Genomic DNA, 55040 nt, shown 5'->3' on the forward strand with positions numbered 1-55040 from the left:
AGCCCCGACTCCTTCCGGCTGAGCGCCGAGGAGGTCGAGAAGATCGTCGCCTCGGTGCCCCAGCAGGTCATCGACGACATCAGGTTCGTCCAGGAGCAGGTCCGTAACTTCGCCCGCCACCAGCTCGCCTCCATGGGCGAGTTCGAGGTGGAGACCCTGCCCGGGGTGAAGCTCGGCCAGAAGCACGTTCCGGTGCAGGCGACCGGCGCCTACATCCCCGGCGGCCGCTACCCGCTCACCGCCTCCGCCCACATGACCATCGTCACCGCCAAGGTGGCCGGCGTGCCCCGGGTCGTCGCCTGCACCCCGCCGATCCACGGCGAGATCCCCGCCGCCACCGTCGCCGCCATGCACCTCGCGGGCGCCGACGAGATCTGGCTGCTCGGCGGCGTCCAGGCGGTCGCCGCGATGGCCGTGGGCACCGACACCATGGAACCGGTCAACCTGATCGCCGGACCCGGCAACGCCTATGTCGCCGAGGCCAAGCGCCAGCTCTTCGGCGAGATCGGCATCGACCTGTTCGCCGGCCCCACCGAGATCCTGGTCCTCGCCGACGACCGGGCCGACCCGTTCGTCTGCGCGGTCGACCTGCTCTCCCAGGCCGAGCACGGCCCGGACTCCCCGGCCGTCCTCATCACCACCTCCCGCGAGGTCGCCGAGAAGACCGTCGCCGAGGTCGAGCGCATCCTGCCCACCATGCCCACCCGCGACTACGCGGAACCCGCCTGGCGCGACCACGGCCAGGTGCACGTCGTCGACTCCATCGACGAACTGTACGAACTCGCCGACGCGTTCGCCTTCGAGCACGTCGAGGTGCTCACCGCCGAACCGCGCCTCGCCCTGGAGCGGATGACCCAGTACGGCGCCCTGTTCCTCGGCGAGGGCACCTGCGTGTCCTTCGGGGACAAGGTCATCGGCACCAACCACGTGCTGCCCACCCGCGGTGCCGCCCGCTACACCGGCGGCCTGTGGGTCGGGAAGTACCTCAAGACGGTCACCTACCAGGAGGTCACCGACACCGGGTCGCAGGCCCTGCTCGGGCGGCTGTGCGGGCGGGCGTCCCGCGTCGAGCTGTTCGAGGGCCACGCCCGCTCCGGTGACGTACGCGCCGCCAGGGCCGCCGGCGACGAGCTGCCGTGGAACGAGGCGTGAGCCTGGACGGCCGGACCGCGCTCGTCACCGGCGGGGGCGGCCCGCTGGGCCGTGCCTTCGCGCTGGCGCTCGCCGGCGCCGGCGCCCGGGTGATCCTCGTCGGACGGAACGAGCAGGCCCTCGCCCAGGCGGCGGCCAAGGTCGGCGAGGCGGCCCGCACGGCCGTGTGCGACGTCTCCGACGCCGCCTCCGTGCGTGCCCTGGCCGACGGGCTCGCCGACGAGGACGTGTCGCTGCTCGTCAACAACGCGGGCGTCGCGGGCCCGGTGCGGCCGCTCGTCGACATCGAACCCGACGAGTGGGACGACGTGTTCGCCGCCAACGTGCGCGGCGTCTACCTGATGTGCCGCGCCTTCCTGCCGCCCATGCTCGCCGCCGGACGGGGTGACATCGTCAACGTCGCCTCGGTCAGCGGCAAGCGCCCGCTGCTCAACCGCACCCCCTACACCGCCTCCAAGATGGCGTTGATCGGCCTCACCCGGACCCTGGCGGGCGAGGCCGGCCCGAGCGGGGTCGCGGTCAACTCCCTCTCCCCGGGTCCGGTGCGCGGTCCCCGGATGGACCGCAACTTCCGGCTGACCGCCGAACTCACCGGCTGCACGGTCGAGGAGGCGGAAGGGGACTTCGCCTCCCGGGCCGCCCTCGGCCGGCTGGTGGAGGAGGACGAGGTCGCCCAGGCACTGGTGGCGATGCTCGCGATGCCCGGACTGTGCGGGGCCGACATCGACCTGTCCGCGGGGATGATCGCACCGGCATAACCACACACGGGAACACGGCGAGGTGGACGGCATTCGGGCCGTCCGCCTCGCCGTCGTGCGTGCCCACGGCCCGAGGCTGTGGACACTCTGTGTCATCGCCAGGAAGCGGGCCGCACGATCGAAACCATCGGGTTCAGGGATGCGTGTGTGTGAAGTCTGTCCCTGATTTACCTGGACTGCTTCACTCCCACCTGCGCACCTCAGGTGCCTTCGCCGCTCCGGTCCCGACCAGCGGCCAGTAACGCTGCGCGACGGCGCACTCCACCCGTGGAAAGGCCTGCAATGACGCTGACATCCCGACGCTCGTTCCTGATCGCCGGATCGGCCACGGCAGCGGCCGTGCTCGTACCGGTCGCCTCCGGCACCGCAACCGCCGCGCCGAAGGCGTCGGGCAAGACGATCTCCGTCGCCGCGGGGGAGACGTACGAACTCGCCGCGACCACCCAGGTCAGCCGGCTGACCATCGGCACCGGCGGCAAGATCGTCGCCCCGGACGGGTACGACATCAGCCTGACCGTCGACGGCGTGGAGACCGGCCAGCTCCTCACCGCGACCGGCGGCACCGCCACCCTCGTCCAGGCCGGCACCTACCAGGGCGAAGTCGTCCTCACGGTCGCCGAGTCCAACGACGTCACCTACGAGACGCTCACCTTCCCCTTCCGCCAGGCGCTCTACGTCGGCTCCGACGGCGTCGACTCCGCGAAGTCCGTGGTCTCCGCCGTCCGCGGCGGCAAGGTCACCGACGACACCGCCCGCAACATCTCGATCAGCTCCACCGGCGAGTGCTTCAACGGCGTCTACGTCGAGAGCGGCAGCTACACCCTCCAGAACCCGACCATCCGGCTCACGGGCAACGGCCGTTCGGACTTCGCCGGCTACGGCGCCGCGGTCGTCGGCGACGGCTCCGGCACCAAGCTCGTCGTAGACGGCGCCCGGATCAGCAACAAGGGCGTGGTCCGCACCACCGTCATCGCCAACGGCGGCGCCAACGTCCTCGTCAAGGACTCCTTCCTGCGCGCCCGCGACGGCGTCCTGCCCTCCGACTACCAGGCCACCGTCGAGACCCCGTACATGGAGTCCGTGCCCTGGATGCTGGGCCTGGACGGCAACGTCCGCGCCACCAACCTCATCGGCAAGGGCAGCATCGCCACCTACCTCAACTCCACGGTCTTCTCCCAGACCTGGGGCGCCCTGTCGGTCGAGGGCGGCAGCGGGCTGAAGCTGACCTCGATCAACAGCCACATCGGCAACACCGGCGCCTACGGCTACGGCACCTACGCGATCGGCGACGCCACCGTCCGCGTGCTCGGCTCCCGGTTCGACGTCGGCTCCTACGCGACGATCATCGCCGGACCGGCCGCCGTCGTGCACTACGGCGACAGCACCCGCGCCGCCGTCGCCGCGCTCAACACCGAGCTGGAACTGGGTCTTTCCAACGCCGAGCTGAAGCGCATCCCGGAGCGCAACACCGTGGTGAATTCCGGCCACTTCGGCTACATGTTCTTCGGCGCCGGCCAACTCACCCTGGACGGCGGCACCGTCGTCAACTCCGAGCGGGCCACCTTCCTCAACAAGGGCCAGCAGACCACCATCAAGGTCGACGGCTCGCAGGGCGCCAGGCTCAACCCGCGCGACGGCGTCATCCTCCAGATGATCGAACTGGACGACCCGGGCCCGGTCAACGTCAACGGCAAGATGATGAACGTCGGTGTCTACACCGAGCCCACCACCGACCCCACCAAGAACTCCTCCTTTGACGTCACCGCCGTCCACTCCACCGACGGCGCCGCCACCTTCAGCTCCATCAAGCTGAAGGGCGACTTCTACAACGGCATGCGCAACGGCAAGAACATGGTCCTCACCTTCGAGGGCTCCAGCGTCGAGGGCGTCATCTCGGCGACGAGGACCAAGCACCGGGTCTCCTCGATCGACTCGTCCACCTTCTACGAGCTCGGCATCGTCACCAACACCGCACAGGCCGCCGTCAACAACGGCGTGGTCGTCAGCCTGAACAGCGGCTCGACCTGGACGGTCACCGGCACGTCCTACCTGACCAGCCTCACCCTCGCGGCCGACGCGGCGGTCAAGGCACCGCGCGGCAAGACCGTGAAGCTCACGGTCGACGGCACCACCAAGGCCATCACCGCGGGCTCCACCTACACGGGCGCCCTCGTGCTCACCGTGGCCTGACCGGCCGCACCGTGAGGTGACACCCGAATCCGTCCGGTCCTGACCCGGCCGAGGCGCGGCTCCTTCCACGGGCCGCGCCTCGGCCGCTTCCGCGCCGGCCGCTCCCGTAAGCTGGCCGGATGTTCAGCCCCGAAGGCCCGAGCCTCAGCGAACTCACCGTCCAGGCACTGTCCTCGGTCGAACGCGGTTACGACCTGCTGGCCCCGAAGTTCGACCACACCCCCTTCCGGACGCCGGAACCCGTCCTGGACGCGGTCGCGAAGGCGCTCACCCCGCTCGGCCCGTTCCAGGACGGCCTCGACCTGTGCTGCGGCACCGGCGCCGGCGTGGACGTGCTCGCCCAGGTGTGCCGTGGCAGCGTCACCGGCGTGGACTTCAGCGCCGGCATGCTCGACGTCGCCCGGCGCCTGCCCCCGCCCGATGGACCGGAGACCCACTGGGTGCGGGCCGACGCCCGGGACCTGCCCTTCGGACCGGCCTTCGACCTCGTCGTCAGCTTCGGGGCGTTCGGGCACTTCCTGCCCCGGGAACTGCCCGGCCTGTTCGGCCAGGTCCACTCGGTCCTGCGCCCGGGCGGCGCCTTCGCCTTCCCGGTGCTCGCCCCGCCGCGCCCCACCGGCCTCGGATTCTGGATGCTGCTCGGCTTCGACGCCGTGATGCGGGTGCGCAACGCCCTGTGGCGCCCCCCGTTCGTCATGTACTACCGAGCCTTCCGACTCGGCGGCGTGCTCGGGGAGTTGGAACGGGCGGGGTTCACGACCGACCTGTACCCGCTGCCCGAGTTCGGCCGGCGCGACAACGGCAGCCCCCGCGCCCGGCTCGTCGTCGCGAACAAGGCGGGCGAGCCGCAGACATCGTGAACCCACGGTCATGGTGAACCCACGGTCATCGTGAACCCGCGCGCATCGTGAACCCGCAGGCGTCCGCCGGCCCGCAGGAGCCGCCGAAGCCGTCGTGCCCGATGGCCGCGGGCGCCGACCGGGCGAACGGCGGGGAAGGTCCGCGGAAGCGGACCTTCCCCGCGGTCTCGGGTGTACGGGTCTCAGGCGTACGAGCCGAGCCAGCGCACCTTCGCCGCTTCGTGGTACGGGCCGCCGCCCTCGTGGTCGTTGAAGTCGTACACCTCGATCGCCTTGTCCTCGTGGGCCCAGGAGTTGAAGGCCGCGAAGACCGTGGACGGCGGGCAGGTCTGGTCCTCCAGGGCCGCCGAGAACAGCGCCGGGGCCCGGCCCCGCGCCGCGAAGTGCACCCCGTCGAAGTAGGCGAGGGTGCGCTGCAGGTCCGCCGAGCGGCCGCGGTGCGTCTTGAGGAACAGGCCGATCTCCCGGTACGGATGACGGTCCGTCAGGATCGTGGCGCGCGGGAAGTCGCACAGGAACGGCACGTCCGGGGCGACCGCCACCAGGTCCGGGACCAGACCGCCGACGGCGATGGTGATCCCGCCGCCCTGGCTGGCGCCGAGCGCGACGGTCCGCGCGGCGTCGGCCAGCGGATGCGAGCGCGCCGCCTCGACCGCGCGGACCGCGTCCGTGTACACCCGCCGGTAGTAGTAGTTCTCGGGCGCGTCGATGCCCCGCGTCATGAACCCCGGGTAGGCCGGCGCACCGCCCACCGGGTCGGCGGTGCCGCCCCCGCCGCCCCAGGCGCTGCCCTGGCCGCGGGTGTCCATCACGAAGTGCGCCCGGCCGGTCGACGCCCACAGCAGGTTCTCGTGCGGCAGCCCCCGCCCGCCGCCGTAGCCGACGAACTCCACGACCAGCGGCAGCGGCTCGCGGGCGCCGGCCGGCAGCCGCAGCCAGCCCTTGACCGGGTGGCCGCCGAACCCGGCGAACGTCACGTCGTACACCTCGACCGTGGACAGCCCGGTCTCGACCGGCTCGAAACGGGCGTCGAGATCGTGCTCCCGGGCCTCCTGGAGCGTCTTCGACCAGAACGCGTCGAAGTCCTCGGGCGCCACCGACTCGCTGCGGTGATCACGGAGTTCGTCGAGAGGAAGGTCGAACAGGGCCATCGACAACCGCCTTCTGAAGGGTAGGTGCGGATGATCACACCGTACGTGGGTGGTCCGACGACTCGCCAGGCCCGCGCACGGCCCACCGCCCGCCGTCTCCCCACGTCACCGTCACCGATCCGCTGGTCAAGGCCCCGGACCGCCCGCCGCGGAGGACTGAGGGGAGACCGTGGGTGTCCGGCCATCCGGGAGCGATGATCGGGTCACCTCGGGTGCGGGTGCGGGTGCGGGTGCGGGTGCGGGTGCGGGTGCGGGTGCGGGTGCGGGCGCGGCGACGGCCGGACGTCGGGAGGCGCGGCCGGACACCGGGAGGTGCGGCCGGACAGGGGGAGGGGCGGTCGGGGCACTCCGGGTGCGGCCGGGGCGGGGGAGCGGCCCACGACCGCCCACGACCGCCCGCACACCCGCACCCGCACCCGCGGGGCGGCGGGTACCCCCGTCAGCCGCCCCGGGCGGCGGTCACGCCCGTCCGCGACCCCGGGTCCAGTCCGGTCCGGTGCGGGCCCACTCCCGCTCCCACTCGGCGAGCCGGTGACGCAGGGCCACCCGGCGCACCACGCCGTGGCCCAGCAGCACCACGCCCGCCGCGCCGCCCGCCCCGCACAGCCCCACGGTGACCGTGTGCTGCCAGACGGCGACCTCGCTCGGCGGCGGCGCGACCCCGTGGCCGTACCGGTCGAACCACACGTCCACCACGTCACCGGTCCGGGACCCCGCCGGCACCCGCGCCGGGGCGGTCCTCGTCCCCTGGCCCGGCACCGTCCAGCGGACGTCCGCCTGGAAGGCCCGCTCCGGGTCGGAGCCCTGCACCGACGGCAGCTGTTCCGGTATGTCGCTCACGACCACGGCCCGGACCCGGTGCCGATCGGCCCGCTCCACGGCCGCCACCGCGCGCGCCTGGTCATGGGCCCACAGCCCCACCACCGCCCCCGCCAGGGGCGCACCCACGCAGAGCAGGACCGCGACGGCCAGCGCGGTCCATGCCTCCACCACGTCCGAACTGCGCCGCAGCGGATTCTGCTGCCAGCGCCAGCCACGCACCCGGATACGCATGTCGACCTCCTCGCCGCGGGAGCCGAAGGGCCGGACGGTCGGTCCGCAACTCCCAGCGTGCCCCCGTCGGCACGCGAGCGTCCACACGGGTCAGGTACCCCGTCCGGAGCACGGGGCCCACCTGCGGGGTCCCGGAGGCTGCACCGGCGGGAGCACGCACCGCGGCGCGCGCCCCACGGCCGCGCCGCCGCTCAGCCGAAGCGTTCGATGCGGATCCGGTCGACCGGCTGCCCGGCCGCCGCCAGCAGCCGCGAGGCGTGCTCGGCGAACCCGTTGGAGCCGCACACGTACGCCTCCCACCCGCCCTCGGGCTGCTCGGCCAGGAGCGGGGCCAGATGCGCGGCCGCCAGACGGCCCACCGGCACCCCCTGCGGCGCGGACCGGGTGAACGCGACCGTGGTCTCCGCGCCCAGCTCCCGCGCGTAGATCAGCTCCTCGGGGGAGCGCGCCGACACCACCAGGTGCAGCGGCACGTCCAGGGCCAGCGCCCGGTGGTGGCGGACCATCGACATCAGCGGCACGACCCCGGAACCGGCGCCCACCAGCAGCGCGGGCCGGTCGCCCGGCCAGGCGAAGAAGCCGCTCAGCGGGCCGCGGACCTCGACGGTGTCGCCGGGCCGTGCCACCGTGTGGAACCAGCCGGAGACCTCGCCGCCCTCCACGTGGTCCAGCGTCAGCTCGACGTGCCCGGAGCCGTCCGGCGCCGAGGCGATCGAGTAGTGCCGCTGGGCCGCGTAGCCGTCGTCGGCGGTCAGCCGCAGCATCAGGTGCTGCCCCGGCAGATGCCCCGCCCACGCGGGCACCGCGAACCGGAAGGTCGCCGCGTGCGGGGTCTCGTGCCGGATCTCCGTGATCGTCGCCGTCTGCCACACCGCGGCGGCACGGTTGCTCACCGCGATGCGGCCGGGCACGGCGAAGCGCGTCGGGGGCGCGAAGGCCCCGGCGGTCGTCGTCTCAGTCACCGGAGTACCTCTGCTCCTCCCACGGGTTGCCCCGCGCGTGATAGCCGTTCTGCTCCCAGAAGCCGGGCTCGTCGTGGTCGAGCAGCGTGATCCCCGCGATCCACTTCGCGCTCTTCCAGAAGTACAGGTGCGGCACCAGCAGCCGCGCCGGTCCGCCGTGTTCGGCGGGCAGCGGCTTGCCTCCGAACTCGAACGCGATCCAGGCCCGCCCGCCGGTCAGGTCCGCCAGCGGCAGGTTGGTGGAGTAACCCGTGTGCGAGTAGGCGATGGCATGGGTGGCGGACGCGTGCGGGCGGACCACGTCGAAGAACGCGTCCAGCGAGACGCCCCCGAACCGCACGCCGAACTTCGACCAGCTGGTCACGCAGTGGATGTCGCCCTCGTACACCGAGGCGGGCAGCGAGTGCGCCGCGTCCCAGTCCCAGGTGTGCGGCTCCGCCACCAGACCGTCGATCCGCAGCGACCAGTCGGCCGGCGTCAGCTCCGGCGTCACCTCGGCGGACAGCACCGGCCAGTCGTCACCCGCGTCGTACTGGCCGGGGGGCAGTCCGGCGTTGTGGGTGCGGGGGCGGCCGGCGAAGCCTCGGGTGACGTTCATGCTTCAACCGTACGTTGTCCGACAGGGTGCTCCGACCCAGGTCAGAACACCGATCATTGCGGCCGTATGAACACTGCGGGGGCGCGGGAATAGCGGTCGCGCGCCGCTCTTTGACCCTGAGAGCCGGTGCCGGGGCACCGGTGACAGCACCAGAGAGCGAGGAATCACGATGCCCAAGGCGTACGTCTTCACGCGGTACGGCGGACCCGAGACCGAGACCTTCACCGAGGTGGACCGGCCGGTTCCCGGACCCGGTGAGGTGCTGATCGCGGTACGCGCCGCGGGGGTGAATCCCGTCGACTGGAAACGGCGCAACGGTCTGCGGCCACCGGGCGAGGCCGAGCCGCGCTTCCCCGTCGTCCTCGGCAGCGAGGCGGCCGGCGTGGTCGAGGAGCTCGGCGAGGGCGTGAGCGGCTTCGCGGTCGGCGACGAGGTCTTCGGCAACACGGTCGGCGGCGGATACGCCGAGTACGCCCTGCTCCCGGCGTCCGTGGCCGCGCGCAAGCCCGCCGCGCTGTCGTTCCCGGAGGCCGCCACCCTGCCGGTGGCCGCGGCCACCGCCTACGACGGCATCCGCCAGCTCGACCTGCCCGAGGGCGCGACCCTGCTGGTCACCGGCGCGGGCGGCGGGGTCGGCGCCGCGGCCGTGCAGATCGCCCGGGCCTGGGGGGTGCGGGTCGTGGGCGTGGCGAGCGAGGCCAAGAAGGACTTCGTCGAGTCGCTCGGCGCCGTGCACGTCGCCTCCGGACCCGGCCTGGCCGAGCGGGTGCGGACCGCCGTACCCGAGGGCGTGGACGCCGTCTACGACCTGGTCGGCGGCGAGGTGCTCACCGAGGCCGCCGCGCTGACGGCCGACCGCACCAAGCTGATCACCGCCGGGGCCTCGCCCGAGACCGTCGCCGCGCTCGGCGGCTCCCGGGTCCAGCGCGCCCGCACCGCCGCGGTCCTGGAGGAGGTGGCCGAACTCGTCGTCGGCGGCGAACTCGACCCGTACGTCCTGCGCACCTTCCCGCTCGACCGGGCCGACCAGGCGCTGCGCGCCGTCGAGGAAGGCCACACCCGCGGCAAGATCGTGATCGAGGTCGGCATATGAGCCTCCCGAGCCCCGGCCAGGGCGGCGCCGCCGCCCCGCACATCCTGGACAACCCCGCCCGCGCCTCGCTCACCGGCCCGCACGCCCGGTTCGCCGAACGGCGGGGCCGCATCCTGCGCTACCCGGTCGACGTCTCCCCGTGGCTGGCCCTGCCCGACGAGCCGGACGCCGACGACTGGGCCGACCTCGCCGCCCTGGCCGGACCCGGCGCGGAGGTCCCGCTGCCCTGCTTCCGGGGACCGCTCCCGGACGGCTGGGAACTCACCCTGGACATCGCGGGCGTGCAGCTGGTGGACGACGGCATGGAGGCCGCCCCCGAGCCGGAGGCGGTCCGCCTCGGCCCCGCCGACGTGCCGGAGATGACCGACCTGGTCGAGCGCACCCGGCCCGGCCCGTTCCTGCCCCGCACCGTCGAGCTCGGCACCTATCTGGGCATCCGCCGCGATGGCAGGCTCGTCGCGATGGCGGGGGAGCGGCTGCACCCGCCGGGCTGGACCGAGATCAGCGCGGTCTGCACCGACCCGGAGTACCGCGGCGAGGGCCTCGCGACCCGGCTGATCCGCGCGGTCGCCCACGGCATCCGGGAACGCGGCGAGACCCCGTTCCTGCACACCGGCGCGGAGAACACCAACGCGATCCGGCTGTACGAGTCGCTCGGGTTCCGGCTGCGCCGCCGTACCGCGTTCCTCACGGCGCGGGTGCCTCAGACGCTCGGCGACGCCGCGCTGGTGTCCGCCGACGCCCCGGCGTTGTAGCGCTCCAGATAGCGGGCGAACCTGACCAGGTCCTCCGCCGGCCAGTCCGCCAGCCGCTCCCGGAAGGCGGCCCGGCGGCTGCGCGTGACCTGGGCCAGGATCTCCTGCCCGGCCTCCGTCAGATGCAGCACCTGGACCCGGTGGTCCTCCGGGTCCAGGCGCCGCTCGATCAGCCCCGTCCGCTCCAGCGCCGCCACCTGCCGGCTGACCGTCGACTTGTCCAGCGCGTAGTGCGCGGCCAGGTCGGTCGCCCGGCAGCCGCCGCTCTCCTCCAGGTGCCCGAGCAGCGTGTACGACACCAGCGACAGCTCGGGGTGCATCCGGCCCGCCGACGCCCGGGCCCGGCGCGCGAAGACCGTCATCTCGCGCTGGATGGTCTCGACGGCCGTCTCCGCCGCGGTCACGGGAACACCTTCAACGGCAGCACCTTCACGGCAGCACCTCCTCCGACGTCTGGTTGCAGAGTACAACTTGATCACGGACCGCGGTGGCCGGTGGCTGCGGTCTCCGGCGTCCGGCGTCCGGCGTCCGGGGTCCGGGGTCCGGGGTCCGGCGTCCCGGGTCCCGGGTCCGGCGTCCGGATAGGCTCTCGGCGATGCCCACTCCACTCTCCGACACCACCGCCGTCGTCTCCGCGCTGCGCGCCGCGGGCTGCGTCTTCGCCGAGGACGAGGCCGAGTTGATCCTCGCCACCGCCCGCACCCCGGACGAACTCGCCACGATGGTCGACCGCCGCGCCGCCGGACAGCCCCTCGAACACGTCCTCGGCTGGGCCGGGTTCCACGGACTGCGCGTCCTCGTGGACCCGGCCGTGTTCGTGCCCCGCCGCCGGACCGAGTTCCTCGTCGACCAGGCCCTGGCCCAGGCCCCGGACGCGTCCGTCGTCGTGGACCTGTGCTGCGGTTCCGGCGCGGTCGGCGCGGCCCTCGCCGCCGCCCTCGGCGACGTGGAGCTCCACGCGGCCGACATCGACCCGGCCGCCGTGCGCTGCGCCCGCCGCAACATCGCCCCGTACGGCGGCCACGCCCACACCGGCGACCTGTTCGCGGCCCTGCCCGGCGCACTGCGCGGCCGGATCGGCATCCTCGCGGCCAACGTCCCGTACGTCCCGAGCGCCGAGGTGGGGCTGCTGCCGGGCGAGGCCCGCGACCACGAGCCGCTGGTCGCCCTCGACGGCGGCGGCGACGGCCTCGACGTGCTGCGCCGGGTCGCCGCCCAGGCCCCGCGATGGCTGGCCCCCGGCGGCTGCGTCCTCGTCGAGACCAGCGAACGCCAGGCGGACACCGCCGTGGACGCCTTCACCCGCGCCGGCCTCGCCACCCGGCTCGCCACCTCGCCGGAGCTGTACGCCAACGTCGTGATCGGCGTGCGCGCCTAGGACGCGTTCTCCCGGGGTCAGCCGCGCGGGGACCCCGCGTCGTCGTAGTCGCGGCGGGCCCGCTCGACCTGGTCCAGGTTGGCGGTGGCCCAGTCGGCGAGGTGGGCGAAGAGCGGGCCGAGGCTGCGGCCTAGTTCGCTGATCTCGTACTCGACGCGCGGGGGCACCTCGGGGTGGTACGTGCGGATCACCAGGCCGTCGCGCTCCAGCTGGCGCAGGCGCTGGGTGAGCACCTTCGGGGTGATGTGCGTGACGCGCCGCTCCAGCTCGACGAACCGCTGACGGCCGAAGGTGTGCAGCGACCAGAGGATCGGCGTGGTCCACCGGCTGAACACGATGTCCACGACCGGGGAGACCGGGCAGGCCAGTTCGGGATCGGGCAGGGTCTCCTCGGCCTTCGGCCGGGCGGTGCCGCGCGCCATGTGTTCCACCCCTCCGGGGTAGTCACTTTCCTGTAGGTACCTACTATACCGAGGCTGTTAGCGTCGCCGTCATCGCGCAGAACCCGAGCGGGAACAGGGGGAGTTGGACATGATCGTGGTGACGGGTGCGACCGGCAACGTCGGGCGGCCGCTGGTACGGGCACTGGCCGACGCGGGAGAGCGGGTGACCGCCGTCTCACGGGGGACCGCCCCTGCGGACGCGCCGGACGGGGTCGTCCACGCACGGGCCGATCTGACCGCGCCGCACACCCTGCGGCCCGTGTTCGACGGCGCCGAGGCGGTGTTCCTGCACGACGGCGGCGCGGGCGGCCACGGGCCGGACGTCCCGGCCGTCCTGGCCGCGGCCGAGGACGCCGGCGTCCGGCGGGTGGTGCTGCTCTCCTCGCAGGGCGTGGCGACCCGACCGGAGTCGCCCTCGCACGGCGGCGTCATGCGGGCGGCCGAGGACGCGGTGCGCGCCTCGGACCTGGGCTGGACGATCCTGCGGCCCGGCGGCTTCGCGTCCAACGCCTACGCCTGGGCGGAGTCGGTGCGCACCGAGCGGACCGCCGCCGCGCCCTTCGGCGACGTCGGCCTTCCGGTGATCGACCCGGCCGACATCGCGGAGGTCGCCGCCCTGGCCCTGCGCAAGGACGAACACACCGGACAGGTCTACGAGTTGACCGGGCCCGCAGTCATCACGCCCCGGCAGCAGGCCGAGGCGATCGGCACGGCGCTCGGCGAGCCGGTGCGGTTCGTGGAACTGACCCGCGCCGAGGCCCACGCCCGGATGACGGCCTTCCTGCCGGAGCCGGTCGTGGCCACCACCCTCGCCGTGCTCGGCGAGCCCATCGCCGCCGAACTCCGGCTCGGCCCGGACGTCGAACGGCTGCTGGGCCGCGCGCCCCGCCCGTTCGCCGCGTGGGCGCGCCGGCACGTCGAGGCGTTCCGCTGAGTTCGGGGCCGGGCCGTCCGGAGCAGGGCTCAGGTCGTGGCGCCGCCGCCCGACGGGCTCGGTGACGGGGAGCCGCCGTCGTGGTGCCGCCACGGGCCGCCGTGGTCCCGGAAGCCGCCGCCCCGGCCCCTGCCCGAGAAGTCGCCCGAGAGCGCGGCGGAGGCGGTCAGCCCGCCGTCGCTGCGCGTGCCGACCAGGAACGCGGTCGTGCCCTTCTTCAGCGAGTCGGCGTCGCCCCGCACCCGGACACCGGAACCCACGGTCCAGGTCCACGACGTGCCGTCGTCGCTCTTCACCGTGACCTGGTCGCCGTCGGCCTTCTCGACCGTGCCGCGCTGCCAGACCCGCACGACGTACTTGCCGGTGTCCGGGTCCTTCACGGTCGCCTCACCGTGCACACCCGCGCCGCCCATGCCGCCCATGCCGCCCATGCCGAACCAGCCCTGCCCGGGCCCGCGCCCGTCCGGCGAGGACGGCGACGACGCCGACGACGGCGAGGCGGCGGAGGACGGCGCCGAGGCGGTGGCGGAGCCGCCGGAGCCGGAGCCGGCGGCGAACGCCGCCGTGCCGCCCAGGGCCAGCGCCCCCGCGGCGAAGGCCACGGTCACCGCACGGGTACGGGCGGACTGCCGGCGCCAGCGCTCGCGCAGCGGCGCACCCGGCTCCCGCTCGCTCCCCGGCCCCGACAGCACCTCCCACTCCGGGGCGCCCTGCGGGGGACGGCCGGGCCCCGGCGGGACCGGACGCACGCTCCCGTCGCCTTCACGTCGGTGTTCCTGCTCCGGTTCGTGCGTCACGGCACGCTCCCCTCGGCGAACGGCACGCGGCATCGCCGTGCATGCCTCTCCTCGAAGTGTGGGAGCCCGCGGATAAGGACCCGGTAATCAGTTCCTGTGAACCCGGCGGCCCCCGTCCCCTCCGCCGCTACGGCCGCGCCGGCTCCTGCGCCCGGGCGATCAGCAGCGCCACGTCGTCGTGGTTGTCCGGGTGGTGCAGCTCCCGCAGCAGCAGCTCGCAGGTCTCCTCCAGGGGGCGGGCCGGATCGTCGAGGAGGGCCAGCAGCGCGTCCAGCCGCTCGTCCAGCGAATGGCTGCGGGTCTCGACCAGGCCGTCCGTGTAGAAGACCAGTTCGTCGCCGGGCTCGAAGTCCACGGTCGTCGTCGCGAACGGGACCCCGCCGACGCCCAGCGGCACCCCGGTGGGCAGGTCCAGCAGCTCCGGCGGGCGGCCGGGGCGGACCCGGACCGGCGGCAGATGGCCCGCGTTGGCGATCCGGCACCGGCCCAGCCACGGGTCGTGCACCGCGTACACGCAGGTCGCGATCGAGTGGTCCAGGCCCGAGGTGGTCTTGTCCAGGTGCTCCAGGAGCACCGCCGGATCGAGGCCGAGCGGGGCCAGGGTGGTCGTCGCGGTCCGCAGCCGGCCCATCGTCGCGGCCGCGTTGATGCCGCTGCCCATCACATCGCCCACCACCAGCGCCGTCCTGCCGCCCTCCAGCGGGATCACGTCGAACCAGTCACCGCCCACCTCGACGGTCTCGCCCGCCGGCTGGTAGCGGGAGGCGACCTCCAGACCGGTGGTGACCCGGGGGAGGGCGGGCAGCAGACTGCGCTGGAGGGTGAGCGCGGTGGTACGGGCGTTCTGGTACCAGCGCGCGTTGTCGATCTGCACGGCGGCCCGCGCCGCCAGCTCCCGGGCCAGCAGCAGATCGTCGTCGTCGAACGCGGCCGGAGTGCGGGTGCGCCTCAGCTCCAGGGCGCCCAGCACCTCACCGCGCGCGATCAGCGGCACGGCCAGGTACGAGTGCACCCCGGCCCGGCCGAGCAGCACCGCCTCCTCCGGGGACGCGGCGATCCTCGGCAGGTCCGCGTCACCGACCCGCGGGACCACGACGGCCTCCCCGGTCCGCACGCACTCGGTGATCAGCCGGTCCGGCCCGTACCGGGCGACCGTGCCCGGCGCGTCGGCCGCCCGCACCGCGTCCGCCTCCCGCTCCGCCCGCACGGCCAGCGCCCGGATCACGGCCGGCTCGGCCGGGCCGAGCGTGCTGCGCCGGCCCTCCACCACCGCGTCCAGCAGATCCACCGCCGCCACGTCGGCCAGCTCCGGAACGGCCACGTCGGCCAGCTCACGGGCGGTGCGGTCCAGATCCAGGGTGGTGCCGATACGGGCGGAGGCGTCGGCGATCAGCGCCAGCCGCCGCCGCGCGTTCTCCGCCTCGACCCCGGCCCGGTACTGCTCGGTGATGTCCACCACCGACACCGCCACCCCCAGCACGTTGCCGAGCGCGTCGTCCAGCCGGTACTGCGACACCGTCCAGATGTGGTCCTCGTCCGGGTCCGCCGCCGTACGCCCCACCGTGGACTCGTCGATCAGCGGCTCGCCGGTCCGCAGCACCCGCAGCGCCGCCGACTCCAGGGCGTCCACGTCCAGATGCGGCAGCGCCTCGCGGATCGTCCGCCCCACGTGCTCCTCGGCCGGGAACCCGTTGATCCGCGCCAGCGCCGGGTTGACCGACACGAACCGCAGCTCCGTGTCGAGGACGGCCAGCCCGATCGGCGACTGCTTCACGATCCGCTCGGACAGCGCCACGTCCTGCTCCAGCCGGCGCACCGTCGTCTGGTCGGCGGCGAGCCCCAGCGCGAAGACGTCGCCGTTGTCGTCCATCAGCCGCATGTTGCGGAACTCCACCACATGCGTGCTGCCGTCCTTGTGCCGGATCGGGAAGCCGCCCGCCCAGCTCCGCCCGGTCCGCATCACGTCCGCGAACAGCTTGCCGACCAGCTCGATATGGCGCTCGTCCACCATCAGCCGGGCCGCGTACTGCCCGAGAGCCTCCAGCGCCGTGTAGCCGAACAGCTCCTCGGCCTGCGGACTCCACAGCACGATGCGCCCCTCGGAGTCCAGCACCACGGAGGCCACGCCCAGGACGTCGAGCAGCCCGCCCGCACGCACGGGCCCGCGCACGGGCTCACCGCCCGTGGCCGCCGGAGCCTCGGCTGGACTCATCGCACGCACCGCCTTCGACCGTCCGTACGGCACGTCGTCCCCCGTGCCGACTCCCCTTGTTCTACCGCGCCCACACCCGACTCTCCGAGCCGGGCACCGACTTTTCCCCCTTCTCTCGACACGGCGGCGTCCGTACGGCGACATGACCTGCGGGACCTACGGGGCGTGCGTTCACCCTCCCGTCGCGTCACCGGTCTGTCCCTGTCTGTCAGGGGCACACGCCGGCCTGACGCCCGCACGCGCCTCCCGCCCACGACGGCTACCGCGTCGAGAGCCCCCGCGTCCTCGCGGACAGCGAGATGCGCAGATCCACCCGCTCCTGAGCCCGGTCCGCCGCCCCGACGGGTGGTGCCCATGGGGAGAACGGTGCTTTTCTGTTGGCATGGCGCGGTTCGCGGGGGTACCCGCCGTATCGCGCCGTCGCCATGAGAGGAGCGATCACGATGGACCGTGTGCGGACGCACGAGGAACCCGTCTCCCTCGAGATCAGCGGATGCAGCAAGGAAGACGCCCGGATCGTGTTCGACGCGCTGTGCCAGTGCTTCGAGTCCGACCGGGCCGCCGAGGACGTGCCGCAGCAGCTGCACGAGACACGCCCGATGGTGTGGCTCGGCACGTTCGAGGTCACCGACACCCACGAGTGCACCGCGCCGCCCCGGCTCTCGGCCACGGTCGAGGCCGACGCGCAGGGCGGCTACTGGGCGATCGACCGGCTCCGTACGACCCTCGACTCCCTGTTCGCGGTGCGGAACCTGTCCTCCGCCTCGGGGGACCAGGAGAGGGAGCTGCATGTGCTGCTTGAGAGCCGGTGATATGTCACGCGTCACTCGTCCGGTGATACGTCACACGTCACCGGCCCGGTGATATGTCACACATCACCACCCCAGCCCTTATGCAACTAGTTGCATAACCCGTGCGCGGTCCTCTACAACTACGGGGACGACACCGCGCACGGAGGGCCCGATGAGCCGTTACCCGCACCTGCTGCAACCCCTCGACCTGGGCTTCACCACACTCCCGAACCGCGTGCTCATGGGCTCCATGCACGTGGGCCTGGAGGAGGCCGAGAACGGCTTCGAGCGGATGGCGGAGTTCTACGCCGCCCGGGCCCGCGGAGGAGTCGGCCTCATCGTCACCGGCGGTATCGCGCCCAACGACGAGGGCCGGCCCTACGCGGGCGGTGCCAAGCTCACCACCGGGGCGGAGGCCGACCGGCACCGGCTGATCACGGACGCCGTGCACCGCGAGGGCGGCCGCATCGCGATGCAGATCCTGCACTTCGGGCGGTACGCCTACCACCAGGACCTGGTCGCCCCCAGCCCGCTCCAGGCGCCCATCAGCCCCTTCCCGCCCCGCGAGCTGACCGACGCGGACGTCGAACGCACCATCGACGACTACGCCCGTACCGCCGTGCTCGCCCGGCGGGCCGGATACGACGGCGTCGAGATCATGGGCTCCGAGGGATACCTCGTCAACGAGTTCATCGCGGCCCGGACCAACCACCGTACCGACCGCTGGGGCGGCTCCTACGAGAACCGGATGCGGTTCCCCGTCGAGATCGTCCGGCGGGTGCGCGAGGCCGTGGGCGCGGACTTCGTCATCGTCTACCGCCTGTCCATGCTGGACCTGGTGCCCGGCGGCTCCACGCACGCCGAGGTGGTCACCCTCGCCAAGGCCGTCGAGGCGGCCGGGGCGACCATCATCAACACCGGCATCGGCTGGCACGAGGCCCGCATCCCCACCATCGCCACCTCGGTGCCGCGCGGCGCCTACACCTGGGTCACCAAGAAGCTGATGGGCGAGGTGTCCGTCCCGCTGGTGACCACCAACCGCATCAACACCCCCGAACTCGCCGAGGAGTTGCTCGCCTCGGGCTGCGCCGACATGGTGTCGATGGCGCGCCCGATGCTCGCCGACCCGGACTTCGTCAACAAGGCCGCCGAGGGCCGCTCCGAGGCCATCAACACCTGCATCGGCTGCAACCAGGCCTGCCTGGACCACACGTTCAGCGGGAAGATCACCTCCTGCCTGGTCAACCCGCGCGCCTGCCACGAGACCGAGCTGGTCCTCTCCCCGACCCGGCTGCGCAAGCGCGTCGCGGTGGTCGGCGCCGGACCCGCCGGACTCGCCTGCGCGGTGTCCGCCGCCGAACGCGGCCACGACGTCACCCTGTTCGACGCCGCGAACGAGATCGGCGGCCAGCTGAACGTGGCCCGCAAGGTCCCCGGCAAGCAGGAGTTCGACGAGACGCTGCGCTACTTCGGCCACCAGCTCGACGCCCACCGCGTGGACGTACGCCTCGGCACCACCGTCACGGCCGGGGACCTGACCGGCTACGACGAGGTCGTCGTCGCCACGGGCGTCACCCCGCGCACCCCCGACATCCCCGGCATCGACCACCCCCGGGTCCTCGGCTACCTCGACGTGCTGCGCGACGGCGCCCCCGTCGGCGACCGGGTCGCCGTCCTCGGAGCCGGCGGCATCGGCTTCGACGTCGCCGAGTACCTCACCGACGGAGGCGACAAGGCGAGCGAGAACCCCGAGACGTACTTCCGGCACTGGGGCGTCGACATGGAGTACCGGGCCCCCGGCGGCCTCGCCGCCCCCGAGCGCCCGGCGCCGCCGCGCACCGTCCACCTGCTCCAGCGCAAGACCGACAAGGTCGGCGCGGGCCTCGGCAGGACCACCGGCTGGATCCACCGCGCCGAACTCAGGCACCGGGGCGTCACCATGGTCGCGGGCGTGCGCTACGACCTGATCGACGACGCCGGACTGCACCTCACCGTCGACGGCGAGAGCACCGTCCTGGAGGTCGACACCGTCGTGCTGTGCACCGGGCAGGAACCGCGCCGCGACCTGTACGACGAGCTGGTCGCCGGCGGCCGCAGCGCACACCTGGTGGGCGGCGCGGACGTCGCCGCCGAGCTGGACGCCAAGCGGGCGATCAAGCAGGGCACCGAGGTGGCGGCCGCCCTGTAGGGGCCGTCCCTAGGATGAGCCCATGTCACTCCCGCACGCGATCCTCACCGCCCTGCTAGAGAAGCCTTCGTCGGGGCTGGAGCTGACCCGCAGGTTCGACAGGTCGATCGCGTACTTCTGGTCTGCGACGCACCAGCAGATCTATCGCGAGCTGGGCCGGCTGGAGGCCGCGGGCCACATCCGCACCCTGCCCTCCGAGCAGCCGGCCCGCGGGCAGAAGAAGAGCTACGAGGTCCTGCCCGCGGGCCGCGCCGAACTGGCCCGCTGGACCGCCGCCTCCCAGGACCCCAGGCCGCAGCGGGACGTGCTCCTGCTGCGGCTGCGCGCGGCGGCCGTCGTCGGAACGGCCGGGCTCGAAGCCGATCTGCGCCGCCATCTGGAGCTGCACCGGCGGCAGCTGGCCGAGTACGAGGAGATCCAGCGGCGCGACTTCCCGCCCGGCCGGGACACCCCCGAGGACCGGCTCCGGCACCTGGTGCTGCGGGCCGGCATCGACCTGGAGACCTTCTGGACACAGTGGCTCACCGAGGCCGTCAAGGAGGTCGGGAAACTCCCCGGCCGGCCCTGAAGGCGGCCCTGCGGGTCAATACACCTAGGGCCTGTGTGATGTCGTGATCAGCTGTTGGGTACTCCGTAGCCCGATCGGCGCGCACCAGGCTCCCCACAGTCGCATCGCCCATCTCCCATCTTTCGACAACGGCGCTGAGGACCAGGAGACGACGGCACCGTGTCCTCCTCGATCGCATCCCCGAAGTCCGGCCGTCCGCTATGGCGCACCGCGTATCGCCGTGGCCGCGCGGTGCTGGACACTTCCGTGCGACGACAGGGACGGCCACGCTCGCTGCCCGCTCCGGGCGGGTCAGTGTGACGTGAGGTTCGCCCTTCGAGCGAGGTTCCTGAACGGTCGACGGTGGACAACTCGCATGGCGGATACTCGGTAGACGGCCGGGGTGCTGACGTCTGACTGCGTTTGAGCACAGGGGACTCGGGGGGATCATGAGCGAGCTGGACCGGATCTTCGATCCGGAGTACACGGCGACCGACCTGTTCACAGACCGCGTGCCCGAGCACGCGGCGTTCGCTGCCGCGCTGCGCCACCAGCACGGCGACGTCGTCTGTGGTGAGGCACGGCTCGGCCGGCGACGGTGGAACAACGTGCTCACCTATTTCGGAATGGGCGGCATCGGGAAGACCTCCTTGTCCAGGCGGCTGGAACGCTGGGCCCTCGGCGAGCTGGAGGACCCTGGCGACTGGGGAGCGGTCCCCGTCTTCGACCGGCCTGTGCGTACGCTGCGCGCCGACTTCCACGGCAGTCGTACGGTCGATGCCGTCTCCGTGGTCCTCGCGCTGCGCGCCGCGTGCGCGGCCCGCGGACGTAAATTCCCGGCCTTCGACCTTGGGCTGGCCGCCTGGTGGTCGCAGGCACGGCCGGGAATCGCGCTGCCGAGCGTCCGAGCGGCGTCGGGGTTCGATGTGCGGCAGCAGATGGTGGATACCCTGGGCGACGTCATCGAAGACGCGGGCGGCCAGTTCGGTGTCGGGCCGTTCACCGTGAGGGGCGCGCTGCGCATCACGGAGGCGGTGAGGGCCCGGCGACTGCGGGGGCGGGCGCTGCGCGACTGCCAGCCCTTGGCCCTGCTGGTGCGGGAGGCGACGCGCGACCCCTCGTCGGGCGTCGCGGCGGCGCTGGCAGGACTGCTCTCCTGGGACCTTGAGAACCTGGCCGGCGACAGACGACCGCTGGTCGTGGGCTTTGCCGATGCCTTCGAGTACGTGCAGGGCGGTGACCGCGTACAGGAGGGGCTGTTCCAACGGATCGTGCACCTGACGCCGGCGGTGCTGTGGGTCGTTACCTCGCGCAACCGCCTGAACTGGGACTCCGCCGACGAGGAGGGACTGCTGCCGGCCGCGGGACCGCGTACCTGGCCCGGCCTGTGCGCGGACGCCGAGCACGATCCCCGCCAGCACCTCGTTGGCAATCTGTCAGGCCAGGATGTGGAGCGGTTCCTGAGCAGCGCTTCGGGCGCGGCCGGCAACCCTGAACTGCCGGCAGACGTGATCACCCGCATCCGGGACGGCGCGCACGGGCTGCCGCTGTATCTGGACCTGTCCTTGACGATGGCTCGGTCTCGTGCGGACGGACCGCTCCAGGCCGCATCGTTCGGTGGCCCGCTGCCTCAGCTGGTGACGAGTGTATTCACGCGTATCCCTGTTGAGCTGCGCGAACTGGCGCGCACCGCGAGCCTTGTTCCCCGGTTCGACCCGCAACTGCTCGCGGAGGCGTCCGGGAGTTCCATGGGCGCGGCCGAACGGCTGTGCCGACAGACCCTGGTGACTCGGGACGACCATCGGATGTTCCCGTACCGCCTGCACGACGCGGTGCGTGCGGCGGTCGGCAGTGAGTCGGCCGCCGATCGCGGGGCGTGGGCCCCGGCGGACCGGGAGGAGCAGGCCGCACGGCTCCTGGAGGCACTGCGCCACCGCAGCAACGCGCTGCTGGGGCAGGGGGCGGAGGCTGACCAGCTCGACGTGCTGGAACTGGCGGCCACCTTGTGCCACGTCCACGGGCTGACCGCAGCATGGCTTTCCACCGCTTTCGGCCGCCTGCCCGGCTTCGCGCTGTCGGCCCAGCGGCTGCCGCCACCGGACCCCGACTCGTGGATCGGCCAGCTCTCAGGGCTCTATGAGGCCTGGCGCAACGACCGCAAGGCGAGTGAGCGCATCTTGTATCTTGAAGATTACCTGCGCCGTCCGCTGCGGGCGGGTAACAGGGACGAACCCCGTCTCCGGCTGGCGTATCAGTATCGCACCAGGGGGGACCAGGCACGCTGCTTGGTTTTGCTCCACCAGGCGCTGGCCGAGAATCCTTCCTCGGACACGCTGCGCTATCAGGTGGCGAGGAGCCTGCACGGCGTAAGCGACTTTCCGGCCTTGGCCGCCCATCTCGCCGCGTATCCCCCGGGGGAGACCACCGGATTACGGATACGCAGTGATCTCGCGTTCGACCGGGGCCTGATCGACGAGGCCGTAGTCGGCGCGGCTGCCCGAGCCCGCTATCTGCGTGAAGTGGGCCAGCATCGCATCGCGCAAGAGAACGAGTCGACGTGGTTGTGGCGCCGGGCTCTCCAGGGCACCGCGCGACCGGAGGAATGCGATGACCTGCTGACGCAGGCGGACCGTTACGCCTCGCGGCTGCTAATGCGAACAGCCCTGGCGGCGAAGGCGATCTGCCTGGCCGGTGATACGGCCGCTGTGCAAGGTCTGGCCGAGGAGACGCAGTGGCTCATCACAGCCGGCGCCGGCTTCACTGGTTGGCGAGAGTGGACGGCGGGAATGGTGCACGCGCTCCGGTTGGGCGATCGCGGGGAGATGGACAGGCTCTACGAGCAGTGGCTCCAGTTCGACCGGGGAACGACCTTCAACTATCGCCTCGTCGATCGGCTCTTCGTCTTCGCCGGCTATCCCGGACGCTTGCCCGCAGTCCGGATCGACCCCGCCGAACCGGCGTCGGTGGTGAACGAGCGGTGGCACGGAAACATTGAGAATCTCGCTGTCGGCCGTCCGGCCAGGTGACCGGGAGACGGTCATTCGCCTCGAGCGACGCACAGCGGGATGCCTGGAGCTAGGACCTGTGTGATGTCGTGATCAATCGGCTGCTTGTAGGCCCTGGCGGGCGGCTTCGGCGATCAGACCCTCCAGCAGGGCGGTGAAGACACCGGCGTTCCGCCAGACCCTGAGGCGCCCGTAGACGGTCGGCCAGGGCCCGAACTCGCCCGGCATCTCACGCCACTGCGCACCTGTCCTGAACCGCCAGATCACCCCCTCGAACTGATCCCGCAGCCGCCCGGGGTACGGGCCGTACTCGCCTATCGGCAGGAACGGCTCGATCAACTTCCACTGCTCGTTGGCGAGTTGCCTGCACGTCACGACCGTCTTCCTACCGGATCCGCCATCCAGGCGGACCCGGATCGACAAGCTGATCACGACATCACGCAGGCCCTAGAGGCGGCCCTAGAGGCGGTACGGCTTGGAGCGCTTGCGCAGGTACCAGCCGGTGGCGATGACGCCCGTGCCGACCAGCGCCGCTCCGATCCCCAGCGTCAGCGGGCCGTAGTCGCGGGCGGCACCGCCGAGGCCGCCCATCACTCCCCGGGAGGGCGCGGTCGGGCGGGTGGTGGAGGAGGTCGTGGGGACGGCGGGCGCGGAGACGATCACCGACTGGGTGCCGGCCGTGCCGCCGTTGGAGCAGACGACGACCACGGTGTAGGTGCCCGGCGACACCCCCGACCAGACGGCGGACTGGCTGACGGAGGTGCCCGCCAGGGCCGCCTGCCGTCCCTGGGCGAAGCTGGCCTGGGCGCTGTTGAGCAGTGAGGCGTTGCCCCAGCTGCCGCCGCTCTGCGTGCACGCGCTGGTGACCACCGAGACCGTGGTGCCGCTGGTGCTCACCGAGATGCCCGTGACCGCGGCGGACGCACCGGCGAGCCAGGCCGGGAGCGCGGCGGCGACCGCCAGCACCGGACCGGAGCGGAGGAGGAGTCGTGTAGTGCGCATGGGCTGCCCTCCGGCGGCACGGTTGGCGGAACGTCCGTTGCGCCGCCGGGGTCGGGAAACTTCCGTGCTGCCTCGGGTTCAGCGAAAGCGGCCCCCGTACGCCCCGCACGCGGAGGGCGACCGCCCAGGTGACGCGTTCCTCCGTCCGGCCCACGCCGCCGTCCTCCCCGCTGCGCCGCCCTGACCGGGTGTCACGCCCCGGTGGTGACCGTGCGCTCCGCCGAGTACCCGCCCCAGGTCCCGTCCGGCAGCCGTGCCCGCAGCCGCACACGGTGGACGGCACCGGGGTCCCGCCCCACGTAGAAGCTGTAGGCCGAGCGGCCCTTCGGCGGGGTGCCGCCCCAGACCAGCGAGGTGGTCGTACCGCCGTCGAGCCGGATCTGGTACTCCGTGATCACCCCGTCCGCGCGCGGCGGATCCCAGGCGAGGTCCAGGTAGTACGCCCCGCCGTCCGCACGGCTCGTCGCGGTGAACCCGGTCGGCGCGGTGTCCCGGCCGTCGTCCCTGCCCGGTGTGGTGAGGCGGACCGCCGTACTCGCCGGCGAGAGGTTGTCGGCCGCGTCCCGGGCCCGGACCGTGAACACGTAGGCCGTGCCCGGCCGCAGCCCGGTCACCACGGCCGCGGTCTGGTTCCCGCCCACACTGTGGATCTTCGCGCCGCCCTGGTAGATGTCGTACGACGACACCTTCCGGTCGTCCGAGGCGGCGCCCCACGACAGCTGCGCCGCACGGCTGCCGACGGCCCGGCCGCTCGGCCGGGCGGGACGGGTGGGCGCCGAGCGGTCCGCCGCGGCCGCCGCCGGGGTCCGCGCCCGCACCTCCCGGCTGCGCGGGCCGAGACTGCCGTCGCCGCCCCGCGCCCGCACGGTGAACACGTACACGGTGGACGGCCTGTGCCTGGTGACGTCCACCATGTGCTGTGACACCGGCACTTGGGCGACCTTCGTGGTGCCGCGGTACACCTCGTAGCCGTGGACCCCGGAGCCGTCCGGCAGGTCGTTCCACATCACGTGCACGCTGGTGGCGCTCCCCGCCGCCGCGGTGACCCGGTCGGGGCACCGGGCAGCCGGCCGCTGTCGCCGTCCCCGCCACCGCCCCGGCCGCAGGACGCCACCGACAGCAGGACACAGGTCACGACGACGGCACGGCGCACGGTTCCGCCTCCCGGGGACGGCAGCACGGCAATGGTCCGGACCAATATGGCCTGCCCGGGATACGGACATCAAGAGGGCCGTATTGGAGACGCCGGGGGAGAGTTACGTATGCTGAGGGCACTGCGGCCGAACTTCCCCGGAGAGCAGGGGAGTTCACGCCTGTGGCGCGGAACGCTGTCGTCGCTGATCCCGCGCCGACGCGGGCGGCCGGGGCCGCCTGGGCCGACACCGGCTCAGGGCCCCGGCCCCTGACGGCATCTCACGGAGTGTCGGTTTGTTGCTCCGTACGGCCCCGTAAGGCCTCCTCCTGCCGGCCGCGGTGCGCGGCCCGTACCAGATTGGGTGACCGCCATGTCCCCCCAGGAGAGGGTCCCCCATCGTGCGTGTCCAGTCGCTGACGCTGGCTGCCGCCGGCGCCGCCCTGCTCGCCCCGACGACGCTGCCCGCGCCCGTGGCGCCACCGCCGTTCGACGCGGGCCGGCACCGGATCGCCGCGACCGACCTGCTGGCGCGGGTGCGGGACTGCGTCCAGGTGTCCAAGGGCCGCTACCGCACCGACGCCGGCGCCGCCGCCACCGTCCCCGTGTGCGGCACGCGGGACGCCGTCTTCTGGAAGGCGGACCTCGACATCGACTGCGACGGCCGGCCCACCGCCCACTGCAACCGCGCCGCGGACCCCGCGTTCTCGGCCATGACCGCCTACCAGCAGTCCGACGGCCGCCACCTCGACGCGGAGACGCTGCCCTACATCGTCGTACCGGCCCCCAGCGGCCGCTGGGACCACCGCGCCTTCGGCGTCCGGGGCGGCTCGGTCGCCGCCGTCGTCTACAAGGGCCGGGTGCGGTACGCCGTCGTCGGCGACACCGGACCGCGCGACATCATCGGCGAGGCCTCCTACGCCACCGCCCGCGCCCTGGGCATGGACCCCGACCCCCGCACCGGCGGCGTCCCCTCCGGCGTCACCTACATCGTCTTCAGGAACTCCGCGGTCAGGCCCATCCAGGACCGCGCGGCGGCCGAGACGGAGGGCGAACGCCTGGCGGCCCTGTTCACGGCAACCGACTGACCTGCGACCGGGCCGGGAGGGAAGCCTGCCGACGCGCGCCTCGGCAGGTCGGCCGGTCCGGGCGCGGGGCGGGTCGGCGCGGGCGTCGGCCGGCCAGGTCCGTTCCTCCCCGGGAGGGGACGGGCGCCGTCGGTCAGACCGCGGCCCAGCCGTTGTCGACGGGGAGGATCGCGCCGTTGATGTTGCCGGCCGCGTCCGAGGCCAGGAAGACGATCGCGGCGGCCTGCTCCTCGGGCTGGGACACCCGGCCGACGTTGCCGAAGTAGGGGCCGAGCGCCTTGGGGCCGTGCGCATCGCCGTCGATGTCGAGGGTCAGCCCCGTCGCCGTACCGCCGGGGGCGATGGCGTTGGCGCGGATGCCCTGACCGCGGTACATCACGGCCAGGTTCTTGGTCAGGCCGACGATGCCGTGCTTCGAGGCCGTGTACGCGGCGCCTGCCGCGCTGCCGCGCAGACCGGCCTCGGAGGCGGTGTTGACGATCGCGCCCCGGCCCGCCGCCAGCATGTGCGGCAGCACCGCGCGGGTCAGCAGGAACGGCGCGGTGAGGTTGACCCGGACGACCCGCTCCCACTCCGCGTCGGTGACGTCCGCCAGCGCCGACATCCGGTCCATGATCCCGGCGTTGTTCACCAGGACGTCCACCCCGCCGAACCGCTCCACGGCGGTCGCGACCACCTCGTCCACCACGGACTGCTCGCTGAGGTCACCGGTCACGGCCACCGCCGTACCGCCCGCCTCCCCGATCTCCCTGACGGTCGCGCCCGCGCCCTCGGCGTTGAGGTCGGCGACCACGACCCGGGCGCCCTCCCGGGCGAAGGCCAGGGCGGCGGCACGCCCGATTCCCGATCCCGCGCCGGTGACGACGACGCCGCGCCCGTCGAGTCCGCTGGCCATGTGGTGCTCCCATCAGGTGGTTCGAGGGCGCTCGGCGCCCGGTGCTGCGCACACCATACGACTTAATGTCTTCGAGTGACATAAAGTCGGGGCCGGAATTTTCCACCCTTCCGTTCCTCGGGGAGAATTCCGGTCAGCAGGCACCGGCACCGGAGGAGCAGATGACCGCAGCAGGGGGACGCACGGGACGGCCGCCCCTGACCGAGGAGCGCAAGGCCGAGACCAGACTGGAGATCGCCCGGGCCGCGGTGCACCTGTTCGTCACCCAGGGGGTGGCCGCGACCACGGGCGAGCAGATCGGGCAGGCGGTCGGGGTCTCGGCGCGCACGGTGTGGCGCTACTTCCCGAGCAAGGAGGCCTGCGTACGGCCGCTGTTCGCGGCGGGTATCGAGGCGATCGCCGACTGCCTGCGCGCATGGCCCCCCGGCCGGCCCCTCGCAGAGGTGTTCGAGGACGTCGTACCGACGGACCGGCGCCTGGTGCAGAGCCCGGACCGCGCCACGATGGGCGCCCTGGTCCGGCTGACCCGCAGCGAACCGGGGCTGCGCGCGGAGTGGCTCCAGTCCTACGACGAGGCGGAACCGGCGTTCGCCCGCGCCCTCGCCGAGCGCGCCGGGCTCCCGGCGGGCGAGCTGCGGCCCGCCATCGAGGCGGCCATGTTCAACGCGGCGCTGCGCGCGGCCGTGGAGCACTACGCGTGGCGCACCGCCGACGAACCGGCGGACGCCGCCACGGCCGAGGCCGAACTCACCTCGACCTTCCGCGCGGCCCTCGCGGTGGTGGCGGAGGGCCTGGCGTAGAAGGCTTCCGCCCCTGTCCGTACCACGACGGCCGACCGCCCCGGGCCATGCGATGGCCGGCCCGGCCTCAGCCCACGCGACGGTCGGCCCCGCCTCAGCCCATGCGACGGCCGACCGCCTCAAGTCATGAGATGGCCGACCGCCTCAGACCGCGCACAGTCGGTGGTACCTCACACTTCACACGTCACACTTCGCGATAGCCGGGTGCCTCGGAGACCCCGTACCGGCCGGGTGCCTCAGACCTTGCGGTAGGTGTACGCCTCGACGGCCGCCGCCTCCACCGCGTCGAGGTCCGCGCCGGTGGACGCCGTGACGACGGCGGCCACCGCACCCTCGACGAAGGGGGCGTCGACCAGCCGGGTGCCGTCGGGAAGCTCGTCGCCCTCGGCGAGCAGCGCCTTCACGGTGAGCACCGCGCTGCCGAGGTCGGTGAGCACGGCCACCCCCGCGCCCCGGTCCACGGCCGCGGCCGCGGCGGCGATCAGCTCGGCGCTGGTACCGAGCCCGCCGCCCTCCGTACCGCCCGCCGGAGCGACCGGCACCGCGGCGGCGCCGCCCGCCAGGCCCTTGGCCAGCTCGGCGACGGACGCGGCGACCTCCGCGCTGTGCGACACCAGCACGATCCCGACCAGCGTGTCGTCACTCACCGGCCGCCTCCGCGAGTCCGGCGATGAGCAGCGCCGACGAGGTGGCCCCCGGGTCCTGGTGGCCGATGCTGCGCTCGCCGAGGTAGCTGGCCCGGCCCTTGCGGGCCTGCAGCGGGATGGTCGCCTCGGCGCCCTGCTCGGCGGCGGCCCGCGCCGCGCCGAAGCCGTCGCCGAGCGCGTCGAGGGCCGGCACCAGGGCGTCGATCATGGTCTTGTCGCCGGGCGCGGCCCCGCCCAGCGCCATCACCTTGTCCACCCCGGCCCGCAGGGCCTCGGCGAACTGCGCCTCGCTGACCTCGGCCGCGTCGCCCAGCGCCTTGCCGGTGCTGCGCAGCAGCGTGCCGTACAGCGGCCCGGAGGCGCCGCCGACGGTGGAGATGAGCCGGCGTCCGGCCAGGGTCAGGACGGCACCCGGGGTGGTGGGGGCGTCCTTCTCCAGCACGGCGGTGACCGCCTTGAACCCGCGCTGGAGGTTGCTGCCGTGGTCGGCGTCCCCGATGGGGGAGTCGAGGGCGGTGAGCCGCTCCGCCTCGCGGTCGACGGAGGCGGCGGTGGCCGCCATCCAGCGGCGGAAGAAGTCGGCGTCGAGCACTGGATCTCCTTGCGTGACGGTTCGGACGCGGATCGGTACTGCTGCTCGCTCACATCCCCCAGCGCAGGGCGGGGGTCCTCACCGGCGCGTCCCACAGTCGCAGCAGGTCCTCGTCGGCCTGGCAGATCGTGACCGAGGCGCCGGCCATGTCCAGGGAGGTGACGTAGTTGCCGACCAGGGTGCGGGCCACGGTGACACCACGCTGGGTGAGCACGCGCTGGACCTCGGCGTTGAAGCCGTACAGCTCCAGGAGCGGGGTCGCGCCCATGCCGTTGACCAGGACCAGGACCGGGTTGCGCGGGGGCATGTCCTCCAGGATGGCGTTGACCGTGAAGTCGGCGATCTCGCCGGAGGTCATCATGGCCCGTCGCTCGCGGCCCGGTTCGCCGTGGATGCCGATGCCCAACTCCAGCTCGCCCGGCGGCAGATCGAAGGTCGGGGAGCCCTTCGCCGGGGTGGTGCAGGCGCTCAGCGCGACGCCGAAGCTGCGGGAGTTCTCGTTGACCTGGCGGCCGATGGCCTCCACCCGCTCCAGCGGCTGGCCCTCGGCCGCGGCGGCGCCCGCGATCTTCTCCACGAACAGGGTGGCACCGGTGCCGCGCCGGCCGGCGGTGTAGAGGCTGTCGGTGACGGCCACGTCGTCGTTGACGAGCACCTTCGCGACCTGGATGCCCTCGTCCTCGGCCAGCTCGGCGGCCATGTCGAAGTTGAGTACGTCGCCGGTGTAGTTCTTCACGATGAACAGCACGCCGGCCCCGCTGTCCACGGCCGCGGCGGCCCGGGCCATCTGGTCGGGGACGGGAGACGTGAACACTTCCCCCGGGCAGGCGGCCGACAGCATCCCGGGCCCGACGAACCCGCCGTGCAGCGGCTCGTGCCCCGAACCCCCGCCCGACACCAGCGCGACCTGCCCGGACACGGGCGCGTCCCGCCGTACGATCACCCGGTTCTCCACGTCCACGGTGAGATCGGGATGAGCGGCCGCGAGCCCCCGCAGCGCATCGGCGACAACAGTCTCCGGAACGTTGATCAGCATCTTCATGCGGACCTCCTGGTATCACTAGCAGACTAGTCTCCGGCCCGTGCTCTTGCAGGTCAGAGGCGATACGGTCAGATCTTGATCTTGGCGTCCCGCGGCGGTCCGAGGTGGGCTGCGGCGAGGCGGATGCCGACCCGTTGCCGACTTGGCTGACGTCTCGTCAGGTGGGAGTTGGGGGCGTGACTGCGTACGGGGTTGTCCTCCTGATCGCAGTATCGACCTTGCGGGCGTGAAGGTCACGTGAGGTGGGTTCGCCAAGCGTGCTGGAGCGGCTGAGACGACTCGCTCGTTGCCTGTGATCCAAATGACGCCCTCGTGCGTGAAGCCCCGCCGGCAGGTCCTTGGTCTGCTGGTGGTACAGCAGTTGCACCCAAGCTGACCAGGGGAAGTAGTAGCTGGTGCGGCTCTCTGGCGGGGTGCTGGTCCGGAAATGGTCCGGATCTCGGTCCGTATCGGCTTGCGCAATGTGTTGCTGCTGGGCGGGGCCTCCTCGGACCGGTGCTGTGATCGGCAGTGCGACGAGCTGTATTCCGCCGGGGACCTCCCCCGTTTACCGAGCGATGAAGTTGAAGACCTCTCCGCGGGCGGTGGCCCGGTCGGGCCAGGTGCGGGTGCCGATCTCCTCCTTGAGCAAGGCCCAGAAGCTTTCCGCGGCGGCGTTGTCGAAGCATGATCCGGTGTGCCCGCAGCTTTGCCGTAGCCCCAACTCTCTTATTCGGGAGCGGAATTGAGTCGATGTGTACTCGCTGGCGCGATCGCTGTGGATCACGTAGCCGGGCGCCGGCTCGTCCCGGCCGTGGGCCATGTCGATCGCGTCGACGACGAGTTCGGCGCGATGGTGGTCGGCCAAGGCGTAGCCGACGACCTCGCGGGTGCCAGGTCGGGCCGGCAGGCGAGGTAGAGCCGGCCCTCGGCGGTGGACAGATTGGTAATGTCCCGACCGGCCTGGTGCCGGGGCGCTCGGCGTGAAAGTCCCGGCCGATCAGGTCCGGGACCGGCTTCGCCCTCGCGTCCGGCCGGGTCGGCGAGCGCCGCTTTCGGCGGGTGACGCCGCGGATGCCGCGCTCGCGCATGCGCGAGCGATGCGCTTGCGGTTCACCCGGCGCCCCAGACGCTGCAGTTCGGCGTGGATGCGCGGGACGCCGTAGGTGCGGCGGGAAGCGATGTGCAGCATGGTGATCTCGTGCGCCAGTGCATCGTCGGCAGCCTGGCGGATGCATCGGGTGGCCTCGCCCTCGCGCCGGGCGTAGCAGGAGGAGCGGGCCACGTCCAGCACCCGGCACAGCAGCACGATCGGGTAGTTCGCCTTCTCCGCACGGATCAACCGGTGCGACGCGCTCACCGGTCGCTCTCCTGAGCGAAGAAGGCTGTCGCCTTTTTCGGGATCTCGATCGTCTGCTGCTGTTCGCGGTTCTCCTTGCGCAGCCGCCGCAGTTCCTCGCGCTCGGCAACGGTCAGCTCGCCGGGCCGGCCCTCGCCTCGGTCGGCCTTGGCCCGGCGGTACCAGCCGCGCAGGGACTCGGAGCTGATGCCGAGCTCCCGGGCGACCGCCGTCACCGTCTTGCCCGAGGAGCCGACGAGCGCGATCGCGTCCCGCTTGAACTCCTCCGTGTACCGCTTCGTGTACTTGCTTCCCACCTGGCGCTACTTCCTCTGGAACCTCAGATTCCAGTCTCCAGGTGTCCACCATCAAGGGGAAGCTTCGCCCCGCATGGAAACACACGAACGACCATCGCCTCCAGCCCAATTCACGACCCGTACCACGATCCTCAGCATCGGCCGGCGCCCCTCAGAACCCCTGGCCAGACGTCTCCTCGCTCACGACGGCGTGCCACCCCACACCGGGAAGCTCCCTCACCACCACACCCTCGGCACCGGCACAGGATCTCTCGATCAGCCTGAACAGGTGTCAGGCGTCTGCTTCCCGGTCCTGAACGTCCGGCCGGAAGGGCCGGGGTGTGGATGTAGTGTCCAGGTCGCCTTGCTCGGCGGTCCCTACCGGTACACACAGCAGGGCGATACCGGGCAGGGCAAACGCCGTGGCGATGCCGCCGTCGCCGGTGACAGCGACGAGAGCGGCCAGGACCAGCAGGTGGATGCCGCCGGTCCGCAGCAGTCGTGTCAGGTCGGCAGAGGGGGACTGCACGGTCGTCGTTCCTCCTGATGGTGTCGGTGCCCGGTCAGGGCCTGGAGCGTGAAGGCGGCGGAGGCCGGGTGACGGCTGTGCTCAGCCGCGCAGGAAGTAGAGGGCCGTCATGGTGACGGCGGTGGCCAGGATGACGGCCCGCAGGAGCCGTTCGGGGAGGCGGCGTGCGAGGTGGGCTCCGCCGAAGCCGCCGGCCAGTGCGCCGGTGAGCATGGCCGCCGGCAGCCGGGGCGCGGTCAGTACGTCGGAGGCGATCAGGAACAGCGTGGCGGAGGCCGCGGAGAGGGCGGCGAGCTGGATGATCCGCATCGGGTTGCCGGCTGCGGGGCCGATACCGAGTCCGGCGCCCCACAGCGCGAGCATCATGATGCCTACGGCTCCGCCGAAGTATCCGCCGTAGACGGCCAGGACGAACTGGCCGGCCAGCACGGCTCGCTCACCCAGTACTGCCGGGCGGTTGCTCTTCGCGGTCACCGCGCTGCGCAGACGTGGTCCGGTCGCCAGGAGCAGCGTGGCGAACAGCAGCAGCCACGGCACCGCTGCGCTGAAGGCACGGGCCGGCAGGAGCAGCAGGAGTCCGGCTCCGAACAGTCCTCCGGCCGCACTGACAGACGTCAGCCGCAGCACGGACACCCCGCCGACCGGCCTGACCTGCCCCCGATACACCCAGGCGCCGGCCAGGGCGCCGGGGACCAGCGCCACGGTCGAGGCGGCGTTCGCGGTCACCGGATCCAGCCCGAGACGGACCAGCACCGGCAGCGCGACGAACGTGCCGCCCCCGCCGACAGCATTCAGTGCCCCGGCCATCACCCCGGCTGCCCAGGCGAGAAGTGTCTCCGTCACCGCCCGAGCATCACCCGCCCACCAGTGCCCTCACAATGCGGTATCCGCGCATCCAGCCTAAGGCTGTGCCATAGGCTGGGTCGATGCGTTACGACCTGGACGATCTGCGGCTGTTCCTGGGCGTCGTGGAGGAAGGCTCCATCACGGCCGGTGCCCGGCGCCTGCATCTGAGCCTGCCCTCGGCCAGCGCCCGCGTCCGTGCCCTGGAGCACCACGCGGGCGTCACCCTGCTGGTCCGGGGCCGCCGCGGGGTACGGGCGACGCCCGCCGGTACGGCACTCGCCCGGCATGCCCGTGAGGTCCTCGCCGCCACCGCACGCATGGAGAACGCGGTGGCCGGCTACACGCGCTCCCCGGCGGCGCCGCTGCGGCTGCTGGCGGGCGGCTCGGCGATGCACCGGCTCGTGCCCCGGGCCCTGGTCACGTTCCTGCAGGAGCACGCGGACATCGACGTACAGGTCGGCGAGAGCCGCACACCGCACACCGTGCGGATGCTCCTGAGCGGCGAGGCCGACCTGGGCGTCCTGGTCGACGATGAAGGCACCGGCCACGGCCTTGTCACCGAGACCCTCGGCGACGACTCGCTCGTGGTGATCGGCCGGGCCGGCACGGTCCTGGCCGGCCGCCGGACTCTCGCCTACGCCGAGGTCGCCGAACATCCCCTCGTCGGGCTCTCCCCGGACTCCTCACTGCGGCGCTGGATCGACACCCACGCCGGACCGCACGCGCCGGTGGTCCGCTACCGCACGACCGTCACCGACCTGAACGTCCTCTCGGCCCTGGCCGCCGCCGGAACCGGGCTCGCCGTCGTCCCGCGCCGCGCCGTCGACCCGTCCCAGCCGCTGGACGTCTGCGACCTGTCGGACTCCTGGGCCCGGCGCACGCACCTGCTGGCCCGGGGAACCGCCGACACCGCCGCCACCACGGCCGCCCACGCCCTCGCCGAACACCTGCACCGCGCGGCCCGTCACGGCCCCCGCCCCTCTACGCACGGCACGTAGCCCCAGGCCATCGCGGGGAACTGGCCTCGCGAATGTCTGGCGGGTTTCGGATATCGATAGGCGGATTACGGAAAGCGCGCCTGGACCGTATTGCCGATCGTGGACGTGTGACATCGATCCAGGAAACGACCCGTCCCCGTGACGTCGGTGATCCGTCCGGCAACTGGCGCCGGATGCGGGTCTGGGCCACCGCCCACGCCGTCGACGACTTCTACCAGGGCCTCGTGCCCGCCGCCGTCCCCTACTTCGTCCTGCAACGGGACTTCAGCTACGTCCAGGCCTCCGGGCTCGCGCTGGCCGCGACGCTGGGCAGCGCGCTGCCCCAGGTCCCGATCGGCCTGCTCGCCGACCGCCACCGGCTGCGGTGGATGTCGCCCCTCGGCATCAGCCTGGCGGGCATCGGAGCCGGCCTGTCCGGGCTCGTGCCCTCCTACCCGCTGGTGTTCGCGCTGCTGCTGCTCGCCGGTGTGGGCATAGCGATGTTCCATCCGCCGGCCGGGCGCGACGCCCGCCGCGCGGCCGGGGGCAGCGCCACCGCGATGAGCTACTTCGCGGCGGGCGGCAGCGTCGGCTTCTTCGTCGCACCGGCACTGGTGACACCGGCCCTGGACGGCCTCGGCATGGGCGCGACGGCACTGTTCATCCCCCCGGCCGTCCTCATGGCCTTCGTGCTGCTGCGCCACCACCACCGCACGACGGGTGCCGCGGGGGAGAAGGTCCGGCACCACGGCAGGGACCGGCCGGGGCGGTTCGCGGCGCTGACCGCGGTCGAGATCGTCCGCTCCACGATCTCGACCGGCCTGAACACCTTCGTCTCGCTGTACTGGATCCGCCACCTCGGCGCCGGCAGCGCACTGGGCGGCACGGCCCTGACCCTCGTGCTCGGCGGCGGCGTCCTGGGCACCCTGCTCGGCGGACGGCTCGCCGACCGCGTCGGCATGGTCCGCACCGTACAGATCGGCAACGCCGCGATGCTGCCGGCCCTGTGGCTCATGCTGGCCTGCGACGACAAGTACGCGGCCCTCCCGCTGGCCCTCCTCGTCGGCCTCATCTCCAACATCCCGTTCGCCGTCCTCATCAAGCTCGGCCAGGACTACCTGCCCAGCCGGCCCGGGACCGCGGCCGGGGTGACCCTCGGCCTCGCGATGAGCGCCGGAGGCCTGTTCATGCCGCTGCTGGGGCTCGTCGCCGGCCACTACGGTCCACGCGGCGCACTCGTCGTCCTGGCCACCGTGCCCGTCCTCGCGATCCTGATCTCCACGGCTCTGCGCGAGCCCGTCCACGAACCGGAACCCGACGAGCCCGTCCACGAACCGGAACCCGACGAACCCGTCCACGCACCGCAAACCGACGAACCCGCGACGCCATGAGCGACACCGGGTGAGCCGGTCCTCCCTGGCCCGTGGCTCGTCGGCGGGCAGCGCAGACGGTGTGGCCCAGAGGCGTGAACGGCACTGATGCCGGGAATCCGGTATCAGGGCCATGGTGCGGCAGACGGATCAGTGCTTCACCGTGCCCGTCACGGTGGCCCAGACATGAGTGAACGACACGACACCGTCACCGTCGCGGAACGGCCGCAGCCCCGTCGCCGGGCCACCGGCGAGTTCCTCCTCCAGCCGCGCCCGGATCTCCTGCTGCATCTCGGGCGGTGTCTCCGTGCGCGCCATCCAGTCCTCAAGATCGAGAACGTGATCGCGTACCGCGGTCGAGGCCACCGAAGCTCCGGCGTCCTCCAGCAACGCGTGCACCTCGGCCAGAGCCAGGGTCCGGTTGTGGCTCGGGTCGCGCAGACGCTCCAGACGGTTGGTCTCCTCAGCCGGCCCAGGAACCGTGTCAGCGATCATGTCGGTGAGCCCGATACGGCCGCCGGGACGGGTCACCCGGACCATCTCCCGCACCATCGCCGCCGGGTCGGCCACCTGGTGCAATGCCAGACGGCACACCGCCATGTCGAACTGACCGTCGGAGTAGGGGAGCGCACAGACATCCCCCAGGGTGAACATGATGTTGCGCAGGCCCGCGTCCGCGGCGAGCCGTTGTCCCTGTTCGAGCATCTCGGGTGTCAGATCGAGCGCGCACACGTAGCCGACGTGCGGGGCCAGCGCCCGCCCCAGATGTGCGGCGCCGGCCGCCGCGTCCAGGACCTGCTCGCCGCCGGCGGGGGCGAGTTCCTGAACGATCCAGTCCAGCCCGCGCGCGGCGAAACCCTCGTCGGTGAACGTCGAGGCCTGAAGCCGGAACTGGTCACGAACCACGTCGTTGTGTGCGTCTGCCACGGGAAAAGGATCCTCCGTCTTGATCAAGGCCCAGCCCCACAATCCACCCGCACCATGCTCGCCGTGCAGCCGGGGTGATCACGCAATGGCGGGACGGATTGGGCACTGGACCGAAGCGACACCTCCACAATGGACAATCCGGGGAGACACCTGCTATCCGTATTCTGCCTATTGATGTCCGAGATCCGCCACGAGCCCGTCGCGCCCACGCATACCCAGTCCCGCGCCGGCGGGGACGTCATCGACCGTCACCGTCACGACGACCACCAGCTGATCTACGTCAGCTCCGGTGTCCTGGCCATCCGCACCGAGCACGGCTCCTGGATCGCGCCGAACGACCGGGCCCTGTGGATCCCCGCGCACACCTGGCACGAACACCGCTTCTACGGCCACAGCCGCTTCCACACCGTCGGCTTCCCCGCCCAGGACGCCAGACCCCTCCTCGACACCCGGGCACCGGCGGTCATCGCGGTCGACGCGCTCGTCCGCGAACTGGTCATCGCCCTCACCGGCCCCGACCTCACGCGGACCGAGACCCGGCACATCGAGGCCGTCCTGCGCGACCGGCTGCGCCGTGTCGCGGAACAGCCGATCATGCTGCCGGTCCCCCGGGACCGGCGGCTCATCGACGCCTGCCACCTGGTGGAAGCCGACCTCAGCCACCCCTACACCCTCGCCGAACTCGCCCACCACGTCCACACCGGTGAACGCACCCTCTCCCGGCTCTTCCGCGGCGAGTTCGCGATGTCCTACCCCCAGTGGCGCACCCGCACCCGCCTCTTCAACGCCATGGTCATGCTCGCCGAAGGCGCCACCGTCACCGACACCGCCCACGCCTGCGGATGGGCCTCGCCCAGCGCCTTCGTCACCGTCTTCGCCCAGACCATGGGCACCACCCCCGGCATCTACCGCACCGGCGTACTCAACCCCCAGGACGAACCGTGAGCTGGGCACTGGGCCCAGAGCGTCGGCGGACTTGAGCCCGGGGTGCTTCCCGGGGCGCGGTACGGCGCCGCCCGCAGCGTGGCTGTCGAGAATCTCGGGCAGCACGTCCGAAAGGCCATACGGCAGCCGGTCTGGCGAGCACCGGGAGCCGTCTGTACGTGCGATCCGGCAGGCCCGGTGCGCTCTCGGGGCGAGGTCTCCACGGCGGGTGTGACCATGACCGGGCCGGGCGGCAGTGTCCGTAGCCCGGGGTTATGGCCCTTACGTCACCACAGTTGTCCCTGCTTCTTGCCGTGCGCGAGACGGGAAGTCTTGCCCGCTCCGCGGCTCGGGGTCACTCCGCCGGCAATCTCGCAGCAGCTGACCCGGCTGGAGAAGGACGTCGGATCGGTTCTGGTCGAGAGAGGGGCACGTGGCGCCACGCTGACGCGCCTGGGCATCCTGCTGTGCGGCCACGCCGACGGTTGGATGGCAGCGTCATCGCGCGGGCAGCCGTGGGCGAACTACAGCCGAGTGAGCTCATCGCACCTCAAGAAACTGACTACTCATCAGCAAAGTCGGCGTTGGGTCAAGGCAGCAGGGCCGGACTGTGGGCCGTCCTCGCCTCATCCGGTGCGTCCGGGCACACCACCACACCAGCGGCCGCCTCACGGACCGCTCTCGCCACTTTGCCGACGAGCGCGGTACAGATCGGGCTGGACCAGTCGGACACGAGTACGGCAAGGGCGGAAGCGGTGGGTTCACGGCTCGGTGCGGGCCGACGGAAGGCCTCGTACGCATCTTCGGCGCTCCCGTGCCGGTACGCGTGAACGAGGTGAGGAACGGAGCCGGGGCTCCCCGCGCGACACGGAGAGCCCCGGCAGGCGTCACTTGAGGGTGACCGTCTTCTTCAGGGGGAGCCGAGCGCAGGAGGTCCCGGCCGAGACGGTGTACTTGCCGGCCGGACTGTCACCCCGGCGGTGGGCGCGGCCCTCACGGCACCGGTCATACGTGACTCACGTGTGCCACGGGTCGTGGCGCTGGCCGGCCGCCGTGTCGACGCGCCCCTGAGGACGGAGGCGGTCTTCCGGGGAGGCCCGGGGCCCTCTCAGGACCGGGTGTCCGCGACCAGGCGGTGGGCCAGGGCCTCGGAGGACGCGGGGTTCTGGCCGGTGTAGAGGTTGCCGTCGACCATCACGTACTCGTCCCAGCCTTCCGGGGCGGAGCTGTAGGCACCGCCTTCGCTCCTCAGACGGTCCTCCAGGAGCCACTTGGCCCGCGGTGCGAAGCCGACCTCGTGTTCCTCCACGTTGCTGAAGGCGGTGAGGGCGCGGCCCGCGAAGAGCCACCGGCCGTCGTCTGCGCGGGCCGGGAGCAGGGCGGCCGGGCCGTGGCAGACCGCGGCGACCGGCTTGCCGGCGTCGTCGAAGCGGCGCAGAAGCGCTCCGAACGACTCCGAGACCGCGAGGTCCTCCATGGGACCCCAGCCGCCGGGCACGAAGACGAAGTCGAACGCGCTGACGTCGACGTCCTCCAGTACCTCCGGGGAGCGCAGGGCCCGGATCGACTCCAGGTGCGCCTTGATCCGCTGCCCCTCGGCGGCGTCCCCGCCGTGCATCTCGGGGGTGAACCCCAGCGGGTCGGCGGTCGGCACGACGCCGCCGGGGGTGGCGACGGTGATGTCGAAGGCCGCCTCGGTGAAGACCCGGTGCGGTGTGCTGAGTTCCTCCGGCCAGTAGCCGCAGAGGTGCTTGGATCCGTCGGCGAGGGTCCAGTGGTCGACGCCGGTGACGGCGATGAGAACGTGAGTCATGGGATGGCCAACCTCAAGTCGCTTTGCTTCTACGGGGGACGGGGGACGGGGGACGGGGGACGGGGGGAAGTACCGCCTCGGCCTCAAGGCGTCGGGCGGTCGACGATCTTCCAGTACGAGTCCTTGCGGACGATCTTCCCGGCCTTGAACTCCCAGTGGTCGCAGCCGCGTACGCGCACCTTCGTGCCGTCGGTGGCCGTGCCGGTGACGAGCCATTCCGAGACGGCCAGGTCGCCGCTGACCCAGTGCCGGTCGGCGTCATAGCGGACGTCGGGGACGGTCGCGAACCGGGCGGCCAGGCCCGCGCGCACCGCCGGTTTCCCGGTGAGGCGCCGCCCCCAGGGCTCGGGTCCCTGCGAGGTGTCGAACGAGCAGTCCTCCGCGAAGAACTCCATGATCGCGTCCAGGTCGTGCGCGTTGAACGCCTTCATGATCGCTTCGAGGGTGTCCAGACGGGCACTCTCGCCGGGCTCGGTGGCCTGCGTCTGTGACGGTGTCTGTGTGGTCATCGGATCTGTCTCCTGTGCGGGTGGTGCCTGGGGGTCTTCAGAACGCGCTGAACCCGATGGCCCTGAGCTGTTCGCGTCCGTCCTCGCTGATGTCCCGGGGGCGCCAGCTCGGCAGCCATTCCCAGGCCACCGTGAAGTCGGTGCCGGCCAGCACGGTGCGCATCTGGCTCTCCATGACCGCGGTCAGCGGGCAGGCGGCCGAGGTCAGGGTCATCGTGATGGTCGCGTGGCCGTCGTCCGTGAGCCGGACCCGGCGTACGAAGCCGAGGTCCACGATGTTCACGCCCAGATCGGGGTCCATCACGTCGTACAGCGCCTCGCGGACGGCGAGTTCGGCCTCGGACTCCGGGCGCGCGATGGCGTCCTCCCCGGCGTCGGACGCCCCGGTCGGCGGTGCGTCGGCCGGCACGTCGAGCGGGTCGGCCGCGGTCACGCCCTCCGGCAGCAGCACCAGCGTCACCTCGCTGGTGGGGCTGCTGATCCAGTCCGCGACGCCGTGTGCCTTGCGACGCACCCGCACGATGTCCTCGGCGGGGACCGCGCGGCCGGCGCCCAGCACCAGGGTGCCGGCGTCGAGACCGGTCTCCTCGGCCCGTACCAGCGCCTTGTCCAGTACCCGGGCCAGCTGCTCGCAGGTGGCTCCGGGCCCGAAGCGCAGCCGGGCGCGGGCCCGCACCGCGCGCTCGCCCAGGACCCGTTCCAGCGCCGCCGACGCCTCGGAGGCGGCGACCCTGAGCCGCGTCTCCCGAATCGTGAGCCCGGTGGTCTCGGCGACCCCGGCGGCCCCGGTGGTTCCGGCGACTCCGGTGGTCTCGGCCAGTACCGTCATCCGCGCACCTCCACTCGCCTTCCGCTCGCCCGCCGCGGCAGCAGGCTCTTCAGCGGGAACGTCTCGTCGGCCAGCTGGGCCTCGGTGACCTCATGGTCGACGGCCAGCAGCTTGCGTACCTGCATCACGTCCTGCGGGCGGTCCATCGCGACCACGGCCGCGATCCGGCCGTCCACCAGGGAGAACCGCGCGAACGAACGCCCCTCCACCGAACCCCGCAACACGGTCCGCCCCTCGGCCGGGACCACGCCCAGCGCCTGGAAGCGGTGGTCGTACTGGTGGGACCAGAAGAAGGGTTCCCCGGTGAACGGCTCGGACCGCCCGAGCAGGGCGGCAGCCGCGGCCGTGCCGTGCCGCACCGCCGTGTCGTGGTGCTCCACCCGCAGGTGCCGGCCGTACCCGGGGTGGAAGCGGGCGGCGACGTCGCCGACGGCGTACACGTCCGGCGCGCCGGTACGGCCGCAGGCGTCGGTGACGATGCCGCCGTCCACCGCGATGCCCGCCTCGACGGCGAGTTCGGTGTTGGGCAGGGAACCCACCCCGACCAACAGCTCGTCGCAGCCCACCAGTTCGCCGCCGACGGTGCGCAGGTCGAGTCCGGTACGGGTCGGCGTCATCGAGGTGACGCTCTCGCCGGTGCGCAGTTCGACGTCCCGCTCCCGGTGGACCGCGGCCGCGGCGGCGCCGATCTCGGCGCCGAACGCCCGGCCCATCGGCAGCGGACCCGGTTCGAAGACCGTCACGCGAACCCCGCGCGCCGCGGCGACCGCGGCCACCTCGCAGCCGATGAACCCCGCGCCGAGCACCGCCAGCCGGCGTCCGGGCGTGAGCCGCGCGCCCAGCCGCTCGGCGTCGGCGGCGGTCCGCAGGGAGTGCACCCGCTCGCCCTCGAAGCCGGGCAGCGTCCGCGCCCGCACACCGGTCGCCAGGACCAGCGCGTCGTAGCGGAGCGAACGGCCGTCGGACAGGGTCACCCGGTGCTCGCCGGGCAGGAGCCGGACGGCCCGGGTGCCGAGCACCGCCTCGACCGCGTTGTCGCGGTACCAGTCCTCCGGGCTGACCCGGACGTCCGCCCGGCCGTACGTCCCGGCCAGGAACTCCTTGGACAGCGGCGGCCGTTCGTACGGCAGCTCCGGTTCGTCGGCGACCAGCACGATCTCGCCGTCGAAGCCCGCCTCCCGCAGGCCGGCGGCGGTGGCCGCGGCCGCGACCCCGCCACCGACCAGCACGAACCTGGTCATACGAGACCCACCAGGACCGTGCCGCTGTCGTCCACCTTGCACGGGTAGCCGACCAGGGCGCAGTTGGCGGGGTTGACGCCCTTGCCCGTGGACACGTCGAACTCCCACAGGTGCTGGGCGCAGGTGAGGCGCCGGTCCTCCAGGTCGCCGTCGTGCAGCGGCCACGCCTGGTGCGGACAGCGGTTGCGGTAGGCCACCACCTCGCCGTCGAGGTTGATGAGCAGCACGGACTGCCCGTCCACCTCGACCGCCTCCATCTCCCCCTCCCACAGGTCGTCGATGTGGGCGACCTCGTGCCACCGGGGCGTGGCCGCCCCGCTCTCGGCCACCTGCTGCGGCATCTCGCTCATCGCCGCCCCCTCAGGCATTCACGGCCGCGTCGAAGACGCCGCTGTGGAAGCGCTCGCGCGCCGCGCGGGCCTCGGCCACGACGTCGTCCGCGGGCCGGCCGAGCAGTTCGGCGAGTCCCGCCGCCGCCTCGTCGGCGCGCTGCGACCAGCGGTCGATCCACTTGCGCAGCGGCGCCTCGTTGGCGGGCCGCCGCTGGACGCAGTACCGGGCCAGCGCACCGCTCCACCGGTCCCGCCGGTGGCCGTCCTCCGCCAGCAACCCGCAGAGCAGCCAGGTCAGTTCGTCCCCGTTCGCCTTGCTGACCTCGCCGAGCTGGCGGATCAGCACATCGTCCAGGGTCGGCGCCAGGACCAGGTCGAGCGCGGTGAACGCCTCGCCGAAGTCGTAGGCGACCAGGGACCGTTCGATGGCCTCGCGGGCCGGCTGCCAGGCCGCCCGGTGCTCCCAGAGCTCCCGTTCCCGCACCCCGATACCGGAGTCCGGGTGGGCGTTCTGCAGCTCCTTGGTCCGGTAGGCGATCATGGTGACCCGGCGCAGGAAGTCCGCGTTGGCGTACCCGGCGGCGCTGGTGATGTACGAACTCGGCCCCATGTAGCCGACGTAGGCCTGCACCAGCTGCGCGCCGTGCACGAGGTAGCGGGACGGGGTGAACACCGAGCCGAGCAGCGCCACCTGGCGCTCGCCGAGAGCCTCGGCCGCGCCGGCCTGCGCGTAACTGTCCAGCATGCCGTCGAGCTTGGTCTGCGCCTCGGCCTGGAGGTTGACGTAGGACCGGTAGGAGACCTGGTCCGGGTCCCGGAAGCCCTCCCAGTCCGCCACCGTCAGCGGCGAGTTCTCCCGGTAGGTGAGGAACCACAGGTTCATCGGGGAGGACGGGTTCTGCTCGAAGGTGCTGAGCCGGCCGTCCCGGGTGTTCCAGTTCTGCGCGTGGGTGACGATCTCGTACTCGCTCGGCATCTTGCGCACGTCGCCGAACGCGCTGAAGGTGCGGAGCTTTCGCTGCCTGCGGGCCGGTCCGGTCATCGCTTCGCGCCTTCCGTGTCCACAGCGCGGGTCTTGGCCAAGCCGCCGCCGCGCTCCCAGGTGATCGAGTCGCTCGCCGTGATGGCCCGGCCGCTGAACGACGCGAGCAGGTTCTCCAGGGAGCGGATGCGGTAGTCGGTGCCGAGGTAGGACTGGAGGGTCGCCTCGGTGAGCACGATCCGGCCCTCACCCTGGATGCGGACGTACGAGCCGCGGTCGATGACCTCGATCTCGGTGTCCGGGTTGTCGTCCTCGATCGCCGAGATGATCTGCTGGACCTCTTCGCCCATCCGCAGGACGGGTCCGACGGGGTTCCTCACGTGGTCCCTCCCGGGATGTCGTACTCGACCGTCACGTGGTCGAGCGGCTTGATGCCGGCCTCGGCGACCGTCAGGCCGCCGGGCAGCCGGCGGCCGCGGTGGATCACGACCTTCGGGTGGGGGAGCGCGCGCACCCGCCGGCCCTCGGAGTGGTGGGCGACCGCCGCCGCGACCTCGTCCATGGTGTGCGCGGTCGTGACCGGCACCAGGATCTGGACGAAGTCGGTCGAGAAGATCGCGTTGAGCGGCACCGTCTCGGGTGCCCGGTCCGCGGCCGCGGGGCCGCTCTGCCCGGTCTGTCCGCCGGCCATCAGTTCGCCCCTCCGACCCGGATCAGACCGCTCGCCTCGCGCCCGACGTAGTCCCTGGTCCACGCGCCGTAGTCCGGGTCGTCGCCCATCACGTCCGGGGTGAGGCCCATGTAGGCGAGGATGCCGGGCACGTCCATCGGCTGGATCTGCCCGCCGAGGAACCGGTCGACCAGCGTCTCGTGGTTGACGTTGTCGCGGTCCTTCCACCAGATCTGCCGGCAGCCCATGGTGCAGAAGTGGTAGGTCCTGCCGTCGTACTCCAGCGAGTGGTCGCGCACCCGCCAGCTCCCGTCACGGGACTGGGTCGGGTTGCAGGCCGGCAGGTGGCAGGTGCTGCACAGCCACGGCAGGGTCTCCGGCAGGGTCGCCTCGACGTTGTCGGCGTTGATGTTGTCGATGATGACGTCCCACTTGTCGCCGTACACCGACTCCCAGTTGGGGTACTTCTCCCGGAGCCACTCGCGCTCCTCCTTCGAGACCCCCGCCTTGGGCTTCCACCACAGGGTGGGCCGCCACCACCACAGGCCCATGTGGAGGCTGTGGTGCCAGGTGTCCAGGCCGCGCATGAACTCGTCCCAGAACCAGGGCTTCTTCAGCCCGTAGTCCTCGATCGTGCGCACGAACTGGTCGACGATCCACTCCTCCATGAACTCCCGGTAGGACTGCTTGCGGTGCTCCACCGGGGTGTAGTAGTCCATCGACGGGCCGGTCAGGGCGGCGAACGCCCGGGCGGAGCCCCAGAAACCCTTGTCGATCACCCACTGGGCGCGCACCGGGTCGTGCTCGACCAGGATCTCCAGGGTCGCGACGCCCTGCTGCGAGTGGCGGGCCTCGTCGGTCTGGATCGAGGAGATCATGTTGGCGAAGTTGATGTCGCCGGACTCCAGGGCGTCCGCCGACAGGGCGACGAACTGCAGGTTGGTGAAGCCGGTCTCGAAGGCCAGCGGCACCTGGAGCGCGCAGTCCACCGCGTTCGACGTGGTCATGATGCCGTCGAAGAGGGTCCGCAGCGAGATGGGCACCCAGTCGTTGGTGGTGTACGTCTTCTGGGTCCAGTCGTACTGCGGGTCCTTGCCGATGAACTCGTGGCCGAAGTACGTGGTCAGCGCGTTGTGCCGGAGTTCGTCGAGCTGGCCGAAGGTGGCCATGTTGCGCCAGGCTCCGTTCAGGCCGAAGCGGGCCATCTTCAGCTCGGCGAGCACCGCCGTGTACTCGACCTGGGCGACGCCGCCGAAGTGCATCTTGGTCGAGGACTTCCAGCCCTCGTCGAGCTGGTCGAAGGTGGTCGAGCGGGAGAGCGCGGCCTTCACCGCGTACGTCGACGTCTCCTTCTCCCGCTGCGTGTACACGTATTCCTGGTAGCTGACCTTGTAGTCCTCCTCCCACTTCAGCCAGGCCTCCCGGGGCACCTTGCCGGTGCCGCTGAACCATTCGGGGAAGACGGCCTCGTCGTCCACGTAGGTCAGGGTCCAGTCCACGTCGCGGACGAAGCCCTGCCACTCTTCGCGCTTGAGCAGTGCCATGTTGTCGAGGGTCCTTCCTCAGTCGACTTCGAGGTGGCCGAGCTGCCGGCAGACGCCGGCGTTGTCCCAGTAGCAGCGGATGCTGTCGATCAGTCCGTCCGCGTTCACGTGCATCAGGAACAGGTGGGGCTCGGAGAACGGCCGGCCCTGGGAGGCGATGAACGCCCACGCCGACTGCTGGGTGCCGGCGATGTCGCAGGCGACGACCACGTCGCCGTCGTCGTTTCCGTCGATGGAGTGCACGACGTTGTACAGGTTCGGGAAGGCGTTGATCAGCCCGCTCCAGATCACCTTGCCGATGGTGCGGACCTTGCCGTCACCGCGCATCACCCGCTGCTTCGCCCACACCTCGAAGGGGACGTAGGAGAAGTCGGCGTTGTCGGTGCACAGGTCGGTCATGGCCTCGACGTCGCGGCGCCGGTAGGCGTCGAAGAACTCGGTGACGACGTCGGTCGGTTTCCTGGTCGCGGTGACCGGGAGAGAGGCGAGTTCGGTCATGGGATCGGTGTCTCCTTTCAGGGGATCGAGTGAGTCGGCCGAGCCGGGCGGTCGAGTGGGCCGATCGCGCCGGGCGGCCGGGTCAGACGATCGCGACGTGGTCGGTCCGCTTCACGGCCAGGCGGCGGTAGAGCTGGTTCTGGCACCAGTAGACGTCCAGCCCGGCGATCTCCCCGCCGGCCACCGTGAACCGCCAGGCGCTGTCCACGTCGAGGTGCTTCTCCTGGTTGACCACGCCCAGCAGGTCCGCGGCCTGGGTGCCCTCGATCTTCACCTCGGCGACGACGACCGCGCCGAGTTCGAGCACGCTGCGGACGGTGAGGCGCAGGTCGGGGAAGGCGGTGACGATCTCCTGGACCACCGTGCGGACGGCGTCCTTCCCGCCGTCGGTGATCTGGAGCGGGTGGACGGTGACCCGGGCCTGGTCGGACACGATGGACAGGGCCGCCACGGCGTCCCGTTGTCCGAAGGCCGTCAGGAAGGCCTCCGCGATGCTGCGGGGGCTTGCGGTCATGGCTGACTCCTCGGTTCGGCTCGGGCTCACAGCAGGCGCAGCGCCTTCAGCACGGCGTCGGCGGTGGCCTCGGTGGAGTGGGGGTTCTGACCGGTGATCAGGTTCCGGTCCACGACGACGTGGGACGACCACGCGAAGGGCCCGTCGTCGAACACCGCGCCCGCGTTCTTCAGGGCGGCGTCCAGGTACCAGGTCAGGCCGATCTTGCCGGGCCTGGTCTGGTCCTCCTCCTCGTCGGTGAAGGAGGTGAGCCGGAAGCCCTCGAACAGCCACTGTCCGTCCTCGCGTTCCGGCGCGGAGAGCAGTACGGCCGGTCCGTGGCAGAGCGAGGCGATCGGCGCGTTGCGCGCGTGCAGGTTCGCCAGCAGCCGCCGTACGTCGGGGTTGTCCGGGAGGTCGGCCATCGGGGCGTGCCCGCCCGGCGTGAACAGTGCGTCGAACTCGCCGAGTTGCTCGTCGGTCAGGTCGGAGAGCGCGACCGGTGAGCGGAAGCCCTCGATGGCGTCCAGGCGGGCCTTGCGCTCGTCGGCGATGTTCTGGCTCGCCGACTCCAGTTCCGCCACCCCCTCGCGCAGGGTCTGCTCCGGCAGACCGCCGTCCAGGCCCTCGGCCAGCATGACGTCGACCAGCAGCCGGTCCTCTCGCCAGGCGATCTTCGCGGCCCGGCTGAGCAGTTCGTGCGCGTCGGCCGGCGTCCGCCCGGCGGCCACCAGCCGCTCCGCGATCCGTCGGCAGGCCATCAGGTCCTGCTCGGTGGTGTGGTGCAGGGTGATCCAGATGTCGTCCGGGTCGTGGTGGAACGTGCGGTACACCGAGGCGTAGTAGTCCCGGTCCTCGTCCGGGTAGTGGAAGATGAGTTCCATTCCGTAGGGGTCCGCGACCGGGGGCCGGCCGTCCGGCGTGATCACCACGACGTCGGCGCCCGCGGCGACGAACCGCTCGTAGGGCTTCAGTCCCTCCTCGGCGAAGTAGCCGGTCGGATGGCGGGACCCGTCGCGGAGTTCCAACTCCCGTGCGCTGGACACGAGATAGGCGATGCGAGGCATAGAAGTCTCCCGGTAGCCGGTCGGGTCGGTCCCGCGGAAGGCGGGAGTCCGGGGTGTGGTCGACGGCGGGGCGCCGTCGCCGGATTCACTGCCGTCCCTTTCCGCGGGGGCGATTTACTCAAAGATAGGAGAGGGGCACCCGTGGCACATCGAAGAATCCTGCTGCGGGATTGCGTATTCCTGTGGAAGGCGGTGCGCGGGGATCCCCGGAAAGCCGTCAGGCGCGCAGCGCGCGCCCGGAGAGCGCGTCACGGAATGCGCGCGGAGTGGTGCCGTACCGGTCCCGGAACTCGTTGATGAAGTGCGAGGCGCTGCGGTAGCCCACGGCCCGGGAGATGTTCGTGACGCTGGATTCGTTCTCGACGAGCAGTTCGCGTGCACGATTCAGCCGCATTTCCTTCACAAACTGGTACGGAGATTTCCCGGTCACCTCCCGGAAGAGATGCGAGAACGCGGAGGGGCTCATGAAGGCGCGCTCGGCGAGATCGCTCACGCAGAGCGGCTCCGCGATGTGCTCGTGCACGTACGCGATGACCGCGCTCACCGGGTTGCGGGCGCTCTCGCTCGCCGACCGTTCGATCAGCCGGCTGTACTGCTCGGCTTGGAGCGCCCGGTAGACGATCTCCTTCAGATAGACGGGCGCGAGCACCCGGCGGTCGGCGCCGGAGTTCAGCGCGCGCAGGAAGCGCAGGATCGCGTCCATCATCTCGCGGTCCAGCGCGGAGACGAAGGCGTGGTTCTTCTCGCGCCGGCACCGGGTATCGGTGAACGCCGTCGCCTGCCTCTCCAGCAGGATGTCCGACGACACCTGACGCACCAGTTCCGGGTCGAGCTGGAGTCCGAACGACAGGAACGGTTTCGCCGGACTCGCCTCGATGATTTCCGTCCGGAACGGCACGTCGTTGCTGATCGCCAGATAGGTGAACGGATCGTAGAAATAGTCGTTCCCGTCCGTCCGGACACATTTGCGGCCCTGCGCGATGACGCACAGGTGCAGTTCGCGGACCTCTTCCCGCGGGGGTGCCGCGGGTGCGTCGTACCGGTAGATCGTCAGTCCGGGCCAGAGTCCGTCATTGGTGCCCGTCTCGTGCGCCCGGGACGTGAGTTCGGCGACCAGGTCTCCGGAGGTGATGCGGAATTCGAGCGGATTCAACGGGTCGTTCATCGGTTCTCCCCTGCACGGAAGAGGGTGGATCGTCTGCCGGCCGCGGCTCGGCGCATCACGGACTCGGATCTTTCTGTGCTGGGGACGGTAGGACCGAAGCGGGGCGGAGGAAATCCGATCCGCGCGGCCGTCATCCGGATCGCGCGGGCAGTTGCGCTCGGGGGCGGGAGGGGGCGCGCGGGGGAGTGAGAGGGCGTGAGAGGGCGTGAGAGGGCGTGCGGGGGCCTGGCGAGCGGGTGTCGTGGAGGCCTGGCCTCGGTGCGGAGGGCGGCCCGGGGCCGTTTCCCTCGGATCTGCCCGGCTCGTGGACACGGTGCCGACCAGTGCCGGGTGATCCGAAAGAGGCGGCCCGGCCGCTCAGGGCTGCTTCAGGCGCAGCGTCTCCGAGGGCAGTTCGCCGAACTTGCAGCGGTACGCCTCCGCGAACCGCCCGGTGTGCCCGAAGCCCCAGCGGTACGCGGCCTGCGACACCGACGTCCAGACCTCCGGGTCGCTCAGCTCGGCGCGGACGCGCTGCAGCCGGACCTCGCGGAGATAGCGCATCGGGGTCGTCCCGAGGTGACGCTGGAAACCGTCCTGCAGGGTCCGCGCGCTCACTCCGGCCGCCTGGGCCAGATCGGCCACCGACCACGGCTGGTCACAGCTCTGTTCGAGAAGGTCGACCGCCCGTTGCACCACGTGCGGCCGGGCGGGCCGGCGGCTGGTGTGCAGCGTCTCGTAGTAGTTGTGCGGCTGGCCGCACAGCAGACCGGTGAGGACGAGGTCCTCGATCCGCGCGCTGAGCAGCGGCACCTGCTCCTCCCGCGGGCCCCGCTCCAGCTCCGCCCTGAGCAGGCCGACGCAGTCCACCCAGGTGCGCATCGGCCGGCGCCGCAGATCCATGCCGAAGTCGAACCGCAGCGGTGCCATCACCTCGCTGCACAGCAGCCCCTCCAGCCGCCGCTCCAGCGCGCTGCGCTCGATGCGCAGGTAGAGCATCGTGTAGTCGGCGTCGAAGCTGAGGGCGCCCCACTCCTCCGAGTGGAAGGCGACCCCGGCGGACGGTGAGGAGGGCGCGGTCTCCTGCCGGCCGCTGCGGCCCTCGCCCGTTCCCGAGAGCGGCAGGGTCAGGAAGTACATCGCCTCGGTGGTGGGTGCCGTCAGCCGCATCTCGGAGCCGTAGTCCATGTAGGCCAGCGTGATCCCGCCCAGCTGCGCCGCGTTCATATGGGCGTTCGGGGAGACCGCGCCCATGGCCTCCACCCGGTGCGGCACCAGGACCTCTCCGCCGACCTGCTCGATGACGTCGAGGTCGCCGGAGCGGAACTTCTGGGTACCGGCCAGCGGCTCCGGCGGCATCTCACACACCCTCTCGAAGGGAACGAACCGACCGTACTCACCGTGCCTGGGCAGGGGAAGAAGTGCGGCGCGGGGTTCCGGTCGGCCGGACGTCCCGGCGTGTCCGTGTCCCGTCCGCCGGTGTCCGGACCGTCTCCCGCCCCGTCCTCCCGGACCCGTGCCGGGACGGACGACGCGGGGCCCGTCCGCCGGACCCGCGCGGTACGGGGCGACGAAGGGCCCGTCGCCCGTGCCGCTCTCCGACTGACCGTGACAGCGAACCTGGACCGATTGCCACCAAAGGCGGACCGAACGCAATTCGTGACAGCGAAGATGGACCGCCGCAGGTCAGCTACTTGTTCGTCGGCCGTGAGCAGGAGGCAGAGAGCAGTTGACACTGAGATCGATCATGGCGGCCGGGCAGACGCCCATGGGCCTCCCGGACGAGCGCAGCGGTGGGAAAGTGGAGGGGTGAAGCCTCCGGCCAGTGGGTTGTTTGCCTCGACGGTGCCGTACTACGCGAGGTTTCGGCCCGCGTACGATCCCCGCCTGTTCGCTCTCCTCGGCCGGCGTTTCTCCCTGGATGGTTCCCAGCGGGTGCTGGATCTGGGGGCGGGCAGCGGAGCTCTCACTCTGCCGCTGGCTCCCCTTCTGCGGGAGGTGATCGCCGTCGATCCGGGGCCTGAAATGATCGCCGAGGGCCGTCGGCTCGCCGCCCGGGCAGGGGTGAGCGGCATCGACTGGCGACTCGGAAGTTCCGACACGCTGCTTGCGATGGACGTGGGGCCGGTCCTGCTGACGGTGATGGGCGCCTCGTTCCACTGGACGGACCGGGAACGGCTGCTGCGCGACCTGAACACCCTGATCGAACCCGAGGGCGCGGTGGTGCTGGCGACCTGCGGAGCCCGGCACGACGACCTCCAACCGCCGCCCTGGCTGCCCGTGGTCGAGGAGGTCCGCCGTCGCCATCTGGACCCCGAACGTTTTCAGGGCTCCGGTCCTGCCGGGTATCCCGACGTGCGTCACCAGGAGGTCCTGCTCCGCTCGCCGTTCTCCCGCATCGAGGAGGTTCACTGGGACCGGACGGTCAGCCGCAGCGTGGACGAGGTCGTCGGTCTTCAGCTCTCCTACAGCTTCACCAGCCCGGCCGCACTAGGCCCCGGCCGGGCGGCCTTCGAACGCGACCTCCGAGAGGCCCTGAACGCCTTCGGTCCCGACGGCGGATCGTTTGACGAGCGTGTCCGCACAGAGGCTGTCATCGCTGCCCGGCCCCCGGGGTGAGCTGGGCCGTCCCCCGGTGGGCTCTGTACTCCTGACCTGCTGTGGTTTACCTTCGCTGTCACGAACTGCGTTCGGTCCACCTTCGATGGCAATCGGTCCGGTTTCGCTGTCACAGGTCACCGACGATCTCGCAGTTCCTCGGTGCCGCCGCTCTCGAACTGGCCGTCGTGGCCGGTGCCGCCGGGCCGGCCGAAGGTCTCGGCCACGCCTGCCCGGCCGCCGGGACCGCCCCCGCGCAGCCTGTGCCTCGCGAGGGCGGGCCGCGTGGGAGGCCTTCGGCGTCGTGGCGATCCTCACCGTCCTGGAGATCTCGCTCTCGTTCGACAACGCGGTGGCCAACGCCGGGATCCTGAAGAAGATGAACGCCTTCTGGCAGAAGATCTTGCGCACCGCCGACGTGCGCGCTGACCGACAAGGACCGCTACCAGGAACTGGCCACCGGCGCCTTCGCCATCGCCGACGACATCGTCCTGATGGCGCTGGGCCTCGGCACCGGCACGATGTACGTGCGGTCCCTGACCGTCTGCCTGGTCCGCCAGGGCGCCCTGGACGACTGCGTCTAACCGGAGCACGGCGCCCACGACGCGAAGGGCGCCCTCGCCGTCCTGCTGATCGCCTGGTCCTTCCGGCCCTCGGCGCGGCGCAACAAGGCACTCGCCGAGGCGGAGGGAGCGGAGGGAGCGGAGGGGGCGGAGGGAGTGGAGAGTGCGGAGGGCGCGGACGCGAGGTCCGAGGTCTCCTCCGTCTCCTGAGCCGGCCCCCGGCGGTCTGCCGACCGTCCCCCTGGACCCGGCATGCCGCCCCCCTGGGCGGTGCCCGGCCCGCCGTATCCGGACCTGCCCGTCGTGCCCGAGCCGTCACCGCGGACCGCTCGGGTACGCGCGTTTCGCGAGGCGGCGGCCGGTCCGTTAGCCGGATGGCCAATTTCCGGTGAGCCGGCCGACAGGCGATGTCTAGCCACGTGAAGACGCCGGGCGTTGGTTCACTCACGTTGCACGGAGATTTCTCCCCTGTGTCGCATGGGTGAAGGGAATGTCATGGCACGCAACGTCTCGATCGCAGCGGTGAATTTCGCCGTCAGACCGGCCCGGGACTTCGACCAGTTCGCCGCGCACGTCGAGGAGGTGCTGCGTGGGGCCGACGGGGCCGACCTCGTCGTCCTCCCCGAACTGTTCACGGTGGAACTCTTCACCGCCCTGCCCGGCTGGCGCGACCTCCCGATCTCGGAGCTGACCCGGATCGACGGGTTCACGAAGGACTACGAGGAGCTGTTCCGGCGGCTGGCCCGGGAGCGCGGTCAGCACATCGCGGCCGGCTCCCACCTGGTGTCGAAGGGGGACCGCTTCGTCAACACGGCCTACCTCTTCGGCCCCGACGGTCTGGTCGCCACCCACGACAAGACCCACATCTTCCCGGCCGAGGCGGCCTGGTCCACCTTTGAGGGCGACGCCATGGAAGCCTTCGACCTGCCGTTCGCAAGGGTCGGCTTCAACGTGTGTTACGAGTGCGAGATCCCGGAGTGCGCCGCCACCCTCACCGAGCAGGGCGCCGAACTGATCATCGCCCCGTCCTACACCTTCACCGAGTACGGCTTCTGGCGGGTGCGGCACTGCGCCCAGTCCCGTGCCGTCGAGAACCAGGTGTACGTGGTCCACGCGTGCACCGGCGGCACCCCGGGCGCGCCGCTGCCGAACGGCTGGGCGCAGAGCAGCATCCTCAGCCCCTGCGACACCCTGTTCTCGCCCCGCGGCGTGGTCGCCGAGGCCACCCCCCACACCGAGTCGGTGGCCCGGGCCGTCGTCGATCTCGACCTGCTGGCGGAGAACCGGGCCAAGGGGGCGGCCCCCACCTACCGGGACCGTCGCCGCCGCAAGGACACCTACCGCTCCTGGCCGACCCACGTCGCCTGATCCGCGGCATCGACAACCGAGAAGGGAAACGGACATGGGACACCTGCAACTGCCCGAGGGAAAGCGCATCGCGGTCAACCTCGGCACCGACTTCGACGCCCAGGCGCTGTGGCTCGGTGGCTTCAACCGGCCGACGCCCGCGTTCATGTCGCGCGGAGAGTTCGGCGCCGAGGTCGGCGTGCCGCGACTGCTGGAGCTGTACAAGCGGTACGACATCAGGTCGACCTGGTTCACTCCGGGGCACTCGGTGGACACCTTCCCCGAGTGGTGCCGCAGGATCCGCGACGACGGCCACGAGTTCGGGCACCACGGCTACTACCACGAGATCCCGCCCGCCATCAGCCGGGAGACCGAACGGCGCCTGGTGGAGCTGGCGTTCGAGTCGTTCGACAAGGTGCTGGGCCTGCGGCCGACCGGCTACCGCTCCCCGTACTGGGACTACAGCGACAACACCCTCGACATCATCGAGGAGTTCGGCTTCGCCTACGACACCAGTCTGATGGCCCGCGACCTGGTCCCGTACCACCCGCGCCGCTGGCAGGTGAACTGGGAGCGGGGCAACGTCGCGGGCAAGGCCAGCGAGGTGCTGGAGATCCCGGTCAACTGGTACCTCGACGACTTCCCGCCGCTCGCCTACACCGGCCAGTCCACCGGCATGCAGGACACCGACACGATCTTCAAGCGCTGGCGTGACATCTTCGACTACGCCTACGAGAAGGTCGACAACGCGGTCTACGCCACGTGCGTCCACCCGCAGATCATCGGCCAGGCCCACAACATCATGTGGTACGAGCGGCTGATCGAGCACATCGCCTCCAAGGACGGCGTGTGGTTCGCGACCATGGACGAGATCGCCAGGACCTGGGTTCCCGACGACAACGACCGGGCCCTCATGGCCCAGCCCGACATCCGCGGTGTCGAGGCCCCGCCCGCGGACTCGAGCTGGGCCAGGCAGCAGTAACCGACGGAAGCCGCCCGGCCACCGACTGTCTCTGGTCCCCGCCCTTCCCCGCCCCGCCCTGCTCGGGGCGGGCGCGGGGCGGGGACGGCGCCACCGACGTGCGCCCGGACCGCATGTCGCCTTCCTCCGCCTAGGGTGGGAACGGAGTGTTCGACCGCCTCTACCGGGCGGACTGCTGACGGACCCGATCGCCCCTCCCCGGGCGGACGGCTGAGGAAACAGACGGCGAGGCTGTGCGAACGTGCCTGATCGTGCGGGCGGAGAGATCTTCTGGGCGGACGGGGCCGGATCACGGGTCGTCTACGACAGCCTGGGTGACCTGCTGGCGGAGTTCCGGCAGAGCGTCGACAGCGACCGCGCCATCGCGCTCTACCGGCCGACCGGACTGGAGAAGGGCTTCTTCGTCCTCTCGGACAGCACCGGCTTCCCGGCGGAGGCCGCCCTCGGCAACGAGCACCTGGTCCTCGACCAGCCGGTCGGTCTGAGCCGTCCCGGAACCGTGTCCGGCCTGCGGGTCCGCTCCACCCTGCGGCCCTTCGAATTCGGTCTGGCAGCCGCCCTGACCATCCCCTGGAGCGACCCGTTCGGCCAAGGCGTCGTGCTCGTCGGACTCGACGACGGGCGGCCGCCGTCCGGGCAAGGCGGCGTACCGTCCGTGCTGCGCCAGTCGGGGCGCCTCGCCCGGGTGGTCGCGGAGTCCCGGGTGACCAGCACACTCACCCTGCAACGCAAGTTCGGAAAGGCCCTGCGCGACGCCCTGTCCGCGGATCCCGGCGGCGGCGCGGTGGGACGGCTGAACGCCCTGGTGGTCACCGCCCGGGAGCTCTTCGGCTCCGACGCCGCCTACCTGGCGCTCCCCGAAGCGGCCACCGGAACCAACTACTACTTCGCCTCGCTCGTCCAGGTCCGCACAGCGGAGTTCCGGCAGCTCCGGATGGAGTTCGACCAGGGACTCGGCGGTCTGGCGCGCACCGAGGGCAGGGTCGTCACCTCGTCCGACTACGCCACCGACCACCGGCTGAGGCTGGCCCCGGTCGCCGAGACCGGCAAGGAGGGCCTGGTCTCCGCGATGGCCGCGCCCCTTGTGAACGGGTCGTCGATGCAGGGCGTGCTGTACGTCGGCTCCCGCTCGCCCAGGCCGTACAGCGCCACCGACGAACTGCTGCTCGCCGAGTT

General features: G+C 71.9%; 55 protein-coding genes and 5 pseudogenes (2 of these 60 running past the window's edge). 24 read left to right on the forward strand and 36 right to left on the reverse strand.

The window, feature by feature from the left end; genetic code table 11:
* From hisD to ACZ619_RS27985, 4 genes are all read left to right on the forward strand, one after another.
* Window positions 1-1152: the 3' portion of a histidinol dehydrogenase gene (hisD, locus tag ACZ619_RS27970; RefSeq protein WP_469604402.1), read on the forward strand. Its footprint begins 150 nt before the window's first position; the window shows 1152 of its 1302 coding nt (coding positions 151-1302); the start codon falls outside the window, past its left edge; the stop codon is at window positions 1150-1152.
* Entirely contained in the window at window positions 1149-1910 is a 762-nt protein-coding gene (locus ACZ619_RS27975) for an SDR family NAD(P)-dependent oxidoreductase (RefSeq protein ID WP_469604405.1), read from the forward strand. Before hisD ends, ACZ619_RS27975 begins: the two co-directional genes overlap by 4 nt.
* A gap of 282 nt (window positions 1911-2192) precedes the next feature.
* The gene (locus tag ACZ619_RS27980) at window positions 2193-4100 is read left to right on the forward strand and encodes a hypothetical protein (RefSeq protein WP_469604408.1); all 1908 of its coding nucleotides are present in this window, start codon (window positions 2193-2195) and stop codon (window positions 4098-4100) included.
* Window positions 4101-4219: 119 nt separating this feature from the next.
* Window positions 4220-4960 carry a class I SAM-dependent methyltransferase gene (locus ACZ619_RS27985; RefSeq protein WP_469604410.1) on the forward strand — a complete coding sequence of 247 codons (741 nt, stop codon included), beginning with the start codon at window positions 4220-4222 and terminating at the stop codon, window positions 4958-4960.
* A gap of 182 nt (window positions 4961-5142) precedes the next feature.
* On the opposite strand, the gene ACZ619_RS27990 is transcribed toward ACZ619_RS27985, so the two are convergent.
* The 4 genes from ACZ619_RS27990 to ACZ619_RS28005 all read right to left on the reverse strand — a co-directional run bounded on the left by ACZ619_RS27990 (window position 5143) and on the right by ACZ619_RS28005 (window position 8724).
* The gene (locus ACZ619_RS27990) at window positions 5143-6111 is read right to left on the reverse strand and encodes an acetylxylan esterase (RefSeq protein ID WP_469604413.1); all 969 of its coding nucleotides are present in this window, start codon (window positions 6109-6111) and stop codon (window positions 5143-5145) included.
* 459 nt (window positions 6112-6570) lie between these two features.
* Window positions 6571-7164, reverse strand: coding sequence for an Rv1733c family protein (locus ACZ619_RS27995; protein ID WP_469604416.1), 594 nt, complete (start codon window positions 7162-7164; stop codon window positions 6571-6573).
* A gap of 191 nt (window positions 7165-7355) precedes the next feature.
* Window positions 7356-8126, reverse strand: a complete 771-nt coding sequence (locus tag ACZ619_RS28000) for a ferredoxin reductase (protein WP_469604419.1) — start codon at window positions 8124-8126, stop codon at window positions 7356-7358.
* On the reverse strand, window positions 8119-8724 hold the full coding sequence (locus tag ACZ619_RS28005; protein WP_469604422.1) for a sulfite oxidase-like oxidoreductase: 606 nt from the start codon (window positions 8722-8724) through the stop codon (window positions 8119-8121). The genes ACZ619_RS28000 and ACZ619_RS28005 overlap by 8 nt, the downstream gene beginning before the upstream one ends.
* A gap of 169 nt (window positions 8725-8893) precedes the next feature.
* On the opposite strand from ACZ619_RS28005, the gene ACZ619_RS28010 reads away from it, so the two are divergent.
* Complete coding sequence (locus ACZ619_RS28010; protein ID WP_469604424.1) at window positions 8894-9817, forward strand: NADP-dependent oxidoreductase; 924 nt, start codon at window positions 8894-8896, stop codon at window positions 9815-9817.
* Window positions 9814-10572, forward strand: a complete 759-nt coding sequence (locus ACZ619_RS28015; RefSeq protein ID WP_469604425.1) for a GNAT family N-acetyltransferase — start codon at window positions 9814-9816, stop codon at window positions 10570-10572. The genes ACZ619_RS28010 and ACZ619_RS28015 overlap by 4 nt, the downstream gene beginning before the upstream one ends.
* On the opposite strand, the gene ACZ619_RS28020 is transcribed toward ACZ619_RS28015, so the two are convergent.
* On the reverse strand, window positions 10521-10934 hold the full coding sequence (locus ACZ619_RS28020) for a MarR family winged helix-turn-helix transcriptional regulator (RefSeq protein WP_469604594.1): 414 nt from the start codon (window positions 10932-10934) through the stop codon (window positions 10521-10523). The two genes, ACZ619_RS28015 and ACZ619_RS28020, sit on opposite strands and share 52 nt — an antisense overlap.
* Window positions 10935-11167: 233 nt before the next feature.
* Between ACZ619_RS28020 and ACZ619_RS28025 the strand changes: the two genes are divergently transcribed.
* Window positions 11168-11950, forward strand: coding sequence for a putative protein N(5)-glutamine methyltransferase (locus ACZ619_RS28025; RefSeq protein ID WP_469604428.1), 783 nt, complete (start codon window positions 11168-11170; stop codon window positions 11948-11950).
* Window positions 11951-11967: 17 nt separating this feature from the next.
* Here ACZ619_RS28025 and ACZ619_RS28030 read toward each other — a convergent pair whose 3' ends face one another.
* Window positions 11968-12372, reverse strand: a complete 405-nt coding sequence (locus ACZ619_RS28030) for a winged helix-turn-helix transcriptional regulator (RefSeq protein ID WP_469604430.1) — start codon at window positions 12370-12372, stop codon at window positions 11968-11970.
* Between the two features lie 109 nt (window positions 12373-12481).
* On the opposite strand from ACZ619_RS28030, the gene ACZ619_RS28035 reads away from it, so the two are divergent.
* Window positions 12482-13327, forward strand: a complete 846-nt coding sequence (locus ACZ619_RS28035) for an NAD(P)H-binding protein (RefSeq protein ID WP_469604433.1) — start codon at window positions 12482-12484, stop codon at window positions 13325-13327.
* Window positions 13328-13356: 29 nt separating this feature from the next.
* Here ACZ619_RS28035 and ACZ619_RS28040 read toward each other — a convergent pair whose 3' ends face one another.
* Together ACZ619_RS28040 and ACZ619_RS28045 are read right to left on the reverse strand one after the other, a co-directional pair.
* Window positions 13357-14124, reverse strand: coding sequence for a hypothetical protein (locus ACZ619_RS28040; RefSeq protein ID WP_469604436.1), 768 nt, complete (start codon window positions 14122-14124; stop codon window positions 13357-13359).
* Between the two features lie 127 nt (window positions 14125-14251).
* The gene (locus tag ACZ619_RS28045) at window positions 14252-16336 is read right to left on the reverse strand and encodes a SpoIIE family protein phosphatase (protein ID WP_469604437.1); all 2085 of its coding nucleotides are present in this window, start codon (window positions 16334-16336) and stop codon (window positions 14252-14254) included.
* 443 nt (window positions 16337-16779) lie between these two features.
* Between ACZ619_RS28045 and ACZ619_RS28050 the strand changes: the two genes are divergently transcribed.
* The 4 genes from ACZ619_RS28050 to ACZ619_RS28065 all read left to right on the forward strand — a co-directional run bounded on the left by ACZ619_RS28050 (window position 16780) and on the right by ACZ619_RS28065 (window position 22888).
* Window positions 16780-17148 (forward strand): hypothetical protein, encoded by a 369-nt coding sequence (locus ACZ619_RS28050; RefSeq protein WP_469604439.1) that lies wholly within the window; start codon window positions 16780-16782, stop codon window positions 17146-17148.
* 151 nt (window positions 17149-17299) lie between these two features.
* Window positions 17300-19315: an FAD-dependent oxidoreductase gene (locus ACZ619_RS28055; protein ID WP_469604441.1), complete on the forward strand. Its 2016-nt coding sequence runs from the start codon at window positions 17300-17302 to the stop codon at window positions 19313-19315.
* Between the two features lie 22 nt (window positions 19316-19337).
* Window positions 19338-19883, forward strand: a complete 546-nt coding sequence (locus tag ACZ619_RS28060; RefSeq protein WP_469604444.1) for a PadR family transcriptional regulator — start codon at window positions 19338-19340, stop codon at window positions 19881-19883.
* Between the two features lie 428 nt (window positions 19884-20311).
* Entirely contained in the window at window positions 20312-22888 is a 2577-nt protein-coding gene (locus ACZ619_RS28065) for a hypothetical protein (protein WP_469604447.1), read from the forward strand.
* Between the two features lie 90 nt (window positions 22889-22978).
* Here the strand turns inward: ACZ619_RS28065 and ACZ619_RS28070 are convergent.
* The 3 genes and pseudogenes from ACZ619_RS28070 to ACZ619_RS28080 form a co-directional block, all read right to left on the reverse strand.
* Window positions 22979-23242 (reverse strand): annotated as a pseudogene (locus ACZ619_RS28070) (transposase); the annotation flags it as partial.
* Window positions 23243-23326: 84 nt separating this feature from the next.
* Window positions 23327-23869, reverse strand: coding sequence for a hypothetical protein (locus ACZ619_RS28075; RefSeq protein WP_469604450.1), 543 nt, complete (start codon window positions 23867-23869; stop codon window positions 23327-23329).
* A gap of 191 nt (window positions 23870-24060) precedes the next feature.
* A pseudogene (locus tag ACZ619_RS28080) lies at window positions 24061-25022 on the reverse strand (fibronectin type III domain-containing protein).
* 380 nt (window positions 25023-25402) lie between these two features.
* Between ACZ619_RS28080 and ACZ619_RS28085 the strand changes: the two are divergent.
* Complete coding sequence (locus ACZ619_RS28085) at window positions 25403-26089, forward strand: glycoside hydrolase family 75 protein (protein ID WP_469604453.1); 687 nt, start codon at window positions 25403-25405, stop codon at window positions 26087-26089.
* 133 nt (window positions 26090-26222) lie between these two features.
* On the opposite strand, the gene ACZ619_RS28090 is transcribed toward ACZ619_RS28085, so the two are convergent.
* The gene (locus ACZ619_RS28090; RefSeq protein ID WP_469604455.1) at window positions 26223-26984 is read right to left on the reverse strand and encodes an SDR family NAD(P)-dependent oxidoreductase; all 762 of its coding nucleotides are present in this window, start codon (window positions 26982-26984) and stop codon (window positions 26223-26225) included.
* A 161-nt stretch (window positions 26985-27145) separates the two neighbouring features.
* Here ACZ619_RS28090 and ACZ619_RS28095 point away from each other — a divergent pair, with 161 nt between their 5' ends.
* On the forward strand, window positions 27146-27784 hold the full coding sequence (locus ACZ619_RS28095; RefSeq protein WP_469604458.1) for a TetR/AcrR family transcriptional regulator: 639 nt from the start codon (window positions 27146-27148) through the stop codon (window positions 27782-27784).
* Window positions 27785-28020: 236 nt separating this feature from the next.
* Here ACZ619_RS28095 and ACZ619_RS28100 read toward each other — a convergent pair whose 3' ends face one another.
* The 8 genes from ACZ619_RS28100 to ACZ619_RS28135 all read right to left on the reverse strand — a co-directional run bounded on the left by ACZ619_RS28100 (window position 28021) and on the right by ACZ619_RS28135 (window position 33051).
* Window positions 28021-28431, reverse strand: coding sequence for a PTS-dependent dihydroxyacetone kinase phosphotransferase subunit DhaM (locus ACZ619_RS28100; RefSeq protein ID WP_469604460.1), 411 nt, complete (start codon window positions 28429-28431; stop codon window positions 28021-28023).
* Window positions 28424-29023 (reverse strand): dihydroxyacetone kinase subunit DhaL, encoded by a 600-nt coding sequence (gene dhaL, locus ACZ619_RS28105; RefSeq protein ID WP_469604463.1) that lies wholly within the window; start codon window positions 29021-29023, stop codon window positions 28424-28426. Before dhaL ends, ACZ619_RS28100 begins: the two co-directional genes overlap by 8 nt.
* Window positions 29024-29072: 49 nt before the next feature.
* On the reverse strand, window positions 29073-30065 hold the full coding sequence (gene dhaK / locus ACZ619_RS28110; RefSeq protein ID WP_469604465.1) for a dihydroxyacetone kinase subunit DhaK: 993 nt from the start codon (window positions 30063-30065) through the stop codon (window positions 29073-29075).
* A 547-nt stretch (window positions 30066-30612) separates the two neighbouring features.
* Window positions 30613-30954 (reverse strand): transposase, encoded by a 342-nt coding sequence (locus tag ACZ619_RS28115; protein WP_469604596.1) that lies wholly within the window; start codon window positions 30952-30954, stop codon window positions 30613-30615.
* Window positions 30955-31044: 90 nt separating this feature from the next.
* Entirely contained in the window at window positions 31045-31404 is a 360-nt protein-coding gene (locus ACZ619_RS28120) for an IS3 family transposase (protein WP_469604468.1), read from the reverse strand.
* A complete protein-coding gene (locus tag ACZ619_RS28125; protein ID WP_469604470.1) occupies window positions 31401-31700 on the reverse strand; it encodes a transposase in 300 nt (99 codons plus the stop codon). The genes ACZ619_RS28120 and ACZ619_RS28125 overlap by 4 nt, the downstream gene beginning before the upstream one ends.
* Window positions 31701-31971: 271 nt before the next feature.
* A complete protein-coding gene (locus ACZ619_RS28130; protein WP_469604473.1) occupies window positions 31972-32208 on the reverse strand; it encodes a hypothetical protein in 237 nt (78 codons plus the stop codon).
* An 81-nt stretch (window positions 32209-32289) separates the two neighbouring features.
* Complete coding sequence (locus ACZ619_RS28135) at window positions 32290-33051, reverse strand: TSUP family transporter (RefSeq protein WP_469604476.1); 762 nt, start codon at window positions 33049-33051, stop codon at window positions 32290-32292.
* An 83-nt stretch (window positions 33052-33134) separates the two neighbouring features.
* On the opposite strand from ACZ619_RS28135, the gene ACZ619_RS28140 reads away from it, so the two are divergent.
* The gene (locus tag ACZ619_RS28140) at window positions 33135-34052 is read left to right on the forward strand and encodes a LysR family transcriptional regulator (protein ID WP_469604479.1); all 918 of its coding nucleotides are present in this window, start codon (window positions 33135-33137) and stop codon (window positions 34050-34052) included.
* Window positions 34053-34225: 173 nt separating this feature from the next.
* Complete coding sequence (locus tag ACZ619_RS28145) at window positions 34226-35422, forward strand: MFS transporter (RefSeq protein WP_469604598.1); 1197 nt, start codon at window positions 34226-34228, stop codon at window positions 35420-35422.
* Window positions 35423-35551: 129 nt separating this feature from the next.
* Here the strand turns inward: ACZ619_RS28145 and ACZ619_RS28150 are convergent, their stop codons facing one another.
* Window positions 35552-36355: a class I SAM-dependent methyltransferase gene (locus ACZ619_RS28150; protein WP_469604482.1), complete on the reverse strand. Its 804-nt coding sequence runs from the start codon at window positions 36353-36355 to the stop codon at window positions 35552-35554.
* A 147-nt stretch (window positions 36356-36502) separates the two neighbouring features.
* On the opposite strand from ACZ619_RS28150, the gene ACZ619_RS28155 reads away from it, so the two are divergent.
* Both ACZ619_RS28155 and ACZ619_RS28160 read left to right on the forward strand, forming a co-directional pair.
* A complete protein-coding gene (locus ACZ619_RS28155; protein WP_469604485.1) occupies window positions 36503-37273 on the forward strand; it encodes an AraC family transcriptional regulator in 771 nt (256 codons plus the stop codon).
* A 216-nt stretch (window positions 37274-37489) separates the two neighbouring features.
* The gene (locus tag ACZ619_RS28160; RefSeq protein ID WP_469604599.1) at window positions 37490-38323 is read left to right on the forward strand and encodes a helix-turn-helix domain-containing protein; all 834 of its coding nucleotides are present in this window, start codon (window positions 37490-37492) and stop codon (window positions 38321-38323) included.
* 37 nt (window positions 38324-38360) lie between these two features.
* On the opposite strand, the gene ACZ619_RS28165 is transcribed toward ACZ619_RS28160, so the two are convergent.
* From ACZ619_RS28165 to ACZ619_RS28235, 15 genes and pseudogenes are all read right to left on the reverse strand, one after another.
* Window positions 38361-39065 (reverse strand): type 1 glutamine amidotransferase domain-containing protein, encoded by a 705-nt coding sequence (locus tag ACZ619_RS28165; protein ID WP_469604488.1) that lies wholly within the window; start codon window positions 39063-39065, stop codon window positions 38361-38363.
* An 83-nt stretch (window positions 39066-39148) separates the two neighbouring features.
* Window positions 39149-39574 (reverse strand): nuclear transport factor 2 family protein, encoded by a 426-nt coding sequence (locus ACZ619_RS28170; RefSeq protein WP_469604490.1) that lies wholly within the window; start codon window positions 39572-39574, stop codon window positions 39149-39151.
* Window positions 39575-39611: 37 nt separating this feature from the next.
* Window positions 39612-39983, reverse strand: a complete 372-nt coding sequence (locus ACZ619_RS28175) for a metal-sulfur cluster assembly factor (protein WP_469604601.1) — start codon at window positions 39981-39983, stop codon at window positions 39612-39614.
* A gap of 48 nt (window positions 39984-40031) precedes the next feature.
* Window positions 40032-40403: pseudogene (locus ACZ619_RS28180) on the reverse strand (uL22 family ribosomal protein); the annotation flags it as partial.
* The gene (locus tag ACZ619_RS28185; RefSeq protein ID WP_469604493.1) at window positions 40400-41644 is read right to left on the reverse strand and encodes an NAD(P)/FAD-dependent oxidoreductase; all 1245 of its coding nucleotides are present in this window, start codon (window positions 41642-41644) and stop codon (window positions 40400-40402) included. The pseudogene ACZ619_RS28180 and the gene ACZ619_RS28185, both read right to left, overlap by 4 nt.
* On the reverse strand, window positions 41641-41994 hold the full coding sequence (locus tag ACZ619_RS28190; protein WP_469604496.1) for a Rieske (2Fe-2S) protein: 354 nt from the start codon (window positions 41992-41994) through the stop codon (window positions 41641-41643). Before ACZ619_RS28190 ends, ACZ619_RS28185 begins: the two co-directional genes overlap by 4 nt.
* A gap of 10 nt (window positions 41995-42004) precedes the next feature.
* Entirely contained in the window at window positions 42005-43018 is a 1014-nt protein-coding gene (locus ACZ619_RS28195; RefSeq protein WP_469604499.1) for a ferritin family protein, read from the reverse strand.
* Entirely contained in the window at window positions 43015-43338 is a 324-nt protein-coding gene (locus ACZ619_RS28200; RefSeq protein WP_469604501.1) for an MmoB/DmpM family protein, read from the reverse strand. The genes ACZ619_RS28195 and ACZ619_RS28200 overlap by 4 nt, the downstream gene beginning before the upstream one ends.
* On the reverse strand, window positions 43335-43649 hold the full coding sequence (locus tag ACZ619_RS28205; protein WP_469604504.1) for a toluene-4-monooxygenase system B family protein: 315 nt from the start codon (window positions 43647-43649) through the stop codon (window positions 43335-43337). Before ACZ619_RS28205 ends, ACZ619_RS28200 begins: the two co-directional genes overlap by 4 nt.
* Window positions 43649-45172, reverse strand: coding sequence for a ferritin family protein (locus tag ACZ619_RS28210; protein ID WP_469604506.1), 1524 nt, complete (start codon window positions 45170-45172; stop codon window positions 43649-43651). The genes ACZ619_RS28205 and ACZ619_RS28210 overlap by 1 nt, the downstream gene beginning before the upstream one ends.
* An 18-nt stretch (window positions 45173-45190) precedes the next feature.
* Window positions 45191-45670, reverse strand: coding sequence for a nuclear transport factor 2 family protein (locus ACZ619_RS28215; RefSeq protein ID WP_469604509.1), 480 nt, complete (start codon window positions 45668-45670; stop codon window positions 45191-45193).
* Window positions 45671-45752: 82 nt separating this feature from the next.
* Window positions 45753-46184, reverse strand: a complete 432-nt coding sequence (locus ACZ619_RS28220) for a nuclear transport factor 2 family protein (protein ID WP_469604511.1) — start codon at window positions 46182-46184, stop codon at window positions 45753-45755.
* A gap of 26 nt (window positions 46185-46210) precedes the next feature.
* Window positions 46211-47230, reverse strand: a complete 1020-nt coding sequence (locus ACZ619_RS28225; protein ID WP_469604513.1) for a type 1 glutamine amidotransferase domain-containing protein — start codon at window positions 47228-47230, stop codon at window positions 46211-46213.
* Window positions 47231-47447: 217 nt separating this feature from the next.
* A complete protein-coding gene (locus tag ACZ619_RS28230) occupies window positions 47448-48395 on the reverse strand; it encodes an AraC family transcriptional regulator (RefSeq protein ID WP_469604516.1) in 948 nt (315 codons plus the stop codon).
* Window positions 48396-48752: 357 nt separating this feature from the next.
* A complete protein-coding gene (locus ACZ619_RS28235; protein ID WP_469604519.1) occupies window positions 48753-49733 on the reverse strand; it encodes an AraC family transcriptional regulator in 981 nt (326 codons plus the stop codon).
* 450 nt (window positions 49734-50183) lie between these two features.
* On the opposite strand from ACZ619_RS28235, the gene ACZ619_RS28240 reads away from it, so the two are divergent.
* The 6 genes and pseudogenes from ACZ619_RS28240 to ACZ619_RS28265 form a co-directional block, all read left to right on the forward strand.
* Window positions 50184-50993 (forward strand): class I SAM-dependent methyltransferase, encoded by an 810-nt coding sequence (locus tag ACZ619_RS28240; protein WP_469604522.1) that lies wholly within the window; start codon window positions 50184-50186, stop codon window positions 50991-50993.
* Between the two features lie 265 nt (window positions 50994-51258).
* A pseudogene (locus ACZ619_RS28245) lies at window positions 51259-51393 on the forward strand (DUF475 domain-containing protein); the annotation flags it as partial.
* A gap of 40 nt (window positions 51394-51433) precedes the next feature.
* Window positions 51434-51745, forward strand: a pseudogene (locus ACZ619_RS28250) (DUF475 domain-containing protein); the annotation flags it as partial.
* 285 nt (window positions 51746-52030) lie between these two features.
* Window positions 52031-52903, forward strand: coding sequence for a carbon-nitrogen hydrolase family protein (locus ACZ619_RS28255; protein ID WP_469604525.1), 873 nt, complete (start codon window positions 52031-52033; stop codon window positions 52901-52903).
* A 34-nt stretch (window positions 52904-52937) separates the two neighbouring features.
* Complete coding sequence (locus ACZ619_RS28260; protein ID WP_469604528.1) at window positions 52938-53864, forward strand: polysaccharide deacetylase family protein; 927 nt, start codon at window positions 52938-52940, stop codon at window positions 53862-53864.
* Window positions 53865-54105: 241 nt separating this feature from the next.
* A protein-coding gene (locus ACZ619_RS28265) for a GAF domain-containing sensor histidine kinase (protein WP_469604532.1) crosses the window boundary here: on the forward strand, window positions 54106-55040 show its 5' portion. It continues 700 nt past the right edge of the window; 935 of the gene's 1635 nt are visible here — the first part of the coding sequence; its start codon is at window positions 54106-54108; the stop codon falls past the right edge of the window.

The sequence above is a fragment of the Streptomyces sp. NPDC104367 genome, assembly GCF_055583825.1.

What these genes read in the sequence shown, in the direction of transcription:
- ACZ619_RS28050 (WP_469604439.1), top strand. Translation starts at nt 16,780, where the DNA reads ATGGACCGTGTGCGGACGCACGAGGAACCCGTCTCCCTCGAGATCAGC.
- ACZ619_RS28260 (WP_469604528.1), top strand. Translation starts at nt 52,938, where the DNA reads ATGGGACACCTGCAACTGCCCGAGGGAAAGCGCATCGCGGTCAACCTC.
- ACZ619_RS28210 (WP_469604506.1), bottom strand. Translation starts at nt 45,172, where the DNA reads ATGGCACTGCTCAAGCGCGAAGAGTGGCAGGGCTTCGTCCGCGACGTG.
- ACZ619_RS28185 (WP_469604493.1), bottom strand. Translation starts at nt 41,644, where the DNA reads ATGACCAGGTTCGTGCTGGTCGGTGGCGGGGTCGCGGCCGCGGCCACC.
- ACZ619_RS28195 (WP_469604499.1), bottom strand. Translation starts at nt 43,018, where the DNA reads ATGACCGGACCGGCCCGCAGGCAGCGAAAGCTCCGCACCTTCAGCGCG.
- ACZ619_RS28055 (WP_469604441.1), top strand. Translation starts at nt 17,300, where the DNA reads ATGAGCCGTTACCCGCACCTGCTGCAACCCCTCGACCTGGGCTTCACC.
- ACZ619_RS27980 (WP_469604408.1), top strand. Translation starts at nt 2,193, where the DNA reads ATGACGCTGACATCCCGACGCTCGTTCCTGATCGCCGGATCGGCCACG.
- ACZ619_RS28075 (WP_469604450.1), bottom strand. Translation starts at nt 23,869, where the DNA reads ATGCGCACTACACGACTCCTCCTCCGCTCCGGTCCGGTGCTGGCGGTC.
- ACZ619_RS27995 (WP_469604416.1), bottom strand. Translation starts at nt 7,164, where the DNA reads ATGCGTATCCGGGTGCGTGGCTGGCGCTGGCAGCAGAATCCGCTGCGG.
- ACZ619_RS28015 (WP_469604425.1), top strand. Translation starts at nt 9,814, where the DNA reads ATGAGCCTCCCGAGCCCCGGCCAGGGCGGCGCCGCCGCCCCGCACATC.
- ACZ619_RS28160 (WP_469604599.1), top strand. Translation starts at nt 37,490, where the DNA reads ATGACCGGGCCGGGCGGCAGTGTCCGTAGCCCGGGGTTATGGCCCTTA.
- ACZ619_RS28170 (WP_469604490.1), bottom strand. Translation starts at nt 39,574, where the DNA reads ATGACCACACAGACACCGTCACAGACGCAGGCCACCGAGCCCGGCGAG.
- ACZ619_RS28140 (WP_469604479.1), top strand. Translation starts at nt 33,135, where the DNA reads ATGCGTTACGACCTGGACGATCTGCGGCTGTTCCTGGGCGTCGTGGAG.
- ACZ619_RS28215 (WP_469604509.1), bottom strand. Translation starts at nt 45,670, where the DNA reads ATGACCGAACTCGCCTCTCTCCCGGTCACCGCGACCAGGAAACCGACC.
- ACZ619_RS28025 (WP_469604428.1), top strand. Translation starts at nt 11,168, where the DNA reads ATGCCCACTCCACTCTCCGACACCACCGCCGTCGTCTCCGCGCTGCGC.
- ACZ619_RS27990 (WP_469604413.1), bottom strand. Translation starts at nt 6,111, where the DNA reads ATGGCCCTGTTCGACCTTCCTCTCGACGAACTCCGTGATCACCGCAGC.
- ACZ619_RS28190 (WP_469604496.1), bottom strand. Translation starts at nt 41,994, where the DNA reads ATGAGCGAGATGCCGCAGCAGGTGGCCGAGAGCGGGGCGGCCACGCCC.
- ACZ619_RS27985 (WP_469604410.1), top strand. Translation starts at nt 4,220, where the DNA reads ATGTTCAGCCCCGAAGGCCCGAGCCTCAGCGAACTCACCGTCCAGGCA.
- ACZ619_RS28220 (WP_469604511.1), bottom strand. Translation starts at nt 46,184, where the DNA reads ATGACCGCAAGCCCCCGCAGCATCGCGGAGGCCTTCCTGACGGCCTTC.
- ACZ619_RS28065 (WP_469604447.1), top strand. Translation starts at nt 20,312, where the DNA reads ATGAGCGAGCTGGACCGGATCTTCGATCCGGAGTACACGGCGACCGAC.
- ACZ619_RS28045 (WP_469604437.1), bottom strand. Translation starts at nt 16,336, where the DNA reads ATGAGTCCAGCCGAGGCTCCGGCGGCCACGGGCGGTGAGCCCGTGCGC.
- ACZ619_RS28155 (WP_469604485.1), top strand. Translation starts at nt 36,503, where the DNA reads ATGTCCGAGATCCGCCACGAGCCCGTCGCGCCCACGCATACCCAGTCC.
- ACZ619_RS28165 (WP_469604488.1), bottom strand. Translation starts at nt 39,065, where the DNA reads ATGACTCACGTTCTCATCGCCGTCACCGGCGTCGACCACTGGACCCTC.
- ACZ619_RS28225 (WP_469604513.1), bottom strand. Translation starts at nt 47,230, where the DNA reads ATGCCTCGCATCGCCTATCTCGTGTCCAGCGCACGGGAGTTGGAACTC.
- ACZ619_RS28255 (WP_469604525.1), top strand. Translation starts at nt 52,031, where the DNA reads ATGGCACGCAACGTCTCGATCGCAGCGGTGAATTTCGCCGTCAGACCG.
- ACZ619_RS28030 (WP_469604430.1), bottom strand. Translation starts at nt 12,372, where the DNA reads ATGGCGCGCGGCACCGCCCGGCCGAAGGCCGAGGAGACCCTGCCCGAT.
- ACZ619_RS28235 (WP_469604519.1), bottom strand. Translation starts at nt 49,733, where the DNA reads ATGCCGCCGGAGCCGCTGGCCGGTACCCAGAAGTTCCGCTCCGGCGAC.
- ACZ619_RS28035 (WP_469604433.1), top strand. Translation starts at nt 12,482, where the DNA reads ATGATCGTGGTGACGGGTGCGACCGGCAACGTCGGGCGGCCGCTGGTA.
- ACZ619_RS28230 (WP_469604516.1), bottom strand. Translation starts at nt 48,395, where the DNA reads ATGAACGACCCGTTGAATCCGCTCGAATTCCGCATCACCTCCGGAGAC.
- ACZ619_RS28060 (WP_469604444.1), top strand. Translation starts at nt 19,338, where the DNA reads ATGTCACTCCCGCACGCGATCCTCACCGCCCTGCTAGAGAAGCCTTCG.
- ACZ619_RS28095 (WP_469604458.1), top strand. Translation starts at nt 27,146, where the DNA reads ATGACCGCAGCAGGGGGACGCACGGGACGGCCGCCCCTGACCGAGGAG.
- dhaK (WP_469604465.1), bottom strand. Translation starts at nt 30,065, where the DNA reads ATGAAGATGCTGATCAACGTTCCGGAGACTGTTGTCGCCGATGCGCTG.
- ACZ619_RS28205 (WP_469604504.1), bottom strand. Translation starts at nt 43,649, where the DNA reads ATGGCCGGCGGACAGACCGGGCAGAGCGGCCCCGCGGCCGCGGACCGG.
- ACZ619_RS28020 (WP_469604594.1), bottom strand. Translation starts at nt 10,934, where the DNA reads ATGACGGTCTTCGCGCGCCGGGCCCGGGCGTCGGCGGGCCGGATGCAC.
- ACZ619_RS28145 (WP_469604598.1), top strand. Translation starts at nt 34,226, where the DNA reads ATGCGGGTCTGGGCCACCGCCCACGCCGTCGACGACTTCTACCAGGGC.
- ACZ619_RS28090 (WP_469604455.1), bottom strand. Translation starts at nt 26,984, where the DNA reads ATGGCCAGCGGACTCGACGGGCGCGGCGTCGTCGTCACCGGCGCGGGA.
- ACZ619_RS28010 (WP_469604424.1), top strand. Translation starts at nt 8,894, where the DNA reads ATGCCCAAGGCGTACGTCTTCACGCGGTACGGCGGACCCGAGACCGAG.
- ACZ619_RS28005 (WP_469604422.1), bottom strand. Translation starts at nt 8,724, where the DNA reads ATGAACGTCACCCGAGGCTTCGCCGGCCGCCCCCGCACCCACAACGCC.